Annotated in this window: 49 protein-coding genes and 2 pseudogenes (1 of these 51 cut by a window edge); 28 read left to right on the top strand and 23 right to left on the bottom strand. The window is 72.6% G+C overall.

The window, feature by feature from the left end:
- A protein-coding gene (locus QC283_RS22995; protein WP_279563518.1) for a mannosyltransferase family protein crosses the window boundary here: on the bottom strand, positions 1–1,045 show its 5' portion. Its footprint begins 191 nt before the window's first position; the window shows 1,045 of its 1,236 coding nt (coding positions 1–1,045); the start codon lies at positions 1,043–1,045; its stop codon lies beyond the left edge, outside the window.
- A 261-nt stretch (positions 1,046–1,306) separates the two neighbouring features.
- On the opposite strand from QC283_RS22995, the gene QC283_RS22990 reads away from it, so the two are divergent.
- Both QC283_RS22990 and QC283_RS22985 read left to right on the top strand, forming a co-directional pair.
- Positions 1,307–2,908 carry an MFS transporter gene (locus tag QC283_RS22990; RefSeq protein ID WP_279563517.1) on the top strand — a complete coding sequence of 534 codons (1,602 nt, stop codon included), beginning with the start codon at positions 1,307–1,309 and terminating at the stop codon, positions 2,906–2,908.
- 264 nt (positions 2,909–3,172) lie between these two features.
- Positions 3,173–4,363 carry an acyl-CoA dehydrogenase family protein gene (locus QC283_RS22985; protein ID WP_279563516.1) on the top strand — a complete coding sequence of 397 codons (1,191 nt, stop codon included), beginning with the start codon at positions 3,173–3,175 and terminating at the stop codon, positions 4,361–4,363.
- Positions 4,364–4,425: 62 nt separating this feature from the next.
- Here the strand turns inward: QC283_RS22985 and QC283_RS22980 are convergent, their stop codons facing one another.
- Positions 4,426–4,869, bottom strand: coding sequence for a cell division protein SepF (locus QC283_RS22980; protein ID WP_279563515.1), 444 nt, complete (start codon positions 4,867–4,869; stop codon positions 4,426–4,428).
- A 289-nt stretch (positions 4,870–5,158) separates the two neighbouring features.
- Between QC283_RS22980 and QC283_RS22975 the strand changes: the two genes are divergently transcribed.
- From QC283_RS22975 to QC283_RS22960, 4 genes are all read left to right on the top strand, one after another.
- Positions 5,159–6,376: a DUF5685 family protein gene (locus QC283_RS22975; protein WP_279563514.1), complete on the top strand. Its 1,218-nt coding sequence runs from the start codon at positions 5,159–5,161 to the stop codon at positions 6,374–6,376.
- 27 nt (positions 6,377–6,403) lie between these two features.
- Positions 6,404–7,189 carry a DUF1684 domain-containing protein gene (locus QC283_RS22970; protein WP_279563513.1) on the top strand — a complete coding sequence of 262 codons (786 nt, stop codon included), beginning with the start codon at positions 6,404–6,406 and terminating at the stop codon, positions 7,187–7,189.
- A 204-nt stretch (positions 7,190–7,393) separates the two neighbouring features.
- Entirely contained in the window at positions 7,394–8,299 is a 906-nt protein-coding gene (locus tag QC283_RS22965; protein ID WP_279563512.1) for a S1 family peptidase, read from the top strand.
- Positions 8,300–8,724: 425 nt separating this feature from the next.
- Positions 8,725–9,807: a S1 family peptidase gene (locus QC283_RS22960; RefSeq protein WP_279563511.1), complete on the top strand. Its 1,083-nt coding sequence runs from the start codon at positions 8,725–8,727 to the stop codon at positions 9,805–9,807.
- A 146-nt stretch (positions 9,808–9,953) separates the two neighbouring features.
- On the opposite strand, the gene QC283_RS22955 is transcribed toward QC283_RS22960, so the two are convergent.
- The gene (locus QC283_RS22955) at positions 9,954–11,012 is read right to left on the bottom strand and encodes a DUF3533 domain-containing protein (RefSeq protein WP_279563510.1); all 1,059 of its coding nucleotides are present in this window, start codon (positions 11,010–11,012) and stop codon (positions 9,954–9,956) included.
- Positions 11,013–11,164: 152 nt separating this feature from the next.
- Between QC283_RS22955 and QC283_RS22950 the strand changes: the two genes are divergently transcribed.
- Both QC283_RS22950 and QC283_RS22945 read left to right on the top strand, forming a co-directional pair.
- A complete protein-coding gene (locus QC283_RS22950; protein ID WP_279563509.1) occupies positions 11,165–14,713 on the top strand; it encodes a DNA polymerase III subunit alpha in 3,549 nt (1,182 codons plus the stop codon).
- Positions 14,710–15,678, top strand: a complete 969-nt coding sequence (locus tag QC283_RS22945) for a DNA polymerase Y family protein (RefSeq protein WP_279563508.1) — start codon at positions 14,710–14,712, stop codon at positions 15,676–15,678. Before QC283_RS22950 ends, QC283_RS22945 begins: the two co-directional genes overlap by 4 nt.
- Before the next feature lie 12 nt (positions 15,679–15,690).
- Here the strand turns inward: QC283_RS22945 and QC283_RS22940 are convergent, their stop codons facing one another.
- Entirely contained in the window at positions 15,691–16,065 is a 375-nt protein-coding gene (locus QC283_RS22940; protein ID WP_279563507.1) for a cupin domain-containing protein, read from the bottom strand.
- Positions 16,066–16,165: 100 nt separating this feature from the next.
- On the opposite strand from QC283_RS22940, the gene QC283_RS22935 reads away from it, so the two are divergent.
- A complete protein-coding gene (locus QC283_RS22935; RefSeq protein WP_279563506.1) occupies positions 16,166–16,612 on the top strand; it encodes a MarR family winged helix-turn-helix transcriptional regulator in 447 nt (148 codons plus the stop codon).
- Positions 16,613–16,717: 105 nt separating this feature from the next.
- On the opposite strand, the gene QC283_RS22930 is transcribed toward QC283_RS22935, so the two are convergent.
- On the bottom strand, positions 16,718–17,800 hold the full coding sequence (locus QC283_RS22930; RefSeq protein WP_279563505.1) for a lytic polysaccharide monooxygenase auxiliary activity family 9 protein: 1,083 nt from the start codon (positions 17,798–17,800) through the stop codon (positions 16,718–16,720).
- Positions 17,801–17,987: 187 nt separating this feature from the next.
- Between QC283_RS22930 and QC283_RS22925 the strand changes: the two genes are divergently transcribed.
- Positions 17,988–18,485 (top strand): GNAT family N-acetyltransferase, encoded by a 498-nt coding sequence (locus tag QC283_RS22925; RefSeq protein ID WP_279563504.1) that lies wholly within the window; start codon positions 17,988–17,990, stop codon positions 18,483–18,485.
- Positions 18,486–18,499: 14 nt separating this feature from the next.
- Here QC283_RS22925 and QC283_RS22920 read toward each other — a convergent pair whose 3' ends face one another.
- Positions 18,500–18,634: a hypothetical protein gene (locus QC283_RS22920; RefSeq protein WP_279563503.1), complete on the bottom strand. Its 135-nt coding sequence runs from the start codon at positions 18,632–18,634 to the stop codon at positions 18,500–18,502.
- A 152-nt stretch (positions 18,635–18,786) separates the two neighbouring features.
- On the opposite strand from QC283_RS22920, the gene QC283_RS22915 reads away from it, so the two are divergent.
- A complete protein-coding gene (locus QC283_RS22915) occupies positions 18,787–19,404 on the top strand; it encodes a class I SAM-dependent methyltransferase (RefSeq protein WP_279563502.1) in 618 nt (205 codons plus the stop codon).
- Positions 19,405–19,423: 19 nt separating this feature from the next.
- On the opposite strand, the gene QC283_RS22910 is transcribed toward QC283_RS22915, so the two are convergent.
- The gene (locus QC283_RS22910) at positions 19,424–19,933 is read right to left on the bottom strand and encodes a DUF402 domain-containing protein (protein WP_279563501.1); all 510 of its coding nucleotides are present in this window, start codon (positions 19,931–19,933) and stop codon (positions 19,424–19,426) included.
- Entirely contained in the window at positions 19,914–20,840 is a 927-nt protein-coding gene (locus QC283_RS22905; protein ID WP_279563500.1) for a GNAT family N-acetyltransferase, read from the bottom strand. Before QC283_RS22905 ends, QC283_RS22910 begins: the two co-directional genes overlap by 20 nt.
- A 71-nt stretch (positions 20,841–20,911) precedes the next feature.
- Between QC283_RS22905 and QC283_RS22900 the strand changes: the two genes are divergently transcribed.
- On the top strand, positions 20,912–21,280 hold the full coding sequence (locus QC283_RS22900) for a GntR family transcriptional regulator (RefSeq protein WP_279563499.1): 369 nt from the start codon (positions 20,912–20,914) through the stop codon (positions 21,278–21,280).
- Positions 21,281–21,361: 81 nt separating this feature from the next.
- Here the strand turns inward: QC283_RS22900 and QC283_RS22895 are convergent, their stop codons facing one another.
- From QC283_RS22895 to QC283_RS22875, 5 genes are all read right to left on the bottom strand, one after another.
- A complete protein-coding gene (locus tag QC283_RS22895) occupies positions 21,362–22,129 on the bottom strand; it encodes a DUF72 domain-containing protein (RefSeq protein WP_279563498.1) in 768 nt (255 codons plus the stop codon).
- A gap of 28 nt (positions 22,130–22,157) precedes the next feature.
- Entirely contained in the window at positions 22,158–23,252 is a 1,095-nt protein-coding gene (locus tag QC283_RS22890) for a DUF5925 domain-containing protein (protein WP_279563497.1), read from the bottom strand.
- Positions 23,253–23,361: 109 nt separating this feature from the next.
- Positions 23,362–24,135, bottom strand: a complete 774-nt coding sequence (locus QC283_RS22885; RefSeq protein ID WP_279563561.1) for a polysaccharide deacetylase family protein — start codon at positions 24,133–24,135, stop codon at positions 23,362–23,364.
- 34 nt (positions 24,136–24,169) lie between these two features.
- Positions 24,170–25,171: a glycosyltransferase family 2 protein gene (locus QC283_RS22880; RefSeq protein ID WP_279563496.1), complete on the bottom strand. Its 1,002-nt coding sequence runs from the start codon at positions 25,169–25,171 to the stop codon at positions 24,170–24,172.
- Positions 25,168–26,073 (bottom strand): glycosyltransferase family 2 protein, encoded by a 906-nt coding sequence (locus QC283_RS22875; protein ID WP_279563495.1) that lies wholly within the window; start codon positions 26,071–26,073, stop codon positions 25,168–25,170. Before QC283_RS22875 ends, QC283_RS22880 begins: the two co-directional genes overlap by 4 nt.
- Before the next feature lie 618 nt (positions 26,074–26,691).
- Between QC283_RS22875 and QC283_RS22870 the strand changes: the two genes are divergently transcribed.
- Complete coding sequence (locus QC283_RS22870) at positions 26,692–27,498, top strand: SGNH/GDSL hydrolase family protein (protein WP_279563494.1); 807 nt, start codon at positions 26,692–26,694, stop codon at positions 27,496–27,498.
- Here the strand turns inward: QC283_RS22870 and QC283_RS22865 are convergent.
- Positions 27,468–29,138 (bottom strand): serine/threonine-protein kinase, encoded by a 1,671-nt coding sequence (locus tag QC283_RS22865; protein ID WP_279563493.1) that lies wholly within the window; start codon positions 29,136–29,138, stop codon positions 27,468–27,470. The genes QC283_RS22870 and QC283_RS22865 overlap by 31 nt on opposite strands.
- Before the next feature lie 256 nt (positions 29,139–29,394).
- Between QC283_RS22865 and QC283_RS22860 the strand changes: the two are divergent.
- A pseudogene (locus tag QC283_RS22860) lies at positions 29,395–29,763 on the top strand (anti-sigma factor); the annotation flags it as partial.
- Between the two features lie 115 nt (positions 29,764–29,878).
- Positions 29,879–30,148 (top strand): hypothetical protein, encoded by a 270-nt coding sequence (locus QC283_RS22855; protein WP_279563492.1) that lies wholly within the window; start codon positions 29,879–29,881, stop codon positions 30,146–30,148.
- A 306-nt stretch (positions 30,149–30,454) separates the two neighbouring features.
- Here QC283_RS22855 and QC283_RS22850 read toward each other — a convergent pair whose 3' ends face one another.
- The 3 genes from QC283_RS22850 to hmgA are packed head-to-tail and all read right to left on the bottom strand — an operon-like array spanning position 30,455 to position 33,736.
- Positions 30,455–31,621 carry a type ISP restriction/modification enzyme gene (locus QC283_RS22850; protein WP_279563491.1) on the bottom strand — a complete coding sequence of 389 codons (1,167 nt, stop codon included), beginning with the start codon at positions 31,619–31,621 and terminating at the stop codon, positions 30,455–30,457.
- 22 nt (positions 31,622–31,643) lie between these two features.
- Complete coding sequence (locus QC283_RS22845; RefSeq protein ID WP_279563490.1) at positions 31,644–32,393, bottom strand: GntR family transcriptional regulator; 750 nt, start codon at positions 32,391–32,393, stop codon at positions 31,644–31,646.
- Positions 32,394–32,419: 26 nt separating this feature from the next.
- Complete coding sequence (hmgA, locus tag QC283_RS22840; RefSeq protein WP_279563489.1) at positions 32,420–33,736, bottom strand: homogentisate 1,2-dioxygenase; 1,317 nt, start codon at positions 33,734–33,736, stop codon at positions 32,420–32,422.
- Positions 33,737–33,915: 179 nt separating this feature from the next.
- Here hmgA and QC283_RS22835 point away from each other — a divergent pair, with 179 nt between their 5' ends.
- The 6 genes from QC283_RS22835 (at position 33,916) to QC283_RS22810 (ending at position 42,276) form a co-directional block, all read left to right on the top strand.
- Positions 33,916–34,494 (top strand): hypothetical protein, encoded by a 579-nt coding sequence (locus tag QC283_RS22835; RefSeq protein WP_279563488.1) that lies wholly within the window; start codon positions 33,916–33,918, stop codon positions 34,492–34,494.
- A 64-nt stretch (positions 34,495–34,558) separates the two neighbouring features.
- On the top strand, positions 34,559–35,176 hold the full coding sequence (locus tag QC283_RS22830) for a TetR/AcrR family transcriptional regulator (protein ID WP_279563487.1): 618 nt from the start codon (positions 34,559–34,561) through the stop codon (positions 35,174–35,176).
- A 192-nt stretch (positions 35,177–35,368) separates the two neighbouring features.
- The gene (locus QC283_RS22825) at positions 35,369–37,606 is read left to right on the top strand and encodes a molybdopterin oxidoreductase family protein (RefSeq protein ID WP_279563486.1); all 2,238 of its coding nucleotides are present in this window, start codon (positions 35,369–35,371) and stop codon (positions 37,604–37,606) included.
- 151 nt (positions 37,607–37,757) lie between these two features.
- Complete coding sequence (locus QC283_RS22820; RefSeq protein WP_279563485.1) at positions 37,758–39,245, top strand: CitMHS family transporter; 1,488 nt, start codon at positions 37,758–37,760, stop codon at positions 39,243–39,245.
- A gap of 58 nt (positions 39,246–39,303) precedes the next feature.
- A complete protein-coding gene (locus QC283_RS22815) occupies positions 39,304–40,569 on the top strand; it encodes an MFS transporter (protein ID WP_279563484.1) in 1,266 nt (421 codons plus the stop codon).
- Between the two features lie 354 nt (positions 40,570–40,923).
- Positions 40,924–42,276 (top strand): ABC transporter ATP-binding protein, encoded by a 1,353-nt coding sequence (locus QC283_RS22810; RefSeq protein ID WP_279563483.1) that lies wholly within the window; start codon positions 40,924–40,926, stop codon positions 42,274–42,276.
- 34 nt (positions 42,277–42,310) lie between these two features.
- Here the strand turns inward: QC283_RS22810 and QC283_RS22805 are convergent.
- Positions 42,311–43,506 (bottom strand): annotated as a pseudogene (locus QC283_RS22805) (RNA-guided endonuclease InsQ/TnpB family protein).
- A 396-nt stretch (positions 43,507–43,902) separates the two neighbouring features.
- Between QC283_RS22805 and QC283_RS22800 the strand changes: the two are divergent.
- Together QC283_RS22800 and QC283_RS22795 are read left to right on the top strand one after the other, a co-directional pair.
- Positions 43,903–45,291, top strand: coding sequence for an aldehyde dehydrogenase family protein (locus QC283_RS22800; protein WP_279563482.1), 1,389 nt, complete (start codon positions 43,903–43,905; stop codon positions 45,289–45,291).
- 22 nt (positions 45,292–45,313) lie between these two features.
- Positions 45,314–46,411 carry a Zn-dependent alcohol dehydrogenase gene (locus QC283_RS22795; RefSeq protein WP_279563481.1) on the top strand — a complete coding sequence of 366 codons (1,098 nt, stop codon included), beginning with the start codon at positions 45,314–45,316 and terminating at the stop codon, positions 46,409–46,411.
- Positions 46,412–46,505: 94 nt separating this feature from the next.
- On the opposite strand, the gene QC283_RS22790 is transcribed toward QC283_RS22795, so the two are convergent.
- Entirely contained in the window at positions 46,506–47,219 is a 714-nt protein-coding gene (locus tag QC283_RS22790) for an ArsR/SmtB family transcription factor (protein ID WP_279563480.1), read from the bottom strand.
- Between the two features lie 47 nt (positions 47,220–47,266).
- Complete coding sequence (locus QC283_RS22785; RefSeq protein ID WP_279563479.1) at positions 47,267–47,908, bottom strand: TetR/AcrR family transcriptional regulator; 642 nt, start codon at positions 47,906–47,908, stop codon at positions 47,267–47,269.
- 89 nt (positions 47,909–47,997) lie between these two features.
- Here QC283_RS22785 and QC283_RS22780 point away from each other — a divergent pair, with 89 nt between their 5' ends.
- From QC283_RS22780 to QC283_RS22770, 3 genes are all read left to right on the top strand, one after another.
- Entirely contained in the window at positions 47,998–49,149 is a 1,152-nt protein-coding gene (locus QC283_RS22780; protein WP_279563478.1) for an acyl-CoA dehydrogenase family protein, read from the top strand.
- An 88-nt stretch (positions 49,150–49,237) separates the two neighbouring features.
- Positions 49,238–49,528, top strand: coding sequence for a YiaA/YiaB family inner membrane protein (locus tag QC283_RS22775; RefSeq protein ID WP_279563477.1), 291 nt, complete (start codon positions 49,238–49,240; stop codon positions 49,526–49,528).
- Between the two features lie 83 nt (positions 49,529–49,611).
- Positions 49,612–50,256: a TetR/AcrR family transcriptional regulator gene (locus tag QC283_RS22770; RefSeq protein WP_279563476.1), complete on the top strand. Its 645-nt coding sequence runs from the start codon at positions 49,612–49,614 to the stop codon at positions 50,254–50,256.
- On the opposite strand, the gene QC283_RS22765 is transcribed toward QC283_RS22770, so the two are convergent.
- Positions 50,247–50,708 carry a MaoC family dehydratase gene (locus tag QC283_RS22765; protein ID WP_107477022.1) on the bottom strand — a complete coding sequence of 154 codons (462 nt, stop codon included), beginning with the start codon at positions 50,706–50,708 and terminating at the stop codon, positions 50,247–50,249. The genes QC283_RS22770 and QC283_RS22765 overlap by 10 nt on opposite strands.
- A 141-nt stretch (positions 50,709–50,849) precedes the next feature.
- Here QC283_RS22765 and soxR point away from each other — a divergent pair, with 141 nt between their 5' ends.
- Positions 50,850–51,383, top strand: a complete 534-nt coding sequence (soxR, locus tag QC283_RS22760; protein ID WP_279563475.1) for a redox-sensitive transcriptional activator SoxR — start codon at positions 50,850–50,852, stop codon at positions 51,381–51,383.
- A gap of 269 nt (positions 51,384–51,652) precedes the next feature.
- On the opposite strand, the gene QC283_RS22755 is transcribed toward soxR, so the two are convergent.
- Positions 51,653–52,255 (bottom strand): hypothetical protein, encoded by a 603-nt coding sequence (locus QC283_RS22755; protein ID WP_279563474.1) that lies wholly within the window; start codon positions 52,253–52,255, stop codon positions 51,653–51,655.
- A gap of 224 nt (positions 52,256–52,479) precedes the next feature.
- On the opposite strand from QC283_RS22755, the gene QC283_RS22750 reads away from it, so the two are divergent.
- The gene (locus tag QC283_RS22750; protein WP_279563473.1) at positions 52,480–55,335 is read left to right on the top strand and encodes a penicillin acylase family protein; all 2,856 of its coding nucleotides are present in this window, start codon (positions 52,480–52,482) and stop codon (positions 55,333–55,335) included.
- A 74-nt stretch (positions 55,336–55,409) separates the two neighbouring features.
- Here the strand turns inward: QC283_RS22750 and QC283_RS22745 are convergent, their stop codons facing one another.
- Complete coding sequence (locus QC283_RS22745; protein ID WP_279563472.1) at positions 55,410–56,675, bottom strand: exo-beta-N-acetylmuramidase NamZ family protein; 1,266 nt, start codon at positions 56,673–56,675, stop codon at positions 55,410–55,412.
- Positions 56,676–56,681: the final 6 nt, after the last annotated feature.

The following is a 56,681-nucleotide window of genomic DNA, read 5'->3' as shown; positions in this document are numbered from 1 at the left end:
GGACGGTGACGATCCCCGAGTACACCAGCAGCGCGAGCGGCTGGCGCTGCCGTACGCAGCCGATGTACAGCCACACGAGCAGAGCGACCCCGGCGATCAGTCCGACGCCCGCCAGGGCCGACGGGAGCGACGTGAACTTGTCGGCGACGAAACGGGCGAAGGCCACGCCGCCGTCGAAGCCGTTGCGCCAGCCGGCCTGGACGTCGAGATAGCCCAGCGGGCCCTCGCCGGTGCGGTGTCCGACCCAGAGCACGTACCCGGCGGCGCCCAGGGGCGCGAGGAGCATGCCGAACACGCGCCGCGCGCCCTCGCCGGGGGCGCGCGGCGAGCCGTGGGCGCCGTCCGTGACGGCCTCGCTCCGGGTTCGCACGAATGCCACGATCGCGGCCACCCACACCGCCGCCGCCACCGCGAGCCCCACCGGACGGGTCAGCCCGGCCAGCGCGGCCAGCGCCCCCGCCGTCACCCAGCGCCCGGTCAGCACCGCGTACAGCGACCAGGCGGCGAGCGCCGTGAACAGGGACTCGCTGTACGCCATCGACTGCACGATCCCGACCGGCAGCACGGCCCACAGCAGCACCGCGTACACCCCGGCCCGCCCGTCTCCCGCCACCACCCTTCCAAGGCCGCGCTGCGCGCCTTTCTCATTCCGGCCGTACAGGTGCTCGGCCACCGCGAAGATCCCCCAGGCCGCGGCGAGCGAGGCGAGCAGACTCACGACGAACCCGGCGTCGGCGTACGACAGCCCCGCCGCCGCGCCGAGCCGCTCCAGCCAGGGCAGCAGCGGGAAGAAGGCCAGGTTGGAGTGGACGTCGCCGTTCGGCAGGCGTACCTCGTAGCCGTAGCCCAGTTCGGCGACCCTGGTGTACCAGAGGGAGTCCCAGCGGGCCGTCAGCAGCGTGTACGCGCTCTTGTCGCGCGCGGCGCTCCACAGGGCCAGGGCGAGCAGGCCCAGGGCGCGTACGGCCGCGTAGCCGAGGAGCGCCGGGGCGGCCCGGCGCAGGGCACCGGGGCGGCCCGCCGTGCGCGTTTCAAGATCGGTCACGGGCTCGATTATCCGCTGGGGGCGGCGGTGACCGGCGGGCCGGGGCGGGCGGGGCAGTGGCCGCGGTGGCGCATGCCACACAGGTGACGCGGGATGTGTGAGGCCCGCCACGTGCGTGAGAGGAGGTCTCGCGTACTCTGACGAGTCACTCGCGTCCCGTCGCACGGCCCGGAGACCCCGCTCCTCTCCGGCCGAGCCGCAGGGGAGTCCCCACCCCGCGCGGCCCGCCGGACGCGAGGGAACTTCCTTGGAGGTACGTACATGTCCGGGACGACCACGGCCGCTGCCGCCGCGCTGCGCCGCCGGGCGGCCGGGGCCGGTGCCAACCGCTGGGTGGTCCTGGTCGTCCTCTGCGTCAGCCTGCTGCTGGTCGCCGTCGACGCGACCGTCCTGCACGTGGCGGTCCCCGCCGTCACCGAGGACCTGCGGCCCGGCGCGATCGAACTGCTCTGGATCGTCGACGTCTACCCGCTCGTCTGCGCCTCGCTGCTGATCCTGTTCGGCACGCTGGGCGACCGGGTGGGCCGCAGACGGATCCTGCTGCTCGGCTACGCGCTCTTCGGCGTCGCCTCCGTGCTGGCGGCCCTCGCCGACAGCGCCCAGGTCCTGATCATGGCCCGCGCGCTGCTCGGTGTCGGCGGCGCGATGATCATGCCGGCGACGCTGTCGATCCTGCGCCAGGTCTTCCCCGACCGGCGGGAGCGGGCGCTGGCCATCGGCGTCTGGAGTGCCGTGGCCGCGGTCGGCGCGGCTCTCGGGCCGCTGCTCGGCGGCTTCCTGCTGGAGCACTTCTGGTGGGGTTCGGTCTTCCTCGTCAACATCCCGCTGATGCTGGTCAGCCTGCCGGTGGGGCGGCTGCTGCTGCCCGAGTCGAAGGGCGACGGCCGCGGGCCCTGGGACGTGGTCGGCGCGCTGATGGCGGCGGGCGGCCTGTTCGGGGTCGTCCTGGGTGTGAAGCGGCTGGGCGGCGGCGAGCCGGTGGCGAGCGTGCTCACCGTGCTGCCGCTGGTCGTGGGCGCGGCCCTGCTGGCCGCCTTCGTGCGACGGCAGCGGCGACGCGCGCATCCGCTGGTGGACCTGGAGATGTTCCGGCGGCCGGCGTTCAGTACGTCGGTGGGGTGCATCGTGCTGGCGATGCTGGCACTGGTGGGTCTGGAGCTGGTCGCGGCGCAGTACCTGCAGCTGGTGCTCGGGCTGTCGCCGCTCCAGACCGGGCTGCGGCTGCTGCCGCTGACCTTCGCGGCGATGGCGGCGGGGCTGGCGGGCGCGCGGATGCTGCGGCGGTTCGGGCCGCGCCGGATGGTGTGCGCCGGGTTCTGCCTGACGGCCGTGGCGGTGCTGCTGCTGACGGCGATGGGCCGTGCGGACAACAGCGCGCTGCTGGTGTCCGGGTTCGTGCTCCTCGGCTTCGGACTGGAGACGACGCTCTTCGGGGCGTACGAGTCGATGCTGAGCGAGGCGCCGCAGGAGCAGGCGGGCGGGGCGGCGGCGATCGGGGAGACCTCGTACCAGCTGGGCGCCGGAATCGGGATAGCCCTGCTGGGCAGCGTGATGAACGCGGCGTACGCGCCCGGGCTGGCGGGGGGCGTGCCCGGGGTGCCGGCGTCGGCGTCGGTGGCGGCGGGGCATTCGCTGGGGGAGGCGTACCAGGTCGCCGGGCAGCTCGGGGGGCCCGCGGGGGCCGCTCTGCGGCGGGCCGCGGCCGACGCGTTCGTGCACGGGCTGCATGTGACGCTCGTGGTGAGCGCGGGATTGTTGTTGCTGGGGGCGGTGATGGCCTTGCGGTTGCCGCGGGGGATGCAGTGCGAGGCGGTCGCGGTGCCGGCGCCGCGGGACGCGGTGGAGTCACGCGTGTCGGTGTGAGCGACATGGTCTGCCACCCGCGCATCGCCCGTTTGCCGCCCGTCACGAGGGGGACGTCGCCCGGCGGGGCGGCTTGCGAGGGGCACTGCCCGCGGCCGCCGGCGGTGCTCGGGCCCCACGGGCGACGCTCACCTCTCGATCGGCGGTGAACGGGTGGTGCGTGGGTGGGAGACGCATGGTGGACGTTCGCCACGGTGCACCGTAACGTCGGCAGGAGAACCGTAACTAGCAGCGCTAGTTTTCACAGTCCCGGAGGGTGTCCCCATGGCCTCGTCCCCCAAGCCGCCCGCGTTCGACCCCGCCGACCCGCTCGGCGTCGACGACCTCCTGGAGCCGGAGGACCTCGCGATCCGGGACACCGTGCGGGACTGGGCCGCGGACCGCGTGCTGCCGTACGTCGCGGACTGGTACGAGAAGGGCGAGCTGCCCGGCATCCGGGAACTGGCCCGCGAGCTCGGCGGCATCGGCGCGCTGGGCATGTCGCTCCAGGGCTACGGCTGCGCCGGCGCGAGCGCGGTGCAGTACGGACTGGCCTGCCTGGAGCTGGAGGCGGCCGACTCAGGCATCCGCTCCCTGGTCTCCGTGCAGGGCTCCCTCGCCATGTACGCCGTCCACCGCTTCGGCAGCGAGGAGCAGAAGCGGGCCTGGCTGCCGCGCATGGCCGCCGGCGAGGTCATCGGCTGCTTCGGGCTGACCGAGCCCGACCACGGCTCCGACCCCGCCAACATGCGCACCCACGCCAAGCGCGAAGGCGGCGACTGGGTGCTCAACGGGCGCAAGATGTGGATCACCAACGGGTCGGTGGCCGGTGTCGCCGTCGTCTGGGCGCAGACCGAGGACGGGATCCGCGGCTTCGTCGTCCCGACCGACAGCGCCGGCTTCTCGGCGCCCGAGATCAAGCACAAGTGGTCGCTGCGGGCCAGCGTCACCAGTGAGCTCGTCCTCGACGACGTACGGCTGCCCGCTGACGCCGTACTGCCCGAGGTCACGGGTCTGCGCGGACCGCTCAGCTGTCTCTCCCACGCCCGCTACGGCATCGTCTGGGGCGCCATGGGCGCGGCCCGCAGCTCCTTCGAGTCGGCCGTTCGGTACGCGAAGACGCGGGAGCAGTTCGGGCGGCCCATCGGCGCCTTCCAGCTCACCCAGGCCAAGCTCGCCGACATGGCGGTCGAACTGCACAAGGGGATTCTGCTCGCCCACCACCTCGGGCGGCGCATGGACGCCGGCCGCCTGCGTCCCGAGCAGGTCAGCTTCGGCAAGCTCAACAACGTACGCGAGGCCATCGACATCTGCCGTACGGCCCGTACGATCCTCGGCGCCAACGGGATCTCCCTCGAATACCCCGTGATGCGGCACGCGACGAACCTGGAATCGGTGCTCACCTACGAGGGCACCGTCGAGATGCACCAGCTGGTGCTGGGCAAGGCCCTCACCGGACTCGACGCCTTCCGGTAGGACTCCGGCGGCGGACCCGGTGGGCCGGCGGGGGAGGCGGGGCCGTGGTGCGCGGCCCCGCCTCAGCTCTGGTTGAAGAAACCGTCGGAACGGTGCGCGGCCGGCTCGCCGCTGATGACCTGGGTGTCGGCCGGGCTCAGCAGGAACACCCGGGTGGACACCCGCTCGATCGAACCGCGCAGGCCGAAGATCAGCCCGGCCGCGAAGTCGACCACGCGCTTGGCGTCGGAGCCCTCCATGGCCGTCAGGTTCACGATGACCGGGACGCCGTCCCGGAACAGTTCGCCGATGGCACGTGCGTCCCGGAAGCTATCCGGGGTGACCGTGGCGATGCGGCGGCCCTTCTCCTCGGCCACGTCCGTGGCCACCCTCACCCGCGGGTCCGTGACCCAGGCGTCCTGGGACGGGGACTCGGGGCCCTCGGTGTAGTCGTCGTCGTAGTAACGCTCGTCATCGTTGTCGTCGACGAGGCCGAGCCACGCACTCGCCTTGCGTACCGATCCCATGGACGCCTCCTCTCACAGCGGTCTTTCGTGCTTCCGCATCCCTATGGTCATCCATGATGCGGACGTCGCGCCAAGTGGATGGACGCCGCCCGGGGGGTTTGTGACGGTACTGGTGCACAGCGGATCCGTCGAGAGTCCTTGTGTCCCAAGGGTTGTTTCCCAAACGGATGCTGACTGTGAGTGAAATATGATTCTTCCCGGCGGACGGGTGAGGGAGGGTGCGTACGGGTGAACGCGACGATCGATACGATGCCGCAGCTCAGCGTCGTACGAGACACGGGGGAATGTCGTGTTCGGAATCGTCAGGCCTTGCAGGCACCGGCTCGGAGAGAGCCTCACGAGCCAGTGGATGGCGCATTTGTGCGGGTTGTGCCTCGCGCTGCGCAAGGACCACGGACAGTTCGCGCGGATCGTGACGAACTATGACGGGCTGCTCATATCGGTTTTGACGGAGGCTCAGGCCGGCCGCGGCGGCACGGGCGCCGGGCGGCGCAAGGCCGGGCCGTGCCCACTGCGCGGAATGCGCACCGCGTCCGTCGCGCACGGTGAGGGCGCCCGGCTCGCGGCGGCCGTCTCCCTGGTGCTGGCCTCCGCCAAGGTGCGCGACCACGTCGCCGACGGGGACGGGATGCTGGCCCGGCGGCCGGTGGCCCTGGCCGCCCGCCGGATCGCCACGGGCTGGGACGCCGCCGGCGCCCGCGGCGGTGGCGCCGTCGGGTTCGACACCGCCGTACTGGTCGACGCCGTGGACCGGCAGGGTGGCATCGAGGCGCTCGCCGGGCCCGGCACGCCCCTGCTCACCGTCACCGAGCCGACCGAGACCGCGACCGCCGCCGCGTTCGCGCACACCGCGCGTCTCGCCGGGCGGCCGGAGAACGCCGAGCCGCTCGCCGAGGCCGGGCGCCTCTTCGGCCGGCTCGCCCACCTCCTCGACGCCGTGGAGGACAAGGAGGCTGACGCCGCGTCGGGCGCCTGGAACCCGCTCACCGCCACGGGGACCTCGCTCACGGAGGCCCGGCGGCTGGCCGACGGCGCCGTGCACGGGGTGCGGCTCGCACTGCGCGAGGTCGCCTGGGGGTCCGGGGTCTCCCCGGGAGGGCACGGCGGGGATGGCCGGCTGGTGCACCGGTTGCTCGTGCACGAGCTGGGCACCTCCGTCGACCGCGCGTTCGGCACCGTCTCCTGTGCTCACGGCAGCCATCCCTACGCCCCGCCCGGCACCCCGGGCGCTCCGGGCGGCCCCGGTGCGCCGGTGCCACCGGAGCCGCCCCGCCGCGACCGGCGCGGGCTGCTCGCGGGGTGCGCCGTGTGGCTGGGGCTGGCCTGTACGTGCCAGATGTGCTGCGGCACCTACCACGACCCCTGGAGCGGGGAGCGCAAGGAGGGGACATGCGCCAACTGCGACTGCGGTGGGTGCGGTGACTGCTGCAGCTGCTGCGAGTGCTGCGGCAACTGCGGGGGCGAGGACGGCTGCTGCGACGGCTGCGGCTGCGACTGCAGCTGCTGAGGTGTCCGGCATGCGAGGGTTGCCCCCATGACGACAGACGCATCCGACGAGTGGAAGCGGTGGCACGAGCAGCGCATCGCGACGGTGTCGGCGCCCTACGGGCCGCTCGCGCTGACCGGAACCCACTGGCTGGAGGACTATCCGGACGGGCAACTTCCGGACATCCCCGGGAGTTGGACGGCGGCCGGCGACGCGGTGCTGCTGACGGCCACCGGGGCGGACCGGCTCACCGTGGACGGGCGGCCCCTCGACGGCGAGGTACGGCTCACGGCCGACCCGGGACCGGCGAACGCGGCCCGGGTGGCCTGCGGCGAGCGACGGATCGTCGTCCTGCTGCGCGAGGGCGCCTGGGGCGTGCGCGACTTCGACCCGGCCGCCGGGGCACGCCGTGCGTTCCGGGGCATCGCGGCCACGCCCTACGATCCGCGCTGGTCGGTGCCGGGGCGTTTCACCCCTTACGGCACCGGGCCGCGCAGCGTGCGGGTGCCCAACGCGGACGGGCGGGAACGCGGGCTCGGCCTCGGCGGTGAGCTGGCCTTCACCCTGGACGGACGGCACCGCACGCTTCAGGTGGGCGTCGAGGCGGACGGCTCGCTGTGGGCCGTCTTCGCCGACGCCACCAGCGGGAGCACCAGTTACCGCTTCCGGTTCCTGCGCCCGGCCGCGCCGGACGCCGAGGGCCGTACGGTGGTCGACTTCAACCGCGCGCTGCTGCCGCCGTGCGCGTTCGCCGACCATTTCGTCTGCCCCTTCCCGCCCCCGGGGAACACCCTGGACGCCCGGATCGAGGCGGGGGAGCGCGAACTGCGCTGAGGTCCGCCGGGGGTTGGTGAAAGTCGTTCAAAGATTGACGGCCGAAAGGCACTCTTGCGCCGACCGGTCGTTCGGCCGAATACTCCAACCTCAGCGCTTGTCAGGGTCACGACGCATCCCGAACCCGGACGTCCATCCCTGGCTGCGCCTCACGGGCCCCACCCCACAAGAGGGCCCCCGACTTCCTTTGTGGAGGAACGAAAAGTGAGGATCAAGCGCACCACCCCCCGCAGCGGCATCACGAGACGGACCCGGCTGATCGCCGTTTCCTCCGGCCTCGTCGCCGCGGCCGCGATCGCGATCCCCAGCGCGAACGCGGCACCCACCCCGGCCACCTTCACCGCCGCCGAACTGGGCAGTGCCAGCGGCGCGGTACTCAAGGCCGACGTCCCGGGCACCGCCTGGGCCGTCGACAGCAAGAGCGGCCGGGTGCTTCTCACGGTCGACAGCACGGTCTCCCAGGCCGAGATCGCGAAGATCAAGGAGCAGGCCGGCGACAAGGCCGGCGCGCTCACGATCAAGCGCACTCCCGGCACGTTCAACAAGCTCATCCAGGGCGGTGACGCCATCTACTCGAACAGCGGGCGGTGCTCCCTCGGCTTCAACGTCCGCAGCAGCAGCGGCACCCAGTACTTCCTGACCGCCGGTCACTGCACCGACGGCGCGGGCACCTGGTACTCGAACTCCGGGCGCACCTCGGTCATCGGCTCGACGGCCGGCTCCAGCTTCCCGGGCAACGACTACGGCATCGTGCGGTACTCGGGGTCGGTCAGCAGGCCCGGCACCGCGAACGGCGTGGACATCACCCGCGCGGCCACCCCGAGCGTGGGCACCACCGTCCTGCGTGACGGTTCCACCACCGGCACGCACAGCGGCCGGGTCACCGCCCTGAACGCCACCGTCAACTACGGCGGCGGCGACGTCGTCGGCGGGCTGATCCAGACCACTGTCTGCGCCGAGCCCGGCGACTCCGGTGGCTCGCTCTACGGCAGCAACGGCACCGCGTACGGTCTGACCTCCGGCGGCAGCGGCAACTGCTCCTCCGGCGGTACGACGTTCTTCCAGCCGGTCACGGAGGCCCTGAACGCCTACGGTGTCAGCGTCTACTGAGCGTCCGTCCACCGAAGCGCAGCCAGCGGCACGACGAGCCCCCGCACACCGACCGGTGTGCGGGGGCTCCCCCTTGCCCGGGCCCGGGCAAGGGTCCGGGTGCCGTCACCGCCGCCACCACCGCGTGTAGACGCACATATGAAGGACGGTACGCAAGAGGCGGTTTTCAGACAGGGCTGGACCTGGTCGACCGGTCGCCGGTTACTCGCCCGTAGCGTTTGCTGGAGTGTTCGCTCCGCGAATCCTGCTGGAAGCGACATGAATGGTGAAGGACGTGTGTACGCACTGAAGTTGTCGTGCGCACGTCCTGAAGTCGACCTTGTGTGCCCCCTGTGGGCTTGGAAGAGTTAGCGCTCGTCAACCAGCCTTCCGGCCCGTGAGGTCCCCACAACTTCCCGGGCCGACCCCCCACAGGAGGACGTGAGTTGAAGCACCGACGCATACCCAGGCGGCGTGCCGCGGTAGTAGGTGCGGGAATCACCGCACTGGTCGCCGCGGGAGTCACCTTCCAGACTGCGAACGCCAGCGAGGCCCCGCAGGCCACCGCACCCGAGACCCTCTCGGTCACGGCGGCCGGAAAGCTCGCCTCCACGCTGCTCGGCGACCTCGGCACCGACGCGGCGGGCACGTACTACGACGCGCAGGCGAAGAGCCTCGTGGTCAACGTGCTCGACGAGGACGCCGCGCAGACCGTCGAGGAGGCCGGCGCCGAGGCGAGAGTCGTCGAGCACTCGCTCGCCGAGCTGAAGAGCGCGCGCGCCACCCTCACCGAGGACGCCACCATCCCGGGCACCTCCTGGGCGACCGACCCGACCACCAACAAGGTCGTCGTCACCGCCGACCGCACGGTCTCCGAGGCCGAGTGGGCCAAGCTGACCAAGGTGGTCGACGGGCTGGGCGCCAAGGCCGAGCTCAAGCGGACCAAGGGTGAGTACAAGCCCTTCGTCGCGGGCGGCGACGCCATCACCGGAAACGGCGGCCGCTGCTCCCTCGGCTTCAACGTGACCAAGGGCGGCGAGCCGTACTTCATCACCGCCGGTCACTGCACCGAGGGCATCACGAGCTGGTCGGACTCCTCCGGGAACGTGATCGGCGAGAACGAGGTGTCCAGCTTCCCGGACAACGACTACGGCCTGGTCAAGTACACCGCCGAGGTCGACCACCCGAGCGAGGTCAACCTGTACGACGGCTCCTCGCAGGCCATCTCGGGTGCCACCGACGCCACCGTCGGCATGGAGGTGACCCGCAGCGGCTCCACCACCCAGGTGCACTCCGGCACGGTCACCGGCCTGGACGCCACCGTGAACTACGGCAGCGGCGACATCGTCAACGGCCTGATCCAGACCGACGTCTGCGCCGAGCCCGGCGACAGCGGCGGCTCGCTCTTCTCGGGCGACCAGGCGGTCGGCCTCACCTCCGGCGGCAGCGGCGACTGCACCTCGGGCGGCGAGACCTTCTTCCAGCCGGTGACGGAGGCCCTGTCGGCCACCGGTACGCAGATCGGCTGAGCGCACACACACCGCAGGCAGAAGTCCCGTCCCGCGCGCGAGGGGCGGGACTTCCGCGTGCGTACGGCGCGGGGTGTCCGGGGTGCGTACGGCGCGGGGACTTCCGCGTGCGTACGGCGCGGGGACTTCCGCGTGCGTACGGAGGATCAGCCGGCCCGGGTGGGCAGTTCCGCCTCCTGCCGCCTGAGGCGCAGCACGGACGCCAGCACCGTGATCACGGTCCCCGCGACCGCCCACGCCCACAGCGCCAGCAGGGAGACGGTCGTGTCGTTGCCCTTGAAGTAGGCGATCGAGCGGGCCGCCCAGGTGCCCGCGCCCGGCGGCAGCCACGGGCCGATCTCCTTCCAGAACGGCGGCAGCATCGGCAGCGGGAAGGCGCCGCCCGCGCTCGGGTTGCCCGCGACCACCACCAGCAGGATCGCCAGCCCGATGCCGACGATCCCGAAGACGCCCTGAAGGGCGAGCGTGGCGGCGCCCACCGCGAAGGTGATCAGCGCGCCGAGCCCCCACAGGTCCACCACGCTGCCGGGCAGCGCGCCGAGGATCGGCCCGACGATCACCGCGCCGCCAAGTCCGCCGGCGATCGACACCAGGGCCATCACGATCAGCCGGATCGCCGCGCGGTGCGGGTTGGCCGGCCGGGCGCCGGTGCTGATCGCCAGGATGGAGGCGCACAGATAGCCGCCGACGCACCAGCCCACGACCAGGTAGAACGACGACAGCCCGTCGAAGTCGTGGGGTGAGGCCGGGGCCACGTCGACGGTCCGTACCGTGCGGCCCTGGCCCCGCTCCACCTTGGTGACGAGGCTCTCCAGGGTGGTGGCGAGGACGGTGCCGCCGCCGGAGGCGACCAGCAGGGTGTCGGTGGGGCCGGAGGGGTCGAGGACCAGGGCGCCGTCGATCTCCCGGTCCTCGATCTGCTGCCGGGCGCTCGCCGCGTCGGTCACCGCGCGCGGATCCAGTGGTGACCCGGGCAGCCGCTCCAGCCTGCTCACCGTCTGCTCGGCCGCCGCCGGGGGCGCGACCACCCCGAAGGGCACGTCCTTCGGCTTCGGGTCGTGCAGCGCGCCCACGTAGGAGGCGATGAACAGCAGCTGGAGCGCGATCACGCCGAGCACGAGCAGGGTGGCCCGCGGGGTGACGGCGTCCTTCACCTCGTCGCGGAAGGAGACGCTCCGGGTGCCGGTGCCTGGGGTGTGCGACATGTCCCCACGGTCCGGGTCGGAGGGTGTTCGCGCAGGTGGGGCGGGTCCGAACGGATGTCGTACACGTATTCGAAAATTGGTCTATGGTGGGGGTGAGGTAGTTGGGAACAGACGTTCGATAAGGCGTCGGTTCATGAGTTCGGGAGGTGCGTGTGCCGGGTTTCACGCATCTGCGCACCGTCTCCGGGTTCTCCGCCCGCTACGGCGCCTCCCACCCGGAGCGGCTGGCCGAGCGCGCCGCCGAGCGGGGCATGGACGCCCTCGCCCTCACCGACCGCGACACCCTCGCGGGCACGGTCCGCTTCGCCAAGGCCTGCGCGAAGGCGGGCATCCGTCCGCTGTTCGGCGCCGAGCTGGCGGTGGCCGCCCCCGAGCCCGAAGCGGACCGCACCGAGACCTCCGTGCGCCGGGACCGGCGCCGCGCCCCCGTGCGCGGCGGCGCCTTCGTCGACGAGTCGGCCCCCCGGGTGACCTTCCTCGCCCGGGACGGCGCCCGCGGCTGGGCGGACCTGTGCCGCCTCGTCTCCGCCGCCCACACGGCGACGGGCACCCCCCTGCTGCCCTGGGCCGACAACCGCGCCGACGGCCTGACCGTCCTGCTCGGCCCCGACTCCGACGTCGGCCGGGCCCTCACCGCAGGCCGCCCCGACCGCGCGGCCCGGCTCCTCGCCCCCTGGCGGGAGGTCTACGGCGACGCCCTGCGCCTGGAGGCCGTCTGGCACGGCCGCGAAGGGACCGGCCCCGGCTCCCTGCGCCTGGCCGCCCGTACCGTCGGCTTCGCCGCCGAGCAGGGCGTCCGGCCGGTGATCGGCAACGCCGTCCGCTACGCCGACCCCGGCCAGGGCCAGGTCGCCGACGTACTGGACGCCGCCCGCCGCCTCGTCCCCATCGGCGCCACCGAGGAGCTGGACTCCGGTGAGGCCTGGCTCAAGGACGCGGACGCCATGCGGCACGCCGCCGAGCGCGTCGTGGAGGCCGCGGGCTTCCGTCGCGAGGTGGCCCACCGCCTGCTGGAGCAGACCCGGGCGACGGCCGCCGAGTGCCTGGTCGACCCCGAGGACGACCTCGGCATGGGCGCCGTCCACTTCCCCGAACCGCACCTCGTGGGCGCCGGCCGCCGCACCGCCCAGCGCGCGCTCGCCTCCCGGGCGGCGGCGGGCATGGTGCGGCGCGGCTACGACCGCTCACCCGGCGCGCGGCACTACTGGGAGCGGATGCACCACGAGCTGGACATCATCGCCCACCACGGCTTCGCCTCGTACTTCCTCACCGTCGCCCAAGTGGTGGACGACGTACGGGACATGGGCATCCGGGTCGCGGCGCGCGGCTCCGGCGCGGGTTCGCTCGTCAACCACCTCCTCGGCATCGCGCACGCCGACCCGGTCGAGCACGGGCTGCTGATGGAGCGCTTCCTGTCCAGGGAGCGGGTGGTGCTGCCCGACATCGACATCGATGTGGAGTCCGCGCGCCGCCTGGAGGTCTACCGCGCGATCATCGGCCGCTTCGGCACCGAGCGGGTCGCCACGGTCGCCATGCCGGAGACGTACCGGGTGCGCCACGCCATCCGTGACGTCGGCGCCGCCCTGTCCATGGACCCGGCCGAGATCGACCGCCTCGCCAAGTCCTTCCCGCACATCCGCGCCCGCGACGCCCGCGCGGCTCTCGAGGAGCTGCCCGAGCTGAGGGAGCTGGCGGGGGAGAAGGAGAGGTACGGGAAGCTGTGGGAGCTGGTGGAGGGCCTCGACGCCCTCCCGCGCGGCGTCGCCATGCACCCCTGCGGAGTGCTCCTCTCCGACGCCTCCCTGCTCTCCCGTACGCCGGTCATGCCGACCAGCGGCGAGGGCTTCCCCATGGCGCAGTTCGACAAGGATGACGTCGAGGACCTCGGGCTGCTCAAGCTGGACGTGCTCGGCGTGCGGATGCAGTCGGCGATGGCGCACGCGGTCGCCGAGGTGAAGCGGGCGTCGGGCACCGAGGTCGACCTGGACGCGGTGCCGGACGGTGATCCGGAGACGTACCGGATGATCCGCTCCGCCGAGACGCTGGGCTGCTTCCAGATCGAGTCGCCGGGGCAGCGGGACCTGGTCGGCAGGCTCCAGCCGGCGACCTTCCACGATCTCGTCGTCGACATCTCGCTCTTCCGGCCCGGTCCGGTCGCCGCCGACATGGTGCGGCCGTTCATCGAGGCCCGGCACGGGCGGGCGCCGGTGCGCTATCCGCACGACGATCTGTCGGAGCCCCTGAAGGACACGTACGGAGTCGTCGTCTTCCACGAGCAGATCATCGACATCGTGGACATCATGACCGGCTGCGGGCGCGGCGAGGCGGACCGGGTGCGGCGCGGACTGTCCGACCCTCAGGCGCAGGGGCGGATCAAGGTGTGGTTCGCGCAGCACGCGACGGCGAACGGATATGACGCGGAAACGATTCAGCGGACCTGGGAGATCGTCGAGGCCTTCGGCAGTTACGGCTTCTGCAAGGCGCACGCCGTCGCCTTCGCCGTGCCCACCTACCAGTCGGCGTGGCTGAAGGCGCACCACCCGGCCGCCTTCTACGCGGGCCTGCTCACCCACGACCCCGGCATGTATCCCAAGCGGCTGCTGCTGGCGGACGCGCGGCGGCGCGGGGTGCCGATCCTGCCGTTGGACGTGAACAAGTCGGGGGTCGCACACAGGATCGAACTGGTGTCTGAATCGCGAGTGTGGGGGCTCCGGTTGGCCCTCTGCGACGTGCACGGCATCAGCGAGGCGGAGGCGGAGCGGATCGCCGGGGGGCAGCCGTACGCCTCCCTGCTCGACTTCTGGGAACGGGCCCGCCCCAGCAGGCCGCTGGCCGGGCGGCTCGCCCAGGTCGGCGCGCTGGACGCGTTCGGCGCCAACCGCCGCGACCTGCAACTGCACCTGACCGAGCTGCACCGCGGCGCCCGGGCCGGACGCGGCGACCAGCTCCCCCTGTCCGGCGGACGGAGGACCGCCCCGGCCGGGCTGCCCGACCTCACCTCGGCGGAGAAACTCAGCGCCGAACTGGGCGTGCTCTCCATGGACGCCTCGCGCAACCTGATGGACGACCACCGCACCTTCCTGAACGAGCTGGGCGTCATGTCGGCCAAGAGGCTGCGCGACGCCCGGCACGGGGAGACGGTGCTGGTCGCGGGCGCCAAGGCGGCCACCCAGACGCCCCCGATCCGCTCCGGCCGCCGGGTCATCTTCTCCACCCTGGACGACGGCACCGGCCTGGTCGACCTCGCCTTCTTCGACGACTCCCACGACGCCTGCGCGCACACCGTCTTCCACTCCTGGCTGCTGCTGGTACGCGGGGTGGTGCAGCGGCGCGGGCCGCGCAGCCTCAGCGTGGTCGGCTCCGCCGTCTGGAACCTCGCGGACCTGCTGGAGGTGCGCCGGGAGGAGGGGCTGGAGGGCGTCGCGGCCCTGCTGGCCGGAACGGCCGAAACGGGCGGAACGTCCGAAGCGGGCGGAACCCGGGGCGACGGTTCCGGCGACGGCCCGGCGCGCCGCCGCCTCGCCGGTTCGGACGGGCAGCCGGCGCCGACGGGTTCCGCGGCCCAGGACCCGATGGAACAGCGGCGCATCCGCATGTCCACGGGGTACGAGATGCACCCATGGGCCGACCTGCGCCCCGCGGGCGAAGGGCCCGCGGTGGGAAGGAAGTTGTGGCACCAGAGTCCGGGGAGTGCGGGATGACCATTCTCTGCGTACGTTTCCAGCTGCCGCCGATGTACGAGGCGGCCCTGCCCCAGCTGCTGGGGCTGCTGGAGGAGTTCACGCCGGTCGTCGAGGCGTTGCCGCCGGACGGGGCGCTGGCCGACCTGCGCGGCGCCGAGCGGTACTTCGGGCGCGACGCCGTGGAACTGGCCTCGGTGATCCGCGTCCGCGCCCTCGCGCTGTACGGCGTCGACTGCGTGACCGGCGCCGGACCGGGCCCGATGCTGGCCCGCATGGCCCTGCGGGACGCCCGGCCCGGGCTGACCCGCGCGGTACCCGAGGGCGGGGAGCGGGAGTTCCTCGCCAAGAAGCCCGTCGCCGCACTGCCCGGCGTCGGCACCGCGACCGCCCGCACCCTGTGCGAGTACGGTCTCGACACCCTCGGCCGGGTCGCCGCCGCACCCCTGTCCACGCTCCAGCGGCTGGTCGGCGCCAAGGCGGGCCGCGAACTGCGCGAGAAGGCGGGGGGCGTCGACCGCGGCCGGGTCGTACCCAACGGCGTCTCACGGTCCCTGGCCACCGAACGCCCCTTCACCCGCGACGAACTCGACCCCGGCCGGCACCGCCGCGCCCTGCTCTCGGCCGCCGGGGAACTGGGCTCCCGGCTGCGCGCCGTGGACAAGGTCTGCCGCACCCTCACCCTCACCGTGCGCTACGCCGACCGCTCCGCGACGACCCGAAGCCGCACCCTGAAGGAGCCGACCGCGCACTCGGCGGCGCTGACCCGGACCGCGTACGACATGTACGAGGCGCTCGGCCTCCAGCGTGCCCGGGTCCGCTCGGTCGCTCTGCGCGCCGAGGGCCTCGCCCCCGCCGAGCAGGCCTCCCACCAGCTCACCTTCGACCCCGTGGACGAGAAGGTCCGCCGAATCGAGGAGGTCGCGGACCGCGCGCGGGCGAAGTTCGGGCCGAGGGCGGTGATGCCGGGGTCACTGGCGGCGTGAGACCCCCGCGGGTCAGTTGGCCCACGGGGGAGTGAGCCGGGTGCCGTCGGCCAGCTCCGCCTGAAGGCCGATGGACGTGGTGACCCAGGAGGTGGCGGTCCGGTCGGTCGGATTCTCCACGGCGAGGGTCGCCCCCGGATTGATGATCACCGTGTCGCCCGCGGTGACGCGCTCGGTGCGGCCGTCGAGGGTGATCAGCAGTTCGCCGGTGAGCAGGTGGAAGATCTCCTCCCGGTCGACGCTGTGCGCGGGCGCCTTCGTGCCCGCCGGGATCTCGCCCCGCCAGGCGCACAGCTCCTTGCTGCCGGTGCGGGGAGTGGCGTACGAGACGAAACGGGCGCCGTGGATCTCGTGGGTGACGGCTTCGGACGAGCGGACGACGGGCATGGCGGACTCCTGCCGGTGTATTGGTCAACCAACTTGACTACTTTGCCGGTCCTTATGGTCAAGCTGCTTGACCAATACGTCAAGGGTGTTTCAATGCCCCGTGCAGAATTCCGACGCCATGGCCCTGTCCACCGCCCTGCTTGCCGCCGCCGGAGAGCTCACGCAGCGCATCCACGAGGGTGTCGTCGCCCGCGGCTTCGAAGGAGTACGGCCCGCGCACGGCTTCGCCTTCGTCCGGCTGGCCCCGGACGGTGCGACGGTCACCGACCTCGCCACGCACCTCGGGATGACCAAGCAGGCAGCCAGCCAGCTCGTCGACGAGCTGGTCCGCAGGGGGTACGTCGAACGCCGGCCGCACCCCGCCGACGCGCGGGCCCGGCTGGTCGTACTGACCGAGTCGGGGTGGGCCTGCACGCGGGCCGCGGAGGAGGCGGCGGCGGAGGCCGTGCGCGCGTGGGTCGACGTGCTGGGCGAGAGCGAGGTCCGCGCGCTGCGTGACCGACTGCTGCGTGTGGCGCCCGGCGGGCGGATACGACCCGCCTGGTGACCTCCCGTCACCCGACGTCATCGACAGGCGGGCGCCCGGGCACGCCGAACGGGGTCTGTCCGGCCTGAGCCGCCGGACAGACCCCGCTTTCCCCCGCGTCGTGGGTCAGCCGCTGTGCCGGCCACCGGTCGTCGCCCGCCGGCGCACCGACGCGAACAGGACGGCCGCGCCGACCGCCAGAGCGGCGGCGCCCCCGACGGCGATGTAGGGCGTGGTGCTGTCCCCGCCGGTCTCGGCGAGGTTCTCGGTGCCCGCGCCGGCGGCCTTGACCTGGTTGGGCTCGCCGGAACCGGCGGCCTCGGCGGCGGTGTCCGCGGCCGCGTCCGGCGCCTCCTCGGGGGCGGCCGCATCCGTCGGGTCCGTCGTCGTCTCGGCGTCCTGGTCGCCGTGGCCGTTGTGCTCGATCGTCGACTTGTCGGCCGCGGCCGCGATCTGCTCCTCGGACGGGGCGGAGGCCTCGGGGGCCGGGGCGGCACCGTCCGCGGTGTCCCCGCTCACCGCGTCCCCACTCGCCGTGTCGCCGCCCGTCGCCCCGCCGTCGGTGCCGCCGAAGGAGATGTCGGAGCAGGAGTAGAACGCCTCCGGGCTGTCCGAGCGCTGCCACACCGCGTACAGCAGGTGCTTGCCGGAGCGCTCGGGAAGCGTGCCGGAGAAGGTGTAGAAACCACCCGAGGCGGCCGGGTCGGTGACCGTCGCCACCGGGGCGGACAGGTCCAGGTCGCCCCAGCCCAGCGGCCCCGCAGGGTCGTAACCCGGCTTGGTGATGTACACCTTGAAGGTGCCCTTGTGCGGGGCCGTCACGCGGTACTTGAAGGTGTACGAGCCGCTGCTCACGCTGGTCGCGGGCCAGTCGGCGCGGGCCAGGTCCATGCCCTTGAAGGCCGGGTCGTTGGCGCTGCACAGCTTGCCGTCCGGGATCAGCTCCTGGTGCTTGCCGGCGGCGTTGCCGATGCGGATGCCGTTCCAGTCGTAGAGCGCCTGGGTGCCGCCGGCCGCGACCGCCGCCTTGCACGCGTCGGACTTCGGGCTCTCGGGGCCCTCGGCGTGGCACTGCGACACCCGGCTGACCGGGTCGCCCATCGAACCGTGGGCGACCGCGGGGGCGGCGGCCAGCGTGGTCAGGGCGAGCGGGGCGAGGCCGGCGACGGCGACGGCGACGGCCTTGCGGGGCGCGGACGGTGCGGGCATGGGGAACTCCTCGAACGGTCACTGGGAACGTGGGGCTTGCGCGGGCTCGGGCCCGGAACCCGTGGGGGTGATCAGCAAGCTAGCCCCCGGAAACCGCGAAATCGCCTGTCGGCGAGGGGAGATGGAGATCCTTATGGTCGCGTTAAGGGAGTGCTCAGGCTGCGCTGAGGTAGTTACCGTTCGCGGTATGGCACAAGAGCGGGAAGAGTGGGAAGAGCGGATCCGGCAGGCGGTCACCGCCGACGTGCCCGCGGTGAGGGCCGTCACCGACGCCGCCTACCGCCCCTACGTCGAGCGCATCGGGGTGGTACCGCAGCCCATGGAGGCGGATCACGCGGCGGACGTGGCCGCGGGGAAGGTGTTCGTCACGGAAGCCCCGGGCGGGCCCGTGGTGGGCGTCGCGGGCCTCGTGGTCCTGGAGGCGTTCGCGGACCATCTCTTCCTCGACAGCGTCGCCGTCCACCCCGACGCGCACGGCAGGGGCGTGGGACGGCGGCTGCTGCGCTTCGTGGACGCACGCGCGCGTGCCCTGGGCCTGCCCGAGGTCAGGCTCTACACCAACGCGATGATGTGGGAGAACCAGGACCTCTACCCGAGGTACGGGTACGAGGTCGTGGAACGCCGCGTGGACGGGCCCTACGACCGCGTCCACTACCGTAAGCGGCTGCTCAGAGGCGTCTCATGAGACGACCGGGCCCCTCAGCTGTCCGGCCACCACGTGCGCGCGATGTCCTTGCGGACCTCCGGGCGCCCCGCGGGACGCTCGTCGGTCTCCTCACGGACTCGGCGGGCGTCGGTCTTCTTCAGGGGCTTCTGCACGGTCAGACGGCGCATGGCTGCCTCCTTACGGATCCACCGGGTTCCGCGTTCTCACGGAGGTAGACCCATTCCCCGAGACTTACTCATCGATGCGTGACTGTCAGTGGCGGTTGTCACGATCCGGCGTCCCGACCCCGTTGTCAGTGGCGGGTGTCACTCTTGGCGGCATGGCGAACGACAGTGACGAGACGACCGCGCCGGGTATCGACTGGGACGCGGAGGCCGCGGCGTTCGACGACGAACCGGACCACGGTCTGCGCGACGCCGACGTGCGCCGGGCCTGGGCCGCACGCCTGGAATCCTGGCTGCCCGCGCGGGCCGGCGACGTCCTCGACCTGGGCTGCGGCACCGGCAGTCTGTCACTCCTCGCGTCCGAGCAGGGGCATCGCGTCACCGGCGTCGACCGGTCCCCGGCCATGGTGGAGCTGGCCAGGGCCAAACTCGCCGGTCGTGACGCGGTGTTTCTCACCGGTGACGCCGCGGCACCTCCGGTGGGTGAGCGGCGCTTCGACGCCGTGCTGGTCCGGCACGTGCTGTGGACGCTGCCCGACCCCGGCCGGGTCCTCGGACACTGGCGGGAGTTGCTGCGTCCCGGAGGGCGGCTGGTCCTGGTCGAGGGCGTGTGGGGGACCGTCGCGCCGGCCGGCATACCCGCCGGCCGGCTCACCGCCCTCCTAGCCCCGCTCGCCGGTCAGGTGCGCGTGGAGCGGCTGTCGGACGACCCGTCGCTGTGGGGGAGGGAAGTGGCCGACGAGCGGTACGCGGTCGTCGCGACGACCGAGTGAGCCGGGTCCCGGCCCCGCGCTATTCCAGCAGGTCCGTGAAGCCGTCCCCGCGGGCCAGCCGTTCCAGCTCGTCCAACGCGGCCGCGGCGGCCGCGGCGGCCGCGGGATCCCGCTCGGCCAGACCGCTCTCGGCGAACTCGTCCTCGTCCAGCCGCCGTACGTCCGTGCCGTCCGCGGAGCGCCACAGGTCCAGGTCGAGATCCTCCACGACCAGTTCCGTGCCGGTCAGCACGGCGGGGCGGGTGATGTCGCAGTACCAGCCCTTCAGCACGCCCGTGCCGGTGCGCACCTCCTTCACGGCGTACCACCTGTCGCGCCAGTAGTACTCGGTGAAGACGTCGCCCGCCTCGAACCGGACGAAGCCGAAGTCGCGGACGCAGGCACCGGCCCAGGGGGCACGGACGGCGAGGCGGGTGCCGTCGTCGTGCAGCAGCCCGCTCGCGTACCGGATCTTCGTACGGCCCGCCTTGACCAGGACGACGTCCACGACGTCCGTCCCGCCCGTCGTCTCAGCCGAGTTCGCGGACATGACGCACCTCCGTGGCGCAGACCTCGTACCCGAGCCACTTGTTGATGGCGAGCATCGGACCGTTGTCGGTGTCGTTGCCGGTGAGCGCCTCCGTGAATCCGGCGGCGCGGGCCCGGTGCAGGGAATCGGTCTTGGTGAGCTTGGCCAGACCCCGGCCGCGGTGGGCGCGGACGGTGCCCGTCATGGCGGTCGAGTAGCGGGTGCCGTCGGTGTAGGCGACGCTGAAGGCGACGGGGCGGCCGTCGACGACCGCGACCGAGGTCAGTTCACGGTCGAGCAGCGGATGCCGCCAGGTCTCCGCGAGCCAGGCCTCGTAGTCCGTGAACTCGACGTCGATGTCGCCCGGTTCGTCCGCCAGCGTCTCCGCGTCCAGCTCGAACATCGGGCGGGGATCGTCGGCGAAGTCGGCGGCGGTGCGCAGTTCGACGCCCGGGGGAAGGGGCGGCAGGGGCGGGAGCGTGCCGTTCGCCAGGTCGAGGCGGAGGAAGTGGGCGGAGCGCCGCCGCCGGTAACCGTGCCGTTCGGCGAAGGCCAGGTCGGCGGGCCCGTCCAGCGCCCAGGCGAACAGCTTCGTCGCCCCCTCGGTGGTCAGGTACTCCTCGGCCGTACGCACCAGCAGCCCGCCGGCACCGCGCCGGAGCCTGTCCGGGTGAACGTAGACGTTGAGGAACGCCTGGCCGGGTTCGGGGCTGTCGTGGACCAGTCCGATCTGTGCCGTGCCGATCGTCTCCCCGTCCTCCTCCGCGACGAGGGACCGGCTCCGGGCGTCCGGGTGGGTGTGGACGAGGCGGTGGACGACGGCCTCGGGCGTCCACAGGATGAACGGCAGGGCGGCGTGGCGGACATGGGTGAAGGCCGCGACGTCGGCCGGGTCGTCGAGACGCAGATCGCGCACAAGAACGGTCATGTGGGCGCACGCTACGGCGGGCGGGCGGTCGGATGCCTCTCATTTTCCGGGGGATGCGGGACAATCGCCGCGTGACCTTGAAGATCCATATCGACGACGGTGCCCCGCCCTACGAGCAGGTGCGCGCGCAGATCTCCGAACAGGCGCGGTCGGGGGCGCTGCCGGTCGGGTACCGGCTGCCGACCGTGCGCGGGCTGGCCGAGTCCCTGGGGCTCGCCGCGAACACGGTCGCCAAGGCGTACCGGGCGCTGGAGGGGGACGGGGTGATCGAGACGCGGGGGCGCAACGGAACGTTCGTCGCGGCCGCGGGCTCGGCGGCGGAGCGGGAGTTGGCGTCCGCCGCACAGGAGTACGCCTCGCGGGCGCGGCGGCTCGGGGGTACGGAGTCGGATGCGCTGGGCGCGGTGCGGGATGCCCTGCGGGCGGCCTACGGGGATTGAGCGCCGTTTCGCCGGGGGCCCGCGCTCGGCCGGGGGCGCGTCGCGGCTCGTCGCGCCCGCGCCGCGAAGCCGCACCCTGTCTCAGCCCCGTGCCCCCCGGGGTGTGCGGGTGACCGTCAGCCGCGCGGCTCGCGCCAGCCCGGCGAACGTCGTCGCGTCCCGGACGGCCGCCGCGTCCGGGTCGTTGTTGAAGTACGCGAAGACGTCGTGGTCGTCCGGCCAGGTTGACCCGACGCGGTCGATCCACGTCGTCAGCGACCGGCGTCCGTAGCGCGGCCACGGCGCGGCACGCCCCTGGTGGAAGCGGACGTAGCCCCAGTCCGTGGTGCGCCACAGCGGGGCGACCGGGCGGGCCCGGACGTCGGCCCAGCACAGGGCCGCGCCCCGGGACTCGAGGACCCCGCGCACCTCGGGCGTCCACCAGGATGCGTGCCGGGGTTCCACCGCGACCCGGGTGCCGGGCGGGAAGCGGGCGAGGCAGGCGTCCAGGAGGCCCGCGTCGCCCCGCAGCGTCGGCGGCAGTTGCAGCAGGACCGGGCCGAGGCGGTCGCCCAGGCCCGCCGCGCGGGTCATCAGGCGGTCGACCGGCTCCTCGGGGTCCCGCAGGCGCTTGATGTGGGTGAGATAGCGGCTCGCCTTGACCGCGACCACGAAGTCCGCCGGGACCCGATCGCGCCACGCCTCGAACGTCTCGCGCGTGGGCAGCCGGTAGAACGCGTTGTTGATCTCGACCGTCGCGAAACCGGCCGCGTACCGCTCCAGCCACAGCCGCACGGGCAGGCCGGGCGGGTACAGGACGCCCCGCCAGTCCCGGTACTGCCAGCCCGACGTGCCGACGAAAAGGGTCACACCCCCATCAAACACCCGACCGTCCCCGCTACAGGTAGAGGCCGGCCTCCGCCCCGGCCCGCGGCTCCGGCAGCGCGGTGGGCGAGGTACCCCGGCGCAGCGCGTACAGCTCCGCCAGCGTGGCGCCCTCCCGGCCCACTCCCTCCTCGGTGCCCAGCCAGTCCACCGCCTCCCGGCGGGTCAGCGGGCCGACCTCGATGCGGGCCAGGCAGCGGCCGGGACGGACGACGGCGGGGTGGAGGCGCTCCAGGTCCTCGTTGGTGGTCACCCCCACCAGCACGTTGCGGCCCTGGCCGAGCAGCCCGTCGGTCAGGTTCAGCAGCCGCGAGAGCGCCTGGCCGGCGGTGTGCTTGGCCTCGCCGCGGATCAGCTCGTCGCAGTCCTCCAGCAACAGCAGCCGCCAGCGGCCCTTGCCCGCCGAGTCCTCCTCGCCGATGGCGATGTCCATCAGGTAGCCGACGTCGGAGAAGAGCCGCTCCGGGTCCAGCACGCAGTCCACCTGGCACCAGTCCCGCCAGGACCGGGCGAGCGTGCGCAGCGCCGACGTCTTGCCGGTGCCGGGCGGCCCGTGCAGGAGCAGCAGCCGGCCCGCGATGTCCTCGGGGGTCGTCTTCATCAGGCCGTCCATCGCGTCCGCGACCGGCGCCGTGTAGTTGGCTCGGACCTCGTCCCAGGTGCCCGCGGAGATCTGCCGGGTGGTGCGGTGCGGGCCGCGGCGCGGGGAGACGTACCAGAAGCCCATCGTGACGTTCTCCGGCTGCGGCTCGGGCTCGTCCGCCGCGCCGTCCGTCGCGTCGGCGAGCACCTTCTCGGCCAGGTCGGCGCTGGTCGCCGTCACCGTGACGTCGGCGCCCCGGTTCCAGCGCGAGATCAGCAGCGTCCAGCCGTCGCCCTCCGCGAGCGTCGCGCTGCGGTCGTCGTCGCGGGCGAGCCGCAGCACGCGGGCGCCGGGCGGCAGCAGTGTCGCCCCGGACCGCACGCGGTCGATGTTCGCCGCGTGCGCGAAGGGCTGCTCGCCCGTCGCGAAACGGCCGAGGAACAGCGCGTCGACGACATCGGACGGGGAGTCGCTGTCGTCGACGTTGAGCCGGATCGGCAGGGTGTCGTGCGGGTTCACGGACATGCCGCCATGATCCGGCACCCGGCTGCCGCGTGCACCCGGTTTCCCGGGCGCACCCGGCGCACCCGGCCCACTCGGCACGGGGCGGCCGGGGCGGCCGGGGGCCGGCGGTTCAGGCACCGGTCCCCAGTACCCGCCCCCGCACCTGCCGGGCCCTGCGCAGTACGGCGTATCCCTTGGTGAGAGCCCGGTCCCGGGCGAAGGTACGGGCGATCGCGCGGCCCTCGACGAGCCGGGCGAACTCGTCGGGCCCCGTACTCCTGCGCACGGTGACCCGCCGCAGGGCGTACGGCCCCTGGACGCGGCGAGCCAGGCCGTTGCCGACGGCGAGCGCCTGCGCGTACCCCGTCTCGCGCACCGCCCGCCGCACCCGGCGGTCGGAGTACCCGTAGGGATAGGCGAACGAGGCCGGTACGGTGCCCACTTGGTCGGCGACGATCTCCTTGCAGTGGATCAGCTCGTACCGCAGCCGCTCCTCGGCGAGCTGGTCGAGCTGCGGGTGGGTGTGGCTGTGCCCGCCGATCTCCACGCCGGCGGAGGCCAGTTCGCGGACCTGGTCCCAGTCGAGCATGGTGTCCAGGGCGCCCCCGGTGTCGTACGGGCCGCGCAGCCAGCCGGTCGAGACGAACAGGGTGGCCGGAAAGCCGTGCCGCGCGAGGGCGGGCAGGGCATGCCGGTGCACGCCCTCGTAGCCGTCGTCGAAGGTGATGAGGACGGGTCGCTTCGGCAGGGGGCGTCCGGAGCGCCAGGCGGCGGCCAGTTCCGCCGTGCCGATCGGGGTGAGGCCCCGGTCGGCGATCGCCGCCATCTGCTCGGCGAACGCCTCCGGAGTCACCGACAGGTCGCGGGTCGCCTCGTTGGGTTCGGCCGCGACCGCGTGGTACATGAGGGCCGGCACGCGCGCGTCGGCCTCGTCCGCCTCAGCCACGCGCGCCCCCCTCGATGGGCGCCACGGAGAAGGCGGCCCCGCCCCGCCGTGCCCGCAGGCTCCCCACCACGTAGCCGCCCGCCGCCGTGAGCACCCCGGCGACGATCGCGCCCGCCCGGCCCGCGCCGCCCGGCCGGGCCAGTACGGCGTCCCGCAGCCCGCGCACCACGCCGGCCGGCAGGACGCGGGTGGCGTACCGGCGTTCGGACTCCAGGCCCTTGTCCGCGCCGACGCTGCGCGCCACCAGGGCCTTGGACAGGCCCTCGGCGTAGGCGCGGGTACGGAAGTAGCCGAAGTGCTCGCGCGCCTTCGGCACCCGGTGGTGGATCACCGCGCGGTCGTCGATCAGCAGTACGGCGTCGGGCCGGGCGCGGGAGAGCCGGATGCACAGCTCGGTCTCCTCGCAGCCCAGCGGACGCTTGTCACCGTCGCGCCCGATACCGGTGGCGAAGCCGCCCGCCGCGTCGAACGCCTCGCGCCGGAAGGACGCGTTGCCGCCCAGCACGTTGCGCACCCGGACCCGGCCGGGCGGCAGGCCCCGGTACGTGCAGCCCACCACCCAGTCGAACTCCTCCGGGAACCAGTCGGGCCGGCGTCCGGACGCCCAGACCGGCACCGTGCGCCCGCCGACGGCGACGACCGCCGGGTCGGCGTACCCCTCGGCGAAGTGCCGCAGCCAGTCGCGTTCGGCCACGGCGTCGTCGTCGAGGAAGGCGATCACCTCCCCGCGCGAGGCGGCGATGCCGGTGTTGCGGCCGGCGGACAGGCCGCGGGGGCCCGCGTTGGCGAGCACCCGCACCTCCCGCGTCTCCTTGTACTCCTTCAGCAGCCGGTCCCTCAGCGCCTGGTTGTGGTCGACGACCAGCAGCGTCTCCCGGGCCGGGTGGGACTGCCCCCGCACCGAGGAGACCGCCGCGAGGATGTCCTCCCAGCGGTCCTCGGTGTAGACGCAGATCACGACGGAGATCGTGAGCGCGGCGTCGGAACCGCTCAAGACGCCTTCCTCCGGACCGGGACGGCCGGGACGGCCGGGACGACCGGGCCCGCCGGACCGACCGGTCCCACGGGGCCGACCGAGGCCAGCGTCGGCGCGTGCGTACGGCTGCGCAGCGCCCGCCGGTTGGAACGCTCGTCGAGGATCACTCTGAGCACCCGCAGCCCGTCCCGTACGGCGCGCAGGTTGCTGACGCCGTGGATGCGCAGGTACTCGTGGCTGGGTATCTCCTGGACCTTCAGACCGGCCTTGACGACCCGGATGTTCATCAGGGTCTCGACCTCGAAGCCGGTGCAGTCGAGGTCGATCTTGTCCAGGCAGTGCCGCCAGAAGGCGTTGTAGCCGTAGCACAGGTCGGTGTAGCGGGCGCCGAACTTCCGGTTGACCACCGCGCACAGGGCGCGGTTGCCGAGCTTGCGGATGAAGGTCATGTCGTCGGTGCCGCCGCCGTTGGCGAAGCGCGAGCCCTTGGCGAAGTCCGCGCCCGAGACGAGGGCGGAGACGTACGACACGATCTCCTGGCCGTCGGCCGAGCCGTCGGCGTCGACCATCACGATGATGTCCCCGGTGCACGCCTCGAAGCCGGTGATCAGCGCGTCACCCTTGCCCTTGCCGCGCTGCTCGACGACCTTGACGTCCGGCCACAGCTCCCGGGCGACCTCGACGGTGTCGTCGGTGGAGTTGCCGTCCACCAGGACCACCTCGTGGACCCAGTCGGGCAGTGTCTTGAAGACGTAGGGAAGGTTCTCCGCCTCGTTCATGGCGGGTATCACCACGCTCACCGGCGGTGCTATCGCCAGGTGCGAGGAGACGGGCCGGTACTTCCCGGCGGGTGTCGGATCGGAAGACGGCTCGCGCGACGGCTCGTTGCCCGTCGACGCCGGCTGCAGGACTGAGCTCATGAGTCTGGTCCCTCTCGTCCGGCGGACCGCCCGCCCCAGGGGCGGTCCGGCTCTGTATCCGGTTCGAAAGGGGGGTTATCACCCACGGCGCGACGGCATGGATCTCCGTGCGTGTCAGGTGAGCTGGCGAAGCCTGCCGGCGCCGGAAAGAAACGGCGACCGACTGCGCGGCACGGCCCGGTCACCGGTGCGGTCACCGAGCACGGCACCCCCCTACCGCGCGTCCCGCCCCGGTCCGCCGCGGCCTCGAGCCCTCCCCTGGGCCGCTTGCCGACGTACCGATGCGGAAGATGTATGACGGTATTGACGATTGAACCCGTATGGCAAGACCTGGAGCCAGGTCTCACGTTTTTGTTGGTTTGCCGTCATCCGTTCTTCTTGTGGGGTGTTGTCGCGCGGTGTGGGTCCCCCGGACCGTTCCGCTTTGCCCCCCGAAGCCCAAGATGCCGGGCCTCAATGTGACGCAGCTCGCCGGAGAGCGTCAAGACCGCACCGGCCTTCCCGCTGACTTTCGTCCGATATTGAATGACTGTCAGCCAATCTTTGGCATGGACACTTCCAGTCAACGCGCGTAGCTGCTACCACGGTTGTGGCAGAGATTCTGCTAAGGGAGGTTCCATGAGACGTTTCCGACTTGTCGGCTTCCTGAGTTCAGTCCTCCTCGCCGCCGGCGCCGCCCTCACCGGGGCCGCGACCGCTCAGGCGGCCCAACCCACCGCGGCCGAGGGCTATGTGGCGCTCGGCGACTCCTACTCCTCCGGGGTCGGAGCGGGCGGCTACATCAGCTCCAGCGGCGACTGCAAGCGCAGCACCAAGTCCCACCCGTACCTGTGGGCGGCAGCCCATTCACCCTCGACGTTCGACTTCACCGCCTGCTCCGGCGCCCGTACGGGTGATGTTCTCGCCGGACAGCTCGGCCCGCTCAGCTCCGCCACCGGCCTGGTCTCGATCAGTGTCGGCGGCAACGACGCCGGCTTCGCCGACGTCATGATGACGTGTGTGCTCCAGTCCGAGAGCTCCTGCCTTTCGCGGATCGCCACCGCGAGGGCGTACGTCGACTCGACGCTGCCCGGCAACCTCGACAACGTCTACTCGGCGATCCGCAGCAAGGCGCCCAGTGCCCACGTCGTCGTCATCGGCTACCCGCGCTTCTACCAGCTCGGGACCTCCTGCATCGGCCTCTCCGAGGCCAAGCGGAAGGCGATCAACGACGCTTCCGACCACCTCAACACCGCCATCGCCAAGCGCGCCGCCGACCACGGCTTCACCTTCGGCGACGTACGAGCACCCTTCACCGGCCACGAGATCTGCTCCGGCAGTTCCTGGCTGCACAGCGTGAACTGGCTGAACATCGGCGAGTCGTACCACCCGACCGCGGCCGGCCAGTCCGGCGGCTACCTGCCGGTCCTCGACAGCGCCGCCTGACCGGAAACGGAAGGAGAAGGAGAAGAGGAAGGGGAGGCCCCGCCCGTCGGGGTCTCCGTCCCCGTCTCCGTCCCCGCCTCACAGGTCATGGAGAACGCCACCGAGTTCGACGTGGCCTCCACCGGCGTCCGCACCTCCACGCGGACGGCGCTCTCGAACGTGCCGCTGCCGGCGTTCGTCGTCACGACGACCGAATCCTGCCGCGAGCGGTCACCGTCCGCGGGAAAGGACAGCGTCTTCCAGCCCGGGTCGGAGACCGACCCGTCCTCCGTCACCCAGCGGTAGCCGACCCGCGCGGGCAGCCGCCCCACCGTGAACGTCGCCGTGAAGGCGGGCGCCCGGGCGTGCGGGGGCGGACAGGTTCCCGAGTAGCCGGTGTGCGAGCCCGCCACGGAGACCCTCACCGACTGCGGGGGAGGGCTGCTTGCCGATCTGGAGCTGTGGGAAGAGGCCGACCGGCTCGGCTCCTCGCCGTGCTCGGTCCGGCTCGGCGCGGCCGAACTCGCCCCGGGGTCCGTGCTCCCGCCCGAACCCGCCGTGCCGCCACCGCCGTCCGAACGGTCCAGCAGCGCGTACGTCAGTCCGGCCAGCGCCAGTGCGAGCACCGCCGACCCCAGGACCAGAGCGAACCGCGCACGCCGGTCCCGGCCCGCGGACGCCGAGGGCGAGGGGGCCGACGCGGACGTGGCAGCCGTCGCCGGACCGGGCACCGGGGGAGTCGGCGAGGCCCCCGGCTCGGCAGGGGCCGCGACCGACGGGGCGTACGCACCCGGCGGCACCGTGTCCGCGCGCGGTGCGCCTCCCCCGGGGGCGCCCCCGGCAGCCACGAGCCGCAGCTCCCGCTCCGCCCGCTCGGCGGGGAGCCGCTCGGCCGGGTCCTTGCGCAGCAGGCCCTCGACGACGGGCGTGAGCGCACCCGCTCGGTGCGGCGGCGGCAATTCCTCGTCGACGACGGCCCGCAGTGTGCTCAGCGGGGTGTCCTGGCGGAAGGGGGAGGCGCCCTCGACCGCCGTGTACAGCAGCACGCCCAGCGACCAGAGGTCGGACTCGGGGCCGGGCGTGCGGCCCAGCGCCCGCTCCGGGGCGAGGAACTCGGGCGAACCGATGACCTCGCCGGTCATGGTCAGCGCCGAACTTCCCTCGACCCTGGCGATCCCGAAGTCGGTGAGCACCACACGGCCGTCGTTCCCCAGCAGCACGTTGGCCGGCTTCACGTCCCGGTGCAGCACCCCCGCCCCGTGCGCGGCCCGCAGCGCGGCCAGCACCTCGGCACCGATCCGCGCGGCACGCGGCGGCTCCAGCGGGCCCTCGCCCTCCAGCAGGTCGGCCAGCGACAGCCCGCGGACCAGCTCCATCACGATCCAGGGCCGGCCGCCGTCGGTGGCCACGTCGTACACCGTGACCACGTTGTGGTGGGAGATCCGGGCGGCGGCCCACGCCTCGCGCTCCAGCCGCGCGTACATCCGCCGCACGTCGGCCTCCGGCAACCCGGCCGGCGCGCGCACCTCCTTGACGGCGACCTCGCGGTGCAGCACCTCGTCGCGAGCGCGCCACACCGTGCCCATGCCGCCCTCGCCGAGCGGGGCCAGGAGACGGTAGCGGCCGGCGACCACGCGCTCCCCGCCCGGTTCCTCGGACACCGGCGCCCCCTACGGCCTCTCACGCGGACATGCCCCGGGAACGGGCCCGTACTTCTCCCGTATTCCTCCCAAAAGTAGCTCAGCCGAGGGCGGATGCGACCCCCTGAGCAGAGCCGGGATCCGGTTCCGCGACCACCACGTGCCCGTCCGCTTCGCGTTGTGCGCCCGCTGATCCGTAACTCCTCCCGAGTACGCACCACCGCGCGAGAGCCCGCGCCCGTTCGCGGGCCGGCGCGTGGACCCCCGCACAGGCTCCGCGCGGGGCCGGGCACGTGAGATCGCCCACGTTCTCGCCGCTCCGGACGTCCGCGCGACGAGTGGCCAGGACGAACAGGGGCGCGGTGTCGAGGTGGTCGCTTCCGCGTCCGAGGGGCGCGCGGTCGTCACCCTGAGCGGTTACGGCGAGCCGTCCGCCGACCGCGTGCGCCAACTGTGGCTCATGCGCCCCGGCGCCGGGCCGCGCTCCCTGGGGCTCCTCGACACCGGCGTGCCCCTGTACGCCTCCGGTCTGAGCCGGTCCGCCACCTCACTGGCCGTGACGGTCGAACCCGAAGGGGGCTCGGCCCGACCGACGAGCAGGCCGGTTGTCCAACTCGCCCTGGAATCTGTCGGATTCGGAGAGTGATCGTCAACCCCCTTACGGGGAAGGTGAATCCTGTGACCGCGATACACGCATGCCGTACCGGGGCGATAGGGTTACTCTGCCCGGGCCGGGTGGACTCGTACGGGTGGGGAGTGACATGGAACAGATAACAGTGCGCAGCAGGGCAAGGGTCCCTGCGATCACGTGCGGAGGCAGCGCGACCAGCTCGCGTCTCGACCGGCATCTCGCGGTGCTCGGAGGGCCTGCCCTCCCGCAACGGGAGACAGTCGAGGCGACGTCGCTGATGCGCGAGCTGACCGCGCGTGAGCCCGCGCACAAGCGCAGCAGCAGGGGCGCCAGGGTGCGCCGGGTCTCGCTGTTCGCGCCACTGCGCCGACTGCGTCGCTCACTGTTCGGCAGCAACTGAGGCCCGCGCGCCGGCGGTCACACCGTCCCGGCGCGGCGCCGCCGCTCACTCGTCCGTCATCCCCACGGCACGCAGCGGCGCCTCGGTGTGTTCCCGAGCGCGGGTGATTCCCCCTCCGTCCCCCGTACGCCCGTCCCCGTGTTCGCCCCACGGGTTCGTCCGTATGTACGCCCCCGTACACCCCGTACGTCCCGTACACCTCCGTACGTGCTCTCACGTCCTCGTCCCGCCGTCTCCCACCCGGCGGTGACGCGGGTGCTGGACGGGTTCGCCTGAGCCGGGAGGCCTACAAAAGCACGCGCACGCTCACAGCAGCGTCAGCTGCCCCTCCGGCCCCTCCTCCCGGCCGTCCAGCACGGAGGCCGGCCGGCGGGCCTTCGGGGGAGCCGGCAGCACGCCCGCCTCGCGCAGCTCGGTCGCCGTGATCTCCTCCGTCACCGCCAGCTCCAGGCACCGCGGCCGCACCTCGGCGAGCAGGGCGAGGACCGTGATCAGTTCCAGCAGCTCCGACGTCCACGTCTGCGGCCAGGTGGCCGGGCGGATCGCCGCCAGCGTGCCCGGCTCGCCCTCGGCGGTGCGGGCCGCGAACCACTGCTCCAGCACCCGCGCCCCGCCCGCCTCGAAGTCCCAGGCACCCGGCGGCACGGGGGAGACCCGGCCCTCGTCCAGATACAGCGCCTCCTCGTCCCGGTCGTAGCGCACGGTCACCGGGCGCGCGGGCAGCGGGGCGCGGACGTACGGGCGACGGCCGCCGGGCAGCCTGGGGCGCTCGCCGTCGCGGCGCATCAGCCACAGGGCGCGCCGGCCCAGGCCGACGCCGCGCTCCCACAGCGCGGGGTCCGCGGTGAGCGGCACCCGGGGGCCCTCCCGCACGGTGGCCACCGCCCAGGCCAGTACCTCCACCGGGTCGGGGCGCCGGCCGAGCCGGGCGGCCAGGTGGTCGAGGAGGCCCGGGGCCAGGTTCGGCTCCGTCCCGCCGGGACGGCGGTACAGCGGGCGTATCCGGGCGCCGCCGAGCAGCGGCAGCCGGGAGGTCGCGAGGAGCAGCGGAGGACCGGCGGTGGTTCCGGACGCCTCCACGACGAACACCTGCCGCTCGTCCGTCACCCGCCACAGCTCCGGACGGGCCGCGTCGATCAGCCGGTGGTCGGGAATCAGCCACTGCTCGTCGAAGGGCGCGCGCAGCACGCGCACCGGCTCCGGACACGGTCCCGAGGCCCGCGCCAGCCTTCCGGTGCCGCCGAAGCCGCCCGGCAGCCGCCCGACCGCCGTGTGCGGCGTACGCGAGCGCGTCGGCTCGAACAGGGCCTCGCGGTCGGGTCCTCCAGCCTTCACCAGGGCTTCCCAGCGGGCCTTCAGGGACGCCGCGTCGGGGGCCGCCGGCCACGCCCGGCCGAGCCGCGGCGGTGCGACGGACCACGGCATGAGGTCCGCCAGCGGCGGAGCGTCGTCGTCGTGCGTCACGCCTGGCATCGTACGACGGGCCGCCACGGCCTCACGTGGCATCCAGGGTGACCGTGAACGAGAAACGGTCCCCCCGGTAGTGGATGACCGCCACGTCCAGGACCCGCCCCACCGTGTCGTAGGTGATGCCCGTGTAGTGCAGGATCGGGCTGAGCAGCGGGACTTCCAGCAGCCGCGCCGTCTCCGGGTCCGCGAGCCGGGCCTCCACGGTGTCCGTGATCCGGCTGATGTCCATGCCCACCACGTCCCGCAGCACCTTGGTCATCGGCCAACGGGCCAGGTCGTCCACGTCGATGCGGGCGGCGACCTCGGGACGGACGTAGTTGCGGGCGTGGTTGGTGGGCTCGCCCGTCTGCTCGTCGCAGCGCAGCCGGTGGTACGTCGCCGTCTCCGCCAGGTCCGGGAAGTACTCGGCGAGCTCGGGCGGCACGGAGCCGGTGCCGTGGCCCAGCAACTCGGCCTTCATACCGGACTGCTGCGCCACGATCGCGTCGACCGAACCCAGCAGCCGCACCGGCGCCCCCCGCCGGGCGTCGGGCTCGATGAACGTGCCGCGCCGCCGATGACGGGTGATCAGTCCCTCGTCCTCCAGCTCCTTCAGCGCCTGCCGCATGGTCAGCACACTCACCCCGTAGTGGCCGGCCAACTGCTCCTCCGTGGGCAGGCGCAGCGGGTCCCGGGGGGAGCGGCCGAGTATCGACGCGCGCAGCGACTGCGACACCTGGTACCACAGCGGCAGCTTGCGGTTCAGGACGATGGAGTCCGGGGCGAAGGAGGTCACGGGCCATCCGTACCGGTAGGGAATCCTCAGTGCAAGGGGCGGAAGTGACGCTCCATGCCCCGCCAGACGTCGTCGTAGCGCGGTTGCAGGTGCTCGGCGCGGGCCGCCTGGGGCGTGAGGGTCACCGGCCAGCGCGTCTCGAACATGAACGCCAGCCCGTCGTCGATCCGCTGCGGCTTCAGCTCGGCCGCGCTCGCCCGCTCGAAGGTCTCCCGGTCCGGACCGTGCGCCGACATCATGTTGTGCAGCGAGCCGCCGCCCGGCACGAAGCCCTCCGCCTTGGCGTCGTAGGCACCCTCGATCAGGCCCATGTACTCGCTCATCACGTTCCGGTGGAAGTACGGCGGCCGGAAGGTGTCCTCGCCCACCAGCCAACGCGGCGCGAAGACCACGAAGTCGACGCCCGCGAGACCGGGGGTGTCCGACGGGGAGGTCAGCACCGTGAAGATCGACGGATCCGGGTGGTCGTACGAGATGGTGCCGATGACGTTGAAACGCCGCAGGTCGTAGACGTACGGGACATGGTTGCCGTGCCAGGCGACCACGTCGAGCGGGGAGTGGTCGTAGGTCGCGGTCCAGAGGTTGCCGCAGAACTTGTTGACCACCTCCACCGGACCCTCGACGTCCTCGTACGCCGCGACCGGTGCCATGAAGTCCCGTACGTTCGCCAGGCCGTTGGCGCCGATCGGGCCGAGGTCGGGGAGGCGGAAGGGGGCGCCGTAGTTCTCGCAGACGTAGCCGCGGGCGTCCTCGTCGAGCAGTTCCACGCGGAAGCGGACCCCGCGCGGGATCAGCGCCACATGGCCGGGCTCGGCGTGCAGCATCCCGAACTCGGTGCGCAGCAGCAGACCGCCGCGCTCCGGGACGATCAGCAACTCGCCGTCGGCGTCGCTGAAGACGCGCTCCATGGAGGCCGTGGCGTGGTACAGGTGCACGGCCATGCCGGAGCGCTGGGTGACGTCGCCGTTGCCACCCAGTGTCCACAGGCCCGCCAGGAAGTCGGTCCCCGCCTCCGGCTCGGGCAGCGGGTTCCACCGCAGCCGGTTCGGGTCCGGTACGGCCTGGGTGAAAGGCGCCGTGCGGATCGCGCCGTTGCCCGTGCGGGTGAACGCCGGGTGCGCGGCCGACGGGCGGATCCGGTACAGCCACGAACGCCGGTTCTCCGCCCTCGGCTCCGTGAACGCCGTGCCGCTCAGCTGTTCCGCGTACAGGCCCAGGGGCGCCCGTTGCGGCGAGTTCCGGCCTTCGGGCAGCGCCCCCGGAACGGCCTGCGAGCTGTGCTCGTTGCCGAAACCGGACAGATAGGCCAGTCCCTCCGCGGTCTTCCGCGCGTCCCCGCTCATTGATCGCTCCCTCGCAAACCGATTCCCACCCGATTCCTATGGGACACCGTAGGATTGCGGTTTCCCGCGCGCAAGAGCTCGTACGGGGTTCGGGTCCACGTAGGTCATCCCGGGGGAGGATGACCGAACCGGACCCCCGGGGGATCCGGACTGTCGGACCGGTGTTCTAGTCTCCCGTCATGTCGTGGATGCGGAGAGTGCTGGCCGTGCTCGCGGTCTGTGTCCTGCTGCTGACCGGATCCGCGGGCTGCGGCTCCAGTGATACGGGCGGTACGGGCGAACCGGAGGCCAGGGATTCGGCCACGCCGGTGGGCAGGCTGCTCGACGCCACCGACGAGGAGGGCCGGCGCTATCGGGAGGTGGACGAAGAGCACGCGCCCGAGGTCGGTGTCGAGGTGCAGCCCGACACCGACGACAGCTGGGACGTACGCCTGACCGTCCGCGACTTCCGGTTCTCGCCGGCCGGGACGGAGGCGAAGGCGGTGGCGGGTCGCGGCGTCGCCCACCTCTTCCTCGACGGCGACCTCCTCGTCCGCCTGCGCGGCCCGGAGTACCGCCTCGCCGACGACCTCGTACCGCGCGGCACCCACCAGCTCACGGCCCGCCTGTACGCCGACGACGGCACCGTCTGGGCCGTCGACGGCGAGCCCGTCCAGAGCACGGCGGACATCACGGCGTCGGACGCGGAGCCGACGGAGGCGACCCAGCCCGAGGAGATCGAGGACCAGGCGCCGCCCGCGCGCACGGCGGCCCGGTGAGTGGAGCCGGTGGCCGGCGCCGTACTGAAGGTCACAGTTCACCGGACCGCTGCGAAAGGGCATCATGAAGACCGTGTCCCACGCGACCTCGCTCCGCCGCGCCCCCGTGCAGCGGCGCAGCGCCGAACGGCTGACCCGGATCCTCGACGCCTGCGCCGACCTCCTCGACGAGGTCGGCTACGACGCCCTGAGCACCCGGGCCGTGGCGCTGCGCGCGGACGTCCCCATCGGCTCGGTGTACCGCTTCTTCGGCAACAAGCGGCAGATGGCCGACGCGCTGGCCCAGCGGAACCTGGAGCACTACGCGGAGCGGGTGACCGAACGCCTCACGGAGGCAGGTGACGGCGGCTGGCGCGGGGCGCTGGACGCGGTGCTGGACGAGTACCTGGCGATGAAGCGGACCGCGCCCGGCTTCTCCCTGATCGACTTCGGCAACCAGATGCCGGTCGGCGGCCGCCACGCCGTGCCCAACCACCGCGTCGCCGACCGGCTCACCGAGCTGCTCGCCGGCTACCTGGGCCGCCGCCCCGACGACGACCTGCGCCGCGCCTTCCTCGTCGCCGTGGAGACCGCCGACGCCCTCGTGCAACTCGCCTTCCGGGTCGCGCCGGAAGGGGACGAGAAGATCATCGAGGAGGCCCGGGAGCTGCTGCGGGCCTATCTGGGGCGCGTGCTCGACTGACGGGCCGGCCGGACTCGGGCTGTCAGGCCGGCCGGACTCGGGCTGACGGGCCGGCCGCGCTCGGTCGTCGGGTCGATGTCACACGGCCGTTCACACAACCGTCGGCGCGAAGCCTCCCCAACATGCCTACCGGTCGGTATGCTCGCCGCGAGGTTCCACGTCCGTGCGTCACCGCCGCCACCGGGAGGACCCGTGTCCCGCACCGCCCTGCGTATCTGCCCCCTGTGCGAGGCCACCTGCGGCCTGGCCCTCACCATCGACGGCACCACGGTCACCGCCGCCCGCGGCGACCGCGACGACGTCTTCAGCCGCGGCTTCGTCTGTCCCAAGGGCGCCTCCTTCGGGGCCGCCGACGCCGACCCCGACCGGCTGCGCACACCCCTGGTACGCAGGGACGGCGAGCTGCGCGAGGCAACCTGGGAGGAGGCGTTCGACGCGGTCGCCGCCGGGATCCGGCCCGTCGTCGAGCGGTACGGACCGCACTCCGTCGGCATCGTCCTCGGCAACCCCAACGTCCACACCGTGGCCGGTGCCCTCTACCCGGCCGTACTGCGCGGCGCCCTCGGCACCCGCAGCCTCTTCACCGCCTCCACGCTCGACCAGATGCCCAAGCACGTCTCCAGCGGGCTGCTCTTCGGCGACGCGAACGCCATCCCGGTCCCCGACCTCGACCGCACCGACCACCTGCTCCTGATCGGCGCCAACCCGCTGGAGTCCAACGGCAGTCTGTGCACCGCCCCCGACTTCCCCGGCCGGCTCAAGGCGCTCAGGGCCCGCGGCGGCACCCTCACCGTCATCGACCCGCGCCGCACCCGCACCGCCAGGCTCGCCGACCGGCACGTGGCGATCCGCCCCGGCACCGACGCGCTGCTGCTGGCCGCCATGGCCCACGTACTGTTCGAAGAGGACCTGGTCGACCTGGGCGCCCTGACCCCATACGTCGAAGGGAAGGACGAAGTCCGCGACGCCGTACGCGACTTCACCCCCGAGTCCGTCGCCGCCGCCTGCGACGTGGACGCCGACGTGACGCGCGCCCTCGCCCGCGAACTCGCCGCCGCCCCCACCGCCGCCGTGTACGGCCGCATCGGCAGCTGCACCGTCCCGCACGGCACCCTCGCCAGCTGGCTCGTGGACGTCCTCAACATCCTCACCGGCAACCTCGACCGGCCCGGCGGCGCCCTCTTCCCGCAGGCCGCCACCGACCGCACCCCACGCCCCGCCGGACCCGGCCGCGGGTTCGCGCTCGGCCGCTGGCACTCGCGGGTGAGCGGACATCCCGAGGCGAAGGGCGAGCTGCCCCTGTCCGCGCTCGCCGAGGAGATCGACACCGCCACCGGCATCGGCGAACCGGTCCGCGCGCTGCTCACCATCGCCGCCAACCCCGTGCTCTCCGCACCCGACGGCGACCGGCTCGACAAGGCGCTGGACTCGCTCGACTTCATGGTGAGCGTCGATCCCTACCTCAACGAGACCTCTCGCCACGCCCACGTCGTCCTGCCGCCGCCCCCGCCGGCCCAGAGCCCTCACCACGACTTCGCCCTCAACACCCTGGCCGTGCGCAACCAGGTCCGTTACACCCGCCCCGCCGTCCCTCTGGAACCCGGCCGCATGGCCGAGACCGAGATCCTGGCCCGGCTCACCCTCGCCACCACCGGCACGCACGGCACCGACCCGGCCGCCGTCGACGCCATGGTGATCGAGCAGACCCTGGGCAAGGCGGTACGGGACCCGCACTCACCCGTGCACGGACGCGACCCGGGCGAACTGACCGCACAGCTCACCGGGGACAACGGTCCCGAGCGACGCCTCGACCTGATGCTGCGCCTCGGCCCCTACGGCGACGGCTTCGGCGCCCGGGCGGACGGGATGACTCTCGAGCGGCTGCTCGCCCACCCGCACGGCATCGACCTCGGCCCGCTGCGCCCGCGCCTGCCGGGGCCGCTGAAGACCCGCAGCGGCAAGGTGGAGCTGCTGCCGGGCCCGATCGCCGACGACCTGCCGCGCCTGCGGCAGGCCCTGGCCGAGCGTCCCGACGGGCTCGTCCTCGTCGGCCGCCGCCACCTGCGCTCCAACAACAGCTGGATGCACAACATCCCGGCCCTCACCGGCGGCTCCAACCGCTGCACCCTGCATCTCCACCCCGACGACGCCGAACGGCTCGGTGTGCGCGCCGGGCAGCCCGTACGGATCAAGGGCGCCGGGGGAGAGGTGACCGCCCCCGCCGAGGTCACCGACGCCGTCCGGCCGGGTGTCGTCAGCCTCCCGCACGGCTGGGGGCACGACCGTCCCGGCACCCGCCTGACCCACGCCGCCGCCGAACCCGGCGTCAACGTCAACCAGCTCCTCGACGGCAGCATGCTCGACCCGCTCTCCGGCAACGCGGTCCTCAACGGCGTACCCGTGGAGCTCGTCCCCGTGAGCCGCCCCTGAGCCCATGCCGACCGACGCAAAGCTGTGACCTGGAGTTTTGCGCTTATTGCTCGCATGTCAACGTCTTGTTAACGCGGCTTCACGGCACCTAACGTCGCTCGCACCGCCTGCCCCGGTGGGATGTTCAAGGGCGAACGTTAGGTACTCACTCATGCTGACCATCCTCGGCTTCGCCATGATCGCGACCTTCCTGGTCCTGATCATGATGAAGAAGATGTCGCCGATCGCGGCGCTCGTGCTGATCCCCGCGCTGTTCTGCGTGTTCGTCGGCAAGGGCGCCGAACTCGGCGACTACGTCATCGACGGCGTGTCCACCCTCGCGCCCACCGCGGCCATGCTCATGTTCGCGATCGTCTACTTCGGGGTGATGATCGACGTCGGGCTCTTCGACCCGATCGTCCGGGCCATCCTGAAGTTCTGCAAGGCCGACCCGATGCGGATCGTCGTCGGTACGGCCCTGCTCGCCGCCATCGTCTCGCTGGACGGCGACGGCTCCACCACCTTCATGATCACGGTCTCGGCGATGTACCCGCTGTACAAGCGCCTGAAGATGAGCCTGGTCGTGATGACCGGCGTCGCCGCGATGGCCAACGGCGTGATGAACACCCTGCCCTGGGGCGGCCCCACCGCCCGCGCCGCCACCGCGCTGAAGGTCGACGCCACCGACATCTTCGTCCCGATGATCCCGGCCCTGGCCGTCGGTCTGCTCGCGGTCGTCGCCCTGTCGTACGTGCTCGGTCTGCGCGAGCGCAGGCGAGTGGGCACGCTGACGCTGGACGAGGCGCTGGTGCGGGAGCCGGAGAGCGAGACGGCGCTGGTCGGTGCGGGTGCGGGTGCGGGTGCGGGTGCGGGTGCGGGTGCTGGCTCGGGGCCGGGGTCGGCTTCCGGGGTCCGTGCCGGTGCGGGTTCGCGTTCGGGCGCCGGTTCGGGGAAGGCCGCCGCGGGCTCCGGTGGGTCCGAGGACGCCGCCGCCGAGGACGGCGGGTCCGACGACGACTTCCAGGGCCTCGACCCGAACCGGCCCACCCTGCGCCCCAAGCTGTACTGGTTCAACGCGCTGCTCACGGTCGCGCTGCTCACCGCCATGATCACGGAGCTGCTGCCGATCCCGGTGCTCTTCCTGCTCGGCGCCGCGCTCGCGCTCACCGTCAACTTCCCGCACATCCCGGACCAGAAGGCCCGCATCGCGGCCCACGCCGACAACGTCCTCAACGTCTCCGGCATGGTCTTCGCCGCCGCGGTCTTCACCGGCGTCCTCACCGGCACCGGCATGGTCGACCACATGGCCAACTGGCTCGTGGACACCATCCCCGACGGCATGGGCCCGCACATGGGCCTCGTCACCGGCCTGCTGAGCCTGCCGCTCACCTACTTCATGTCGAACGATGGCTTCTACTTCGGTGTCCTGCCGGTGCTCGCCGAGGCCGGTCAGGCGCACGGTGTGTCGACGCTGGAGATCGCCCGCGCCTCGATCGTCGGCCAGCCGCTGCACATGTCCAGCCCGCTCGTCCCGGCCGTGTACGTCCTGGTCGGCATGGCCAAGGTCGAGTTCGGCGACCACACGCGGTTCGTGGTGAAGTGGGCGGTCCTCACGAGCCTGGTGATCCTCGCCGCTGGCATCCTGTTCGGCATCATCTGATCATCTGCCCGGCTCTCGCCGACCGTGCGGGAGCCGGACGCCCAGGAGGGACACGACCATGGCGCCCGGTGGCAACCGCGGCTGGCTGCTCCGCCTCGTCATCGCCTTCGGCTTCGCGCAGGGGGCGGTGTCGATGGCCCGGCCCGCCGTCTCCTACCGGGCTCTCGCGCTGGGCGCGGACGAACAGGCGGTCGGGGTCATCGCCGGTGTGTACGCGCTGCTGCCGCTGTTCGCCGCCGTCCCGCTCGGCCGCCGCACCGACCACGGCCGCTGCGCGCCGCTGCTGCCCGTCGGCGTGGTCCTCATCGCCGGCGGCTGCGCGCTCAGCGGCGTCGCGGGGTCCCTGTGGGCGATGGCGCTGTGGAGCGGCGTCATGGGTCTCGGCCACCTCTGTTTCGTCATCGGCGCCCAGTCGCTGGTCGCCCGCCAGTCCGCGCCGCACGAACAGGACCGCAACTTCGGCCACTTCACCATCGGCGCCTCGCTGGGCCAGCTGGTCGGGCCCGTCGCGGCGGGCGCGCTGATCGGCGGCCGGGACATGGCGGCCAGCAGCGCCCTGGCCCTGGTGGTGGCCGGCGCGGGCGCGGCGGTCGCGTTCACGTCGCTGTGGCGCATAGAGCACCCGACGGCCGCCAAGTCCCGTACGGAGCAGGGCGCGCGTGTCCCCGTCGGCAGCATCCTGCGTGCCCGGGGCGTGCCCGCGGGCATCCTGATCAGCCTGTCCGTCCTGTCGGCGACCGACATCCTCACCGCCTACCTGCCGGTGGTCGGCGAGCACCGGGGCATCTCCCCGGTCGTGATCGGCGTACTGCTCAGCCTGCGGGCCGCCGCCACGATCGCCTGCCGGCTGGTGCTGACGCCCCTGCTGCGGCTGCTCGGCCGCACCGTGCTGCTCACGGCCACCTGCCTGCTGGCCGCCCTGCTGTGCGCCGGGGTCGCGCTGCCGGTGCCGGTGTGGGCGCTCGGGCTGATGCTGGTCGTCCTGGGCTTCTGCCTCGGCGTCGGCCAGCCGCTGTCCATGACGACCGTCGTCCAGGCGGCCCCCGACGGAGCCCGTTCCACCGCCCTCGCCCTGCGCCTGACCGGCAACCGCCTCGGCCAGGTCGCCGCGCCCGCCGCGGCGGGCCTGATCGCCGGCGTCGCGGGCGTGGCCGCGCCGTTCGTGATGCTCGGCGCCCTGCTGCTCATGTCCTCGGGCATCGCCCTGCGCGCCCCGTCCACTGGACCGGCCGCGAACCGGCCGTCCGCCGGGGACGAACCCGAGGACACCCTGGACACCCCGGACGCCCCGCGCCGCCGGGCGCCGCGCCGGACGGCCCGTTAGGGGCCCGTGCGCGGGCGCGGCGGGCGCGGCGGAGATCCACGGACGTACGACGGAAGCGTGCCGGTCGGGCGGCCCCGGCGCCGGATCGTGCCACCGTCCTCGCGCCCACGTCCCGAGGCGCCCGCGTCATGAGGTGTCCGAGTCCCGAGGCGCCCGTCTCCTGAGACACCACGCCCCTGAATGCGGCCGTCCGCTTTCTCACCAGATGGACACCCGCACCCGGATTGGGTCCAGCGTCTTCCCCCCGCCGCGCACATTCCGTTAACTTCCGTGACTCACACGCCCCGTACGACCCGCACGAGGGCGTCCGACCGCGGAGCGCCAACGCTCAGTGAGCCCCCGGGGGCACCTCCCATGACACGCGCCATCTCCCTGCACGACGTGAGCAAGACCTACGCGCGAGGCGTCCGCGTGGTGGACCGGCTGTCGCTGGACATCGCGCCCGGCGAGTTCCTCGTCCTGCTCGGCCCCTCCGGCTGCGGCAAGTCCACCGTGCTGCGCATGATCGCCGGCCTGGAGGAGATCACCGACGGCCGACTGCTGCTGGACGGCGAGTACGGCAACGACCTGCTCCCCTCCGAGCGGAGCATGGCGATGGTCTTCCAGAACTTCGCCCTGTACCCGAACATGACGACCCGCGGGAACATCGGCTTCCCGCTGCGCGTCGAGGCACCGCAGGCCGACCCCGGCCCCCGCGTGGACGCCACGGCCCGCATGCTGGGCATCGAGGACCTCCTCGACCGCTTCCCCGCCCAGCTCTCCGGCGGCGAACGCCAGCGCGTCGCCATGGGCCGGGCCATCGCCCGCCACCCCACCGCCTTCCTGATGGACGAGCCGCTGTCCAACCTCGACGCCAAGCTCCGCAACCACCTGCGCGCCGAGATCACCAAACTGACCCGGGAACTGGGCGTCACCACGATCTACGTCACCCACGACCAGTCCGAGGCCATGTCCCTCGGTGACCGCGTCGCCGTCCTGCGCGGCGGTGTGCTCCAGCAGGTGGACAGCCCGCGCGCGGTGTACGCCCTGCCGCGCAACGTCTTCGTCGCCGCCTTCATCGGCACCCCGCGGATCAACCTGCTGCGCGGCCTCGTACGGGCGCCGCTCGACGGGGCGATGACCATCAGCCTGGGCAAGCAGTTCCTGCGCCTGCCCGAACCGCTCTCCCTGGACCACCAGTTGCTCCGCGTCCAGCAGGGCCGTGAGGTGATCGTGGGCCTGCGTTCGGAGGCCGTGCGGATCGCGAAGCCCGCCTCCGCCCGTCCCGGCGAGGTGCTGCTCACCGGCCTGGTGGAGCACGTCGAGTTCCAAGGCCACGAGGTCCTCGTCCACTTCAACACCGGTTCGCGGCCCGCCGTCGTGCCCGACCTGGAGGCTCCGCGCCCCGCCGCCCGCCCGGCCGGGCGCCGCCGCCGCGACGGCTCGGTCCTGGACCGGCTGAAGGAGCGGGCGGGCGCCCTGCGGGCCGGCCCGGTGGCCGTCATGGACGGGCCGGGGGACGACGGGGCGCCGGCCGCCGGAACAGCCGTCGCCGCTCCCGACGGCCGCCTCCCCGGCGACCTGATCGTCCGGACCACCCCCGACATCGACCTCCGCCACGGCATGCAGGTCCCTCTCCTCGTCGACCTCGCCCACCTGTTCGTCTTCGACCAGCACGGCGACCGGATCTGCCCCGCCCCGGCGCGGCTGCCGGACCTGGAGGATTGAATCCTTCCCTCCCTGAAGGGAGGGGATTCCTGGCTCAGGCTGCCTCCTGGAGCAGCGCTCCAGGAGGTCTTGCGCCGTCGGCACCAGCCGGGTTGAGACCAGCCCGGACGAGCATGACGCGTGCGGAGTTCTTGTCCCGTGGGGACGTGGTCCCGCAGGCGGTGCAGGTGTAGGTGCGTTCACCCAGCGGCAGTGCGTGCTTGGCTCTCGCTCCGCACTGTGCGCAGTCCATCGTGGTGTACGCGGGGTGTACGAGGCGGATGTCCCGCCCGTGTTTGCGGCCCATCTCGGTCAGGGCGGTCTTGGTGGCGCCGATGGCGGCGTCGGCGGCCTTGCGGGCCATCGTGGTTTTGGCGAGGAACTTCGGGCGGAAGTCCTCGACCGCGATGACGTCGTGGTCCCGGACGACCTTCTTCGCCCACTTGCGGCCGGTGTCCGCGCGCTGCCTGGCGACCTTCTTGTGGGCCTTCGCCCGCAGCTTCTTCGCCGTCCGGTAGCCCTTCGATGCGGGCTCGCCCCTCTTCGGCCTGCGGCGGGCCATCATCCGGTCGTACCGGGCCAGCTTCACCCGGGCTTTCCCGCCGTGCCCGGAGTGTGGCAGGACGTGGTCGTCGCCGTCTCCCGCACGCCCCAGTCGACACCGAGGACCCGGCCGGTCTCCGGCAGGGACTGGACCTGGGCGGGGACAACGAACGAGCAGTACCAGTGCCCGAGACTGTCCTGATACACGCGCACCGAGGACGGCTCACCCGGCAGCTCCCGCGACCACACCACCGACAGGACGGTGCCGCCCGCCAGGTGCAGCCGGCCGTCCCTCAGCCGGAACCCGCGCTTCGTGTAATTGAGGGACGGCAGCGCCTCACGCCTGGTCTTCCACTTCGGCATCCCGGCCCGGCGCGCCATGGGCAGGCGCGCTGTGATGTCCCGCTGCGCCTTGGTGCGGGAGCGGCCGAAGTCGCGGATGACCTGCTGCTGGGGCACCGAGGAGCCCTCCCGCAGCCACGGTGTACGGGCGCGGGCCTCGGTCAGCATCCTGTCGAGCTGGGCCGGGCCGCACGTGGCCTTCTCACCGGCCACCCTGTTGCGCAGGTGCACGGCTCTCGACTTGGCGACGCACTCGTTCCACAGCCAACGACACCGGCCCCACTCCGCCCCCAGGACGGTGCGGGCAGCGGACGACACCCGCAACCGGTACGTGTACCGCGCATGCCCGGCCCCCGCACCCGCCATCTCGTCCTCCACGGCCGCGGCCAGGACACCGTGCTGTCCCGGACCCCGCGAAGGACCATACGTACGGCAGCCGCACAAAAACACGCCACGAACCCACAGCCGCCACCCCCACCAGCGACCACAGGCACACACGTTCACATCATTTCAACGATACCGGCAGCGGTAAGGGCGCTCCGCGCCTTGAACCCGAGTACGGCGACGCTCCACGTCGCGACACCCGGACGCGATTCCTCCCCGGTGTGAACGCCGGGGCCTCCTCGCAAGAAACAGGTGACTTCGTCGGCATCCGGCCCGCCGGGAGGGTGAGCCACGCCACCATGGTGGCCGCCCCTGGTGCCGTAAAACTATCGGCGCTAGTTTGGGGTCGGACGACGAGGCCCGCCCGGAGGGAACGCGATGAAGGCACACGACGGCATGTACATCGACGGAGCCTGGCGGCCCGCCGACGGCCGGGACACGATCGAGGTGGTCAACCCGGCCGACGAGCAGGTGATCGGCAAGGTCCCCGCGGGCAACGCCCTGGACGTCGACACCGCCGTACGGGCCGCCCGCGCCGCCCTGCCGGGCTGGGCCGCCACCCCGCCCGCCGAGCGGGCCGCACGCCTGGCCGCCCTGCGGGACGTACTGGTGGCCCGCAAGGACGAGATCGCCGAGACCGTCACCGCCGAGCTGGGCTCGCCGCCGAAGCTCTCACAGGCCGTGCACGCCGCCGCCCCGATCGCGGTCGCCGGCTCGTACGCCGAGCTGGCGGCGACGTACGCCTTCGAGGAGAAGGTCGGCAACTCCGTCGTCCACCACGAGCCGGTCGGCGTGGTCGCCGCCATCACCCCCTGGAACTACCCCCTCCACCAGATCGTCGCCAAGGTCGCCCCGGCGCTCGCGGCCGGCTGCACGATCGTGCTGAAGCCCGCCGAGGACACCCCCCTCACCGCCCAGCTCTTCGCGGAGGCGGTGCACGAGGCCGGCGTCCCGGCCGGTGTCTTCAACCTGGTCACCGGCCTCGGTCCGGTCGCCGGGCAGGCCCTCGCCGAGCACCCGGGCGTCGACCTGGTCTCCTTCACCGGCTCCACGGCCGTGGGCCGGCGGATCGGCGCGACCGCCGGCGCCGCCGTCAAGAGGGTCGCCCTCGAACTCGGCGGCAAGTCCGCCAACGTCATCCTCCCCAGCGCCGACCTGGCCAAGGCCGTGAACGTCGGTGTCGCCAACGTCATGTCCAACTCCGGCCAGACGTGCAGCGCCTGGACCCGCATGCTCGTGCCCGCCGACCGGTACGACGAGGCCGTGGAGCTGGCCGCCGAGGCCGCCGCGAAGTACGGCGACCGGATCGGCCCGGTCGTCAACGCCAAGCAGCAAGAACGCGTGCGCGGTTACATCGAGAAGGGCGTCGCCGAGGGCGCTCGCCTCGTCGCGGGCGGCCCCGAAGCCCCGCGCGAGCAGGGCTACTTCGTGGCCCCGACCGTCTTCGCCGACGTGACGGAGGACATGACCATCGCCCAGGAGGAGATCTTCGGGCCGGTCCTGTCCATCCTCCGCTACGCGGACGAGGAGGACGCCCTGCGGATCGCCAACGGCACGGTCTACGGCCTCGCCGGCGCCGTCTGGGCCGGCGACGAGACCGAGGCGGCCGCCTTCGCCCGCCGGATGGACACCGGCCAGGTCGACATCAACGGCGGCCGGTTCAACCCGCTGGCGCCCTTCGGCGGCTACAAGCAGTCCGGTGTGGGCCGCGAACTGGGCGCGCACGGCCTGTCCGAGTACCTCCAGACCAAGTCCCTCCAGTACTAGTTCCAGGGGAGTCGTCCACGTCATGGCCGTCCGTACCGCTGTCCGTGCCGCCGTCGTACCCGCCGTAGGCGCCCCGCTGGAGGTCACCGGGATCGAGCTGCCCGAGCCCGGCCCGGGCCAGGTCCGGGTGAGGCTCGCCGCCGCCGGCGTCTGCCACTCCGACCTGTCCCTGTCCAACGGCACCATGCGCGTGCCGCTCCCCGCCGTCCTCGGCCACGAGGGCGCCGGCACGGTCCTCGCCGTCGGCGAAAACGTCACCCGCGTCGCCCCCGGCGACGACGTCGTCCTCAACTGGGCCCCGTCCTGCGGCACCTGCCACGCCTGCTCGCTCGGCGAGGTCTGGCTGTGCGCGAACGCCCTGGCCGGCGCGGCGAACACGCACGCACGCCGTGCCGACGACGGCACCGACCTGCACCCCGGCCTGAACGTCGCCGCGTTCGCCGAGGAGACGGTGGTGGACGCCGGGTGCCTCCTGCCCGTCCCCGACGGCATCCCGCTCACCGACGCCGCCCTGCTCGGCTGCGCCGTCCTCACCGGCTACGGCGCCGTCCACCACTCGGCCAAGGTGCGCGAGGGCGAGACGGTCGCGGTGTTCGGCGTCGGGGGAGTGGGCCTCGCAGCCCTCCAGGCGGCCCGCATCGCGGGCGCCTCGAAGATCGTCGCGGTCGACGTGTCACCCGAGAAGGAGCAGCTGGCCCGCGCCGCCGGAGCCACCGACTACCTGATCGCCTCCGACACCACCGCCCGCGAGATCCGCGCCCTCACCGGCAAGCAGGGCGTCGACGTCGCCGTCGAGTGCGTCGGCCGGGCCGTCACCATCCGCACCGCCTGGGAGTCCACCCGGCGCGGCGGCCGCACCACGGTCGTCGGTATCGGCGGCAAGGACCAGCAGGTCACTTTCAACGCCCTGGAGATCTTCCACTGGGGCCGCACCCTGTCCGGCTGCGTCTACGGCAACGCCGACCCGGCCCGGGACCTCCCGGTACTGGCCGAACACGTCCGCGCCGGACGCCTGGACCTCGGCGCCCTGGTGACCGAGCGCATCGCCCTGGACGGCATCCCGGCGGCCTTCGAGAACATGCTGGCGGGCAAGGGCGGGCGGGCCCTGGTGGTGTTCTAGACGGGCCTCTTCGGGTCGTTCCCGCGAGGAACCCCGGGCGTCCACGTCCGGGGTTCCTCGCCTCCTCGTGCGGCGCTGCGCGGAGGCCGCCGCCTCAGCGCAGCGCCGCCGCGTCGATGCCCAGCAGCACGGAGAGCGCCTCCTCGCCCGCCGGTGTCACCTTCACCGCCCGCTCCGAGCCGATGCGTACGCACCAGCCCGTGTCCAGGGCGTGCCGGCACAGGGCCGCGCCCGCGACGCCCGCGAGATGGGGACGGCGTTCGGTCCAGTCGAGGCAGGCACGGGCCAGCGGCCGGCGACCGGTGGGCTCCAGGACGATCCCGGCGTACGCGAACCAGCCGAGGCCCGCGTCGGTGAGCGCGAAGCCGGTGTCCTGGCGCAGCAGCCCGCGCCCGGTGAGCGCGTCGGTGACCGTGATGCCGAGCCGCCCGGCGAGGTGGTCGTAGCAGGTGCGGCCCCGGGCCATCGCCGACCCGGCGCTCGACGCCCGCAGCGTGCGCGGGCGCCGTGCCGCGGCCTCGGGCGCGACCTGCGCGGCCAGGTCCTCCACCAGTTGCGCGACCCGCTCGTCGGCCAGTCGCACATACCGGTGCCGCCCCTGCCGCTCCTCGGCCAGCAGTCCGCCCGCGACGAGCTTGCCCAGGTGCTCACTGAGCGTGGAGGCGGCGACCCCCGCGTGCCGGGCCAGCTCACCGGCGGTCCACGCCCGCCCGTCGAGCAGCGCCAGCAGGCACGCGGCCCTGGTCTCGTCGGCGATCAGCCCGGCCAGCCGCGCCAGCCCCGGCGCCTCGGCGTCCCTCTCGGTCATGCGTCCCAGGATGCGGTACGCACGGTTCGGCGGGCGCCGAAGTGTCCTCAGACGCCCTGTGCCACCTGGGCGTACTGCTGCGCCAGCCCGTCCAGCAGCGCCGTCAGCCCGGTCTCGAAGGCCCGCTCGTCGATCTTCTCCTGCTGCTCGGCCAGGAGATGGGCCTGCTGGAGGTGAGGGTAGTCGGCGGGATCGTAGGCGCCGGCGTCGTCCACGAAGCCGCCGGCGAAGGAACCGAGCGCCGAGCCCATGATGAAGTAGCGCATCAGCGCGCCGATGGACGTGGCCTGGGCCGGGGGCCAGCCCGCCGCGACCATCGCGCCGTAGACGGCGTCCGCGAGGTGCAGCGCGGCCGGGCGGCGGCCGGGGCCGTGGGCCAGTACCGGGACGATGTTGGGGTGGGCGCGCAGGGCCGCCCGGTAGGAGACGGCCCAGTCGTGCAGCGCGGTCCGCCACTCCCGGCCGTCCTCGAACATGGACAGGTCGACCTGCGCGCTCACCGAGTCGGCGACCGCCTCCAGGATCTCGTCCTTGGTGCGGAAGTGGTTGTAGAGCGAGGGCCCGCTGACTCCCAGCTCCGCGGCGAGCCGGCGCGTGGAGACGGCCGCGAGGCCCTCCGCGTCCACCAGCGCGCGGGCCGTCGCGACGATCCGGTCGGTGCTGAGCAGGGGCTTGCGCGGTCGGGCCATGGCGCACATAGTAGGGCTGCGGCTCTAAACTAGCAGTGCTAATTTAAAGGTCCGCCGTTCAATATCCGTCTTCTGTGGGGTGACTCGGCATGAACCTGGAGCTCAGCGAGGAGCAGAGCGCCGTACGGCAGCTCGCGCGGGACTTCGTGGAGCGCGAGATCGCCCCGCACGTCGTCGCCTGGGACCGTGCCGAGGAGGTGGACCGGTCGATCGTGAAGAAGCTCGGCGAGGTCGGCTTCCTCGGCCTCACCGTCGACGAGGAGTACGGCGGCAGTGGCGGTGACCACCTCGCGTACTGCCTGGTGACGGAGGAACTGGGCCGCGGCGACAGCTCCGTGCGCGGAATCGTGTCCGTCTCCCTCGGTCTGGTGGCCAAGACCATCGCGGCCTGGGGCGACGAGGAGCAGAAGCGGCGCTGGCTGCCGGGCCTCACCTCCGGCGAGTACGTCGGCTGCTTCGGCCTCACCGAGCCCGGCACGGGGTCGGACGCGGGGAACCTCTCCACCCGCGCGGTGCGGGACGGTGACGACTACGTGATCAACGGCACGAAGATGTTCATCACCAACGGCACCTGGGCCGACGTCGTACTGCTCTTCGCGCGTTCCACGGACGCCCCCGGCCACAAGGGCGTCTCCGCCTTCCTCGTGCCCACCGACACGCCCGGGCTGACCCGCCGCACCATCCACGGCAAGCTCGGACTGCGCGGCCAGGCCACCGCCGAGCTGGTGCTGGAGGACGTCCGCGTTCCCGCCTCCGCCATGCTGGCCCCCGAGGGCAAGGGCTTCTCGGTCGCCATGTCCGCCCTCGCCAAGGGGCGGATGTCGGTCGCGGCCGGCTGTGTCGGCATAGCCCAGGCCGCCCTGGACGCGGCCGTGAAGTACGCGGGCGAGCGCGAGCAGTTCGGGAAGACCATCGCCCACCATCAGCTGGTGCAGGAGCTGATCAGCGACATCGCCCTCGACGTGGACGCGGCCCGGCTGCTGACCTGGCGGGTCGCCGACCTGATCGACCGCGGGCAGCCCTTCACCGTCGAGTCCTCCAAGGCCAAGCTGTTCGCCTCGGAGGCCGCCGTCCGCGCCGCGAACAACGCCCTCCAGGTCTTCGGCGGCTACGGCTACATCGACGAGTACCCGGCCGGCAAGCTGCTGCGCGACGCCCGCGTGATGACCCTCTACGAGGGCACCAGCCAGATCCAGAAGCTGGTCATCGGGCGCGCGCTGACCGGGGTTTCGGCATTCTGATCCCCACCGGAACCGGGAGCTGTCTGAGTACGAGGACTGAGTAGGCCGGCGGATGTGGCGGGGACCACATCCGCCGATGCTTGTTCCCATGAGTGACACACCGGTCAAGCAGCAGAGCACGGCGGCCTTCTACGGGCAGGCCGTGGCCTCGTTCGCGGTGGCGATGATCGCCACCGCCGTCGGCATCTACAACCTCCAGGCCGACGCCTGGGTGCGTGCCTTCCTCGCCGTCGCCGTCCTGTACCTCGTCACCTCGGCCTTCACGCTGGCCAAGATCATCCGTGACCGTCAGGAGGTCGGGCAGCTCGTGAGCCGCGTCGACCAGGCCCGGCTCGACAAGCTCCTCTCCGAGCACGACCCTTTCGAGAAGCTGGGCTGACGTGCCGTGGACGCCGCCCCTAAGCGCCCGCTCAGCTTCGGCGGTATGGTGGTGCTCCTGTCACCGAGAGGGGCGAACAAGCGATGAGTACGGCGGCCGAGACGACGGGCGGCGACACCGAGCCGTGGGAAGAGGTCACCCCGGACGCGGCCCGGCGGCTCCTGGTCGCAGCGGTGGAGGCCTTCGCCGAGCGCGGCTACCACGCGACGACGACCCGCGACATCGCCGGGCGGGCCGGCATGAGTCCGGCCGCGCTCTACATCCATTACAAGACCAAGGAAGAGCTGCTCCACCGCATCAGCCGGATCGGCCACGACCGGGCGGTCGCCATCCTGCGGACGGCGGCCCGCGGTGAGGGCGGCGCCACCGAGCGGCTCGCCGACGCCGTGAGCTCCTTCGTACGGTGGCACGCCGGACGGCGCACGACCGCGCGGGTGGTGCAGTACGAACTGGACGCGCTCGGCCCCGGGGCCCGCGACGAGATCCTCGCGCTGCGCCGGCAGTGCGACGCCGAGGTGCGCGGCATCATCGACGACGGTGTGGCGTCGGGCGAGTTCGACGTGCCGGACGTGAAGGGCACGACGCTGGCCGTGCTGTCGCTCTGCATCGACGTGGCCCGCTGGTTCAACGTGAACGGCCCCCGGACGCCCGACGAGGTCGGCGCGCTCTACGCCGACCTCGTCCTGCGGATGGTGGGAGCCGAAGCGCCCGGCGCCGCTCAGAGGTAGTAGCGGGAGACCGACTCGGCGACGCACACCGGCTTGTCGCCGCCCTCGCGTTCCACGGTGAAGGCGACGGCCACCTGGATCCCTCCCTTGACGTCCTCGACGCCCGTGATCGTCGCCGTGGCGCGCAGCCGCGAGCCGACCGGGACGGGGGAGGGGAAACGGACCTTGTTGGTGCCGTAGTTGACGCCCATCTTCACGCCCTCGACCTTGATCAGCTGCGGTCCGAAGAGCGGGAGCAGCGACAGGGTCAGATAGCCGTGCGCGATGGTGGTGCCGAACGGGCCCGCGGCGGCCTTCTCCGGGTCCACGTGGATCCACTGGTGGTCGCCGGTCGCCTCCGCGAACAGGTCGATCCGCTTCTGGTCGACGTCCAGCCAGTCGGTGTACCCCAGCTGCTCGCCCACCGCCGCCTTCACCTCGTCGGCGGATGTGAAGATCCTCGGCTCTGCCATGTCCCGGCCTCTCTGCTCGCGCTGCCTGCTCGCCCGACTTGTACGCCATAACCTAAGCGACTGCTTAGCATGGTCGCCCGGGCAGCCCGTGTCAACGGACCGGAGGGCCACGAGGGTGAAGCGGTCGGTAGGGTTCGAGGAGTGCCTCAGATTCCCGAGAAGATTCACGAGCTCACGGTCGGCCAGCTCGCCGCGCGCAGCGGCGCCGCCGTCTCCGCCCTGCACTTCTACGAGTCCAAGGGCCTGATCACCAGCCGTCGCACCTCGGGCAACCAGCGCCGCTTCAGCCGGGACGCGCTGCGCCGGGTCGCCTTCGTGCGCGCCGCGCAGCGCGTCGGCATCCCGCTCGCCACGATCCGCGAGGCCCTCGCGGAGCTGCCGGAGGGGCGCACGCCCACCGAGGACGACTGGGCCCGGCTCTCCGAGTCCTGGCGCTCCGAACTGGACGAGCGCATCAAGCAGCTGAACCGGCTGCGCGACCACCTCACCGACTGCATCGGCTGCGGCTGCCTGTCCCTGGACACCTGCGTCCTGTCCAACCCCGACGACGTCTTCGGTGAACGCCTCACCGGCTCCCGCCTGATGGTGGAGCGCCGCGACTCCACCACCCGCCGCGGGCGCGCGAGCCGCGCACGCGAGCGGGAGCCGGAGCCGGAGTCGCAGTGCTGCGACTGACGGCCCGGTGACCCGGCCCGGTGACCCGGCCCGGGAACCGGCCCCGGATACGGCCCTGACCCCGGGCAGCCGACCCCGGCCCCGGGAAACCGGACCGGGCCTTCGACCTGACCTCGCGTCACGTGCCACCCGCCGCGCCACGGACCACTCCGTCAGGCGCGGCAGCGGTAGCGGCACCGGCTGCCGTCGGTGCCGCCACGGGCTCCCTCCACGCACACCCGCACCATCCCCCATGGTGCAGGGCGCCACTGACCACACCCGCCGGCCGGTTACGCCGACATCAGCAACCGTCCGCGCCGGGCGTCCGCCAGCGCGTCGGGGGTGAGGACGGGCCGCGGGACGAGGATTCCGCAGTCCGTGCAGACGGGACCGGTCGAGGGTTCGTGGTCCAGGGCGTACTTCCAGACGAGGCGCTCCCCGTCGCACACCGGGCACACGGACCCCGGCTCGCGCTCCAGCGCGGAGATCAGGCCGCGCAGCACCTCCGCCAGCGGTCCGTCGGGATGGACCCGGGGGTCGTCGCACCACGCGACACCGAAACCGCCCCAGGTCAGCCGGTGCCAGTCGTCCACGCTGCCCGGCCTGCGCAGCCCGTCGTGCTTCTCCTTCCTGCGTCGCTCGGCGAACCCGGCCTCGTAGGCCAGCCACACCGAACGCGCCGCCTCCAGCTCCTCCAGTGCGGCCACGAGCCGCGCCGGTTCGGGGGAGCGGTCCTCGGGGCCGAACCCGGCCCGGGAACACAGATGGTCCCAGGTCGCCCTGTGCCCGTAAGGGGCGAACCGCTCAAGGCACTTGCGCAGCGAATAGCGCCGTAGCGCCAGGTCGCACCGTGGATCGCGGACCTGTCTCGCCAGACTCCGGAAACCGGCCATCGCCCTGCACCTCCGTCACACCTGCACCTGCACTTCGGTCACTTCGGCGTCGTCGTACGGACGTCGCCGAATAGACGTATCGACACGCGATTCGGCTCCATCCGATTTCCGATGCCCCTCATAAGCCGATCCACCCGCTCCAAAAAAAGTGACGCATGTTCATCTTCCAACTCGGGGATACCGGCGGTAACGTCCGGGCCCACCCCCAGTCGGGAGGAGCTGCCATGCCACGGCGCACCCCACGCAACGCCCTTGACAGACTGAGAACTCCCCGCGGCTTCCACGGGTTCCTGAAGGGCGCGTCGGTATGCGCCCTCGTCGCCGGACTTCTGTCGCCGCTTTCCCCCGCGATGGCCGCCACAACGGGCCTGACCTCGGAGAGAGCCGCCGAAGCGACCACCGAAAAGACCACGGAAAAGATCAACGAAAAGATCTCCGTGTCGGCGGCGAACGACCATTGCGGCGGCCAGTGTTCCGACATCCTGCCGCCCGGCCAGAACGGCAACGCCACCCTCGCCCAGATCCTCCTCAACCAGGCCTTCGGTACCCAGCCCGCACACGCCGAGGACCAGCTCGGGCCCTACGCGGACCTCGCCACCGGCTATTCGGGCCTCACCGACGACAAGATCGACGACTTCTTCAACGACGCCTCCTTCGGCGTCCCCGAGGGCCAGGTCGCCTCCACCGTCCGTCCCGCCGGCCGCGGCGACGTGACCATCGTCCGCGACAAGAAGACCGGTGTGCCGCACATCACCGGCACCACCCGCTACGGCACCGAGTTCGGCGCCGGCTACGCGGCGGCCCAGGACCGGCTGTGGCTCATGGACCTCTTCCGGCACGTCGGTCGAGGCCAGTTGACCCCCTTCGCCGGCGGCGACCCCGCCAACCAGGGACTGGAGCAGCAGTTCTGGCGCACCGCCCCGTACACCGAGGCCGACCTCGCGGCCCAGGTCGAGAGCGCCGCCGCCAAGGCCGGTGAGCGCGGCGAGCTGGCCCTGGCCGACCTGGACGCCTACGTCGCCGGCATCAACGCCTACATAGACGCCTCCGACAAGGGCCGCTACTTTCCCGGCGAGTACGTCCTGACCGGCCACAAGAACGCCATCACCAACGCCGGCACCATCGAGCACTTCAAGCGCACCGACCTGATCGCGCTGGCCTCCGTCATCGGCGCGCTCTTCGGCGCGGGCGGCGGCGGCGAGGTCAGCAACGCGCTCTCACTGCTCGCCGCCCAGGAGAAGTACGGCGTGGCCGAGGGCACCGAGGTCTGGGAGTCCTTCCGCCAGCGCAACGACCCCGAGGCGGTCCTCACCCAGCACGCCGGCAGCTTCCCGTACCTGCCCAAACCGGACGACCCGCGGGGTGCCGCCATGCCCGACGCCGGCTCGGTCCGGGCGGAACCGCTGGTGTACGACCGTACCGGCGGCGCGGCGGGTGAGAGCGCGACCGGCGCCTCCGCCACGGCGGCGGACGCGGCCGTCACCTCGGCACGGCGCGGCATGTCCAACGCCCTCGTCGTCAGCGGCGAGCACACCGCGAGCGGCCACCCGGTCGCCGTCTTCGGTCCGCAGACCGGCTACTTCGCACCCCAGCTCCTCATGCTCCAGGAGATCCAGGGCCCGGGCATCAGCGCCCGCGGCGCCTCCTTCGCGGGCCTGAGCATGTACGTCGAACTCGGCCGAGGCCAGGACTACGCGTGGAGCGCGACCACCTCCGGCCAGGACATCATCGACACCTTCGCCATCGAACTGTGCCAGGACGACTACCACTACCTCTACCGCGGCACCTGCACGCCGATGGAGAAGATCGAACGGAAGAACGCCTGGAAGCCGACCGTCGCCGACTCCACCGAGGCCGGCTCCTACACGATGCGGGTCTGGCGCACGAAGTACGGCCCGGTCGAGTACCGCGCCACGGTCGGGGGCAAGAAGGTCGCCTACACCAGCCTGCGCTCCTCGTACCTGCACGAGGCCGACTCGATCATCGGCTTCCAGATGCTGAACGACCCGGAGTACCTGAACAGCCCCGAGCGCTTCCGGAGCGCCGTGAAGAACATCAACTACACCTTCAACTGGTTCTACGCCGACTCCGAGCACACCGCGTACTACAACAGCGGCGACAACCCGGTGCGGGCGGACGGAGTCGACGCCGACTTCCCGGCCTGGGCGCGTCAGGCGTACGAGTGGCGGGACTGGGACCCGGCCGCCAACACGGCCCGGTACACGCCGGCCTCGGCCCACCCTCAGTCCGCCGACCAGGACTACTACGTCTCCTGGAACAACAAACAGGCCAGGGACCACACCTCGGCGCCCTGGGGCAACGGCTCGGTCCACCGGGGCAACCTGCTCGACGACCGCGTCGGGAAGCTGGTCGCCGACGGCGGTGTCACCCGGGCCGCGCTGGTGCGGGCGATGGCAGAGGCCGGCCTCGCCGACCTGCGAGCCACGGACGTACTGCCCGGTCTGCTGAAGGTGATCGACTCGGCGCCGGTGACCGACCCCGCGGCCAGGGCGGCCGTGGACCGGCTGAAGGCGTGGCGTGCGGCTGGCGCCCTGCGCGCGGAGAGCTCGGCCGGCTCGAAGGAGTACGCCCACGCCGACGCGATCCGCACCCTGGACGCCTGGTGGCCGCTGCTGGTGAAGGCCGAGTTCGAACCCGGCCTCGGCAGTGACCTGTACACCGCCTTCACCCGCAACCTCCCCGTCGACGAGTCCCCGTCCAGCGCCCACGGCCCGACCGGCGCGCACGCCGGAAGCGCCTTCCAGTACGGCTGGTGGAGCTATGTCGACAAGGACATCCGGTCCGTGCTCGGCGAGCCCGTCGAGGGGCCGCTGGCCCGCGAGTACTGCGGCGACGGCGACCTCGCCGCCTGCCGGGACACCCTGGTCTCCACCCTGAAGGAGGCGGCGGGCCGGACGCCCGCCCAGGTCTATCCCGGCGACGAGAACTGCTCGGCGGGCGACCAGTGGTGCGCCGACTCGGTGATCCACCGCACCCTCGGCGGCATCAGGCACGGCGGCATCGGCTGGCAGAACCGGCCGACCTACCAGCAGGTCGTGGAGTTCACGTCACACCGGTGACCGGCCGGCCCCACGGTCACCGGTAGAGGAGGTACGGGCAACCGGTCACCGGTAGAGGAGGCACTGGCAACCGGTCACCGGTAGAGGAGGTACTGGCGGCGCGTCCTGCGGAACGCCGCCAGTTCGCTCTCCCAGCCGCCCACCACCTCGTCGGTGTCCGCGCCCGCGTCGATCATCGTGCGCACCCGCGTGGAGCCGGTGAGCTTGTCGATCCAGTTGTCCGGCCGCCAGGCGAAGCCGTCCCAGGTCCGCTTCGCGGTCACCAGGAGGGCGATCCCCGTGCGTACCGGGTCGAAGGCGGCCCGGTCGTGCACATGGAGCTGCACGCCCCCGACGGTCTTCCCCTGGAACTTGGAGAAGGTGGGCGCGAAGTACGCCTCCCTGAAGCGCACGCCAGGCAGGTCGAGGCCGTTCGCGGCGGCGGCCCAGCTCCCGTCGATGCCCTCGGCTCCGATCAGCTCGAAGGGACGAGTGGTGCCGCGTCCCTCCGAGAGGTTGGTGCCCTCGAACAGACACGTGCCCGAGTAGACCAGCGCGCACTCCGGGGTCGGCATGTTCGGGCTCGGCGGCACCCAGGGCAGCCCGGAGGCGTCGTAGAACTCCGAGCGCTTCCAGCCCGACATCGTCACGGTCTCCAGCGGCACCGGCGACGTCAGGAACTCGCCGTTGAACAGTCGCGCCAGCTCGGCGACCGTCATGCCGTGCGCCTGCGAGATCGGCTGCCGGCCGACGAAGGTCGCGAACTCCTTGTGCAGGACGGGGCCGAGGGCCGCCCGCCCCGTCACCGGGTTCGGCCGGTCCAGGACCACGAACCGCCTGCCCGCGAGCCGGGCCGCCTCCATGCAGTCGAACAGCGTCCAGATGTACGTGTAGAAGCGCGCGCCGACGTCCTGGATGTCGAAGACGACGGTGTCCACGCCGGAGGCCGTGAAGATGTCCGCGAGCGGCTGCCCGCTCTTCAGGTACGTGTCGTAGACCGGCAGGCCGGTCGCGGGGTCGTCGTGGCGGCCCTCGGAGCCGCCCGCCTGCGCGGTGCCGCGGAAACCGTGCTCGGGGCCGAAGACGGCGGTCAGGTTCACGCGGTCGTCGGCGTGCATGACGTCGACGATGTGGCGCACGTCCCGGGTGACGCCGGTCGGGTTGGTGACGACGCCGACCTTCTGTCCGCCGAGGAGGGCGTAGCCGTCGTCGGCGAGGTTCTCGAAGCCGGTGCGCGGCCGGCGGCCGCCGTGGCCCCCGGGCGCCGCCTGCGCCGTGCCGGTCGTGGCGGCGGTGGTGGCGGCCGTGGCGGCCGTCACCGCGGCCGTCGTGGCGAGCAGGGACCGTCTGGACAGCGTCATGCGGTG

It is taken from the genome of Streptomyces sp. DH41, assembly GCF_029813785.1.
GTDB lineage: Bacteria > Actinomycetota > Actinomycetes > Streptomycetales > Streptomycetaceae > Streptomyces.
The sequence above is the reverse complement of the archived record's forward strand: the minus strand, read 5'-3'. Positions and strand labels throughout refer to the sequence as shown.

Bases quoted from the DNA above. Each gene is read 5' to 3' on its own strand.
- QC283_RS22930 (WP_279563505.1), bottom strand. From the start codon at position 17,800: ATGCCCGCACCGTCCGCGCCCCGCAAGGCCGTCGCCGTCGCCGTCGCC.
- QC283_RS22745 (WP_279563472.1), bottom strand. From the start codon at position 56,675: ATGACGCTGTCCAGACGGTCCCTGCTCGCCACGACGGCCGCGGTGACG.
- QC283_RS22885 (WP_279563561.1), bottom strand. From the start codon at position 24,135: ATGTACCACGCGGTCGCGGCCGAACCCAACGAGGCGACCCGCGACCTG.
- QC283_RS22910 (WP_279563501.1), bottom strand. From the start codon at position 19,933: ATGTCCGCGAACTCGGCTGAGACGACGGGCGGGACGGACGTCGTGGAC.
- QC283_RS22815 (WP_279563484.1), top strand. From the start codon at position 39,304: ATGGCGCCCGGTGGCAACCGCGGCTGGCTGCTCCGCCTCGTCATCGCC.
- QC283_RS22955 (WP_279563510.1), bottom strand. From the start codon at position 11,012: ATGTCGCACACCCCAGGCACCGGCACCCGGAGCGTCTCCTTCCGCGAC.
- QC283_RS22970 (WP_279563513.1), top strand. From the start codon at position 6,404: ATGACGACAGACGCATCCGACGAGTGGAAGCGGTGGCACGAGCAGCGC.
- QC283_RS22750 (WP_279563473.1), top strand. From the start codon at position 52,480: ATGCCACGGCGCACCCCACGCAACGCCCTTGACAGACTGAGAACTCCC.
- QC283_RS22855 (WP_279563492.1), top strand. From the start codon at position 29,879: ATGGAACAGATAACAGTGCGCAGCAGGGCAAGGGTCCCTGCGATCACG.
- QC283_RS22945 (WP_279563508.1), top strand. From the start codon at position 14,710: ATGACCATTCTCTGCGTACGTTTCCAGCTGCCGCCGATGTACGAGGCG.
- QC283_RS22905 (WP_279563500.1), bottom strand. From the start codon at position 20,840: ATGACCGTTCTTGTGCGCGATCTGCGTCTCGACGACCCGGCCGACGTC.
- QC283_RS22810 (WP_279563483.1), top strand. From the start codon at position 40,924: ATGACACGCGCCATCTCCCTGCACGACGTGAGCAAGACCTACGCGCGA.
- QC283_RS22890 (WP_279563497.1), bottom strand. From the start codon at position 23,252: ATGTCCGTGAACCCGCACGACACCCTGCCGATCCGGCTCAACGTCGAC.
- QC283_RS22790 (WP_279563480.1), bottom strand. From the start codon at position 47,219: ATGACCGAGAGGGACGCCGAGGCGCCGGGGCTGGCGCGGCTGGCCGGG.
- QC283_RS22870 (WP_279563494.1), top strand. From the start codon at position 26,692: ATGAGACGTTTCCGACTTGTCGGCTTCCTGAGTTCAGTCCTCCTCGCC.
- QC283_RS22990 (WP_279563517.1), top strand. From the start codon at position 1,307: ATGTCCGGGACGACCACGGCCGCTGCCGCCGCGCTGCGCCGCCGGGCG.
- QC283_RS22755 (WP_279563474.1), bottom strand. From the start codon at position 52,255: ATGGCCGGTTTCCGGAGTCTGGCGAGACAGGTCCGCGATCCACGGTGC.
- QC283_RS22830 (WP_279563487.1), top strand. From the start codon at position 34,559: ATGAAGACCGTGTCCCACGCGACCTCGCTCCGCCGCGCCCCCGTGCAG.
- QC283_RS22875 (WP_279563495.1), bottom strand. From the start codon at position 26,073: ATGAGCTCAGTCCTGCAGCCGGCGTCGACGGGCAACGAGCCGTCGCGC.
- QC283_RS22920 (WP_279563503.1), bottom strand. From the start codon at position 18,634: ATGCGCCGTCTGACCGTGCAGAAGCCCCTGAAGAAGACCGACGCCCGC.
- QC283_RS22835 (WP_279563488.1), top strand. From the start codon at position 33,916: ATGTCGTGGATGCGGAGAGTGCTGGCCGTGCTCGCGGTCTGTGTCCTG.
- QC283_RS22775 (WP_279563477.1), top strand. From the start codon at position 49,238: ATGAGTGACACACCGGTCAAGCAGCAGAGCACGGCGGCCTTCTACGGG.
- QC283_RS22980 (WP_279563515.1), bottom strand. From the start codon at position 4,869: ATGGGATCGGTACGCAAGGCGAGTGCGTGGCTCGGCCTCGTCGACGAC.
- QC283_RS22820 (WP_279563485.1), top strand. From the start codon at position 37,758: ATGCTGACCATCCTCGGCTTCGCCATGATCGCGACCTTCCTGGTCCTG.
- QC283_RS22925 (WP_279563504.1), top strand. From the start codon at position 17,988: ATGGCACAAGAGCGGGAAGAGTGGGAAGAGCGGATCCGGCAGGCGGTC.
- QC283_RS22940 (WP_279563507.1), bottom strand. From the start codon at position 16,065: ATGCCCGTCGTCCGCTCGTCCGAAGCCGTCACCCACGAGATCCACGGC.
- hmgA (WP_279563489.1), bottom strand. From the start codon at position 33,736: ATGAGCGGGGACGCGCGGAAGACCGCGGAGGGACTGGCCTATCTGTCC.
- QC283_RS22985 (WP_279563516.1), top strand. From the start codon at position 3,173: ATGGCCTCGTCCCCCAAGCCGCCCGCGTTCGACCCCGCCGACCCGCTC.
- QC283_RS22765 (WP_107477022.1), bottom strand. From the start codon at position 50,708: ATGGCAGAGCCGAGGATCTTCACATCCGCCGACGAGGTGAAGGCGGCG.
- QC283_RS22780 (WP_279563478.1), top strand. From the start codon at position 47,998: ATGAACCTGGAGCTCAGCGAGGAGCAGAGCGCCGTACGGCAGCTCGCG.
- QC283_RS22785 (WP_279563479.1), bottom strand. From the start codon at position 47,908: ATGGCCCGACCGCGCAAGCCCCTGCTCAGCACCGACCGGATCGTCGCG.
- QC283_RS22800 (WP_279563482.1), top strand. From the start codon at position 43,903: ATGAAGGCACACGACGGCATGTACATCGACGGAGCCTGGCGGCCCGCC.
- QC283_RS22850 (WP_279563491.1), bottom strand. From the start codon at position 31,621: ATGCCAGGCGTGACGCACGACGACGACGCTCCGCCGCTGGCGGACCTC.
- QC283_RS22915 (WP_279563502.1), top strand. From the start codon at position 18,787: ATGGCGAACGACAGTGACGAGACGACCGCGCCGGGTATCGACTGGGAC.
- QC283_RS22770 (WP_279563476.1), top strand. From the start codon at position 49,612: ATGAGTACGGCGGCCGAGACGACGGGCGGCGACACCGAGCCGTGGGAA.
- QC283_RS22795 (WP_279563481.1), top strand. From the start codon at position 45,314: ATGGCCGTCCGTACCGCTGTCCGTGCCGCCGTCGTACCCGCCGTAGGC.